We start from the raw sequence: 54,166 nt of genomic DNA, 5'->3' as shown, positions 1-54,166 counted from the left end.
AGCAAGTCTCCGATGAAATCGGGCGTGCTCAGTCGCGCTTGATGCTCATCAGCATTTCCCACATGTCGGCGCCGGTCTCGAAGACCACGGCGTTTGCCTTATAGCTCTGTTCGGCTTCGATCAGGTCGGTCAGTTCGGTGGCCGGATCGACATCTGACGCCGTCGGGCTGACGACGGCCTGCACGCCGCCTGACTCAACGGAGGTGAGGCTGGTGTTCAGCCTGGCATAACCCGGCGTGCTGCTGTTTGCGATGTTGTTGGCAACCACGCTAACCCGCGTCGTCTGCGCTCGCATTCCCGAAAGAGCAGTGCTCGCAACACCCGATATGCTCATCAGCCATTTCCCCAGAACTGGATGAAATTCTTGTACATGCAAGGGCTTAGGGAATGTTGAAGGCGTTGCGTTAGCAAAGATCTACAGGTTCGCGCATCTTCGTAGCCATCTGTTCCGGATTGGCACGGAACGGGGTCGGGGGCGCGGAGCCATGGTCAGCTTCGCTATCGCGACGCCACCCAGTCATGCCAATCGCTCTCGTTGCCGTTGAACACGTTGAGGTCGATCTTGCCGTCGACGCCTTCGGAAAGGCCGGAGCCGGAATACTGCCAGAAGACCCACTTGCGGCCGGGATAGACCTTGGAGGGATGAGCGGCCACAGAGCGCAGCCAGAAGGGATAGTCGAGCAGTTGGCCCTTCAAATTGTCGCGGTAGAAATCCGGCGCGGTGTAGATGATCGGGCGCTGACCGTAATGGCGCTCCAGCTTGTCCATGAAAACCTGCATCTTTTCCCGGACACGTGCGGGAGAGATGCGCCTCTTGCAGCTCGATTCGCCGTTCCATTCGACGTCGATGACGGGCGGAAGAGCGTTGGCTTCCCTTGGCACGTTGCGGATGAACCAGTCGGCCTGCTCACCGGCTGTCCGGCACCAGTAGAAGAAGTGATAGGCGCCGTGTTTCAGGCCGGCTTCCTTGGCCCGGCGCCAGTTTTTCTTGAACATCGGATCAAGGTGATCGCCGCCGTCGGTCGCCTTGATGTAGACGAAGTTCGCGCCTTGCCGCCGCAACGTCTCCCAGTTGATCTCGCCCTGCCAGCGCGACACGTCGACGCCGTGCACGGCAAGCTTCCTCGGCGAAGTGGAACCGAAGTTGATCGGCTTGGCATCGCGGAACCGGTGGCCGTAAATTTGGCCGCGTGTCGGCGATCTCGTGCCGACATCGGGCATTGCATTGCCGGCGGGATTGGACGGCATCAGCAGCGCGACCGGCTTATCTGTCGGCATCGGCATACCGACCGGCCTGTCGGCGGGCACGAGCGCCTGTGGCTCCGGAACCTCTCCCGCCCAGCGCAACGCCTGCTGCGGCGGGCTTGCCTGCGGCGCAGGATCGCCAACGGCGGCGGCCGGAATCGGGCCGCTCGGCTGGGCGATGGCATTGGTCGTTTCCGGCGACGGCACGTTGCCCAGCACATCTTCGGCGCCAGAACTAGCAGCGCATCCCGACAGGATCAGGGCGGCGAGGAGGATTGCTGGCACTGCCGAGGGACGCATAAGAACCTGCACGCAAAACAAGGGATCGACGGTGATCCATCTTGATGGATGCCGCCTTTCTGAATTGCTAACAGAGACTTGCTAAGAAAGGTTAAATTTGATCCTTCTGCCGCAGAAGCGGCAAGCCCCTCCCAACTCGTGGGAAGGGCTTGCCGAATGGCTGCTACTCAGCCGCCTCCGCGTAGCTTTCCACCGGCGGGCAGGTGCAGATTAGGTTGCGGTCGCCATAGACATTGTCGACGCGGTTGACTGGCGACCAGTATTTGTCGACACGGAAGGCGCCGGGCGGGAAGCAGGCTTGTTCTCTGCTGTAGGGGCGGTCCCAATCGCCGACGAGATCTTCTACCGTGTGTGGGGCGTTCTTCAGCGGGTTGTTCACCTTATCCATTCGGCCATCCTCGATGGCGCGGGCTTCCTCGCGGATCGCCAGCATCGCCTCGCAGAAACGGTCGAGTTCAGCTTTGGTCTCGCTTTCCGTTGGCTCGATCATCAGCGTGCCGGCGACCGGCCAGCTCATGGTCGGCGCATGGAAGCCGCAGTCGATCAGGCGCTTGGCGACGTCATCGACCGTGACACCGGAGCTGTCGACCAGCGGGCGGGTGTCGATGATGCATTCATGCGCGACACGGCCGGCCTCCGACTTGTAGAGCACGTCATAGGCGCCCTTCAGCCGGGTGGCGATATAGTTGGCGTTGAGGATCGCCACCTTGGTCGCCTGCGTCAGGCCTTCGCCGCCCATCATCAGACAATAGCTCCAGGAGATCGGCAGGATCGAGGCCGAGCCGAAAGCGGCGGCCGAGACCGCACCCGAACGGCCGTCGGTTTCGGGATGGCCGGGCAGATAGGGTGCCAGATGCGCCTTGACGCCGATCGGGCCCATGCCGGGTCCGCCGCCGCCATGCGGAATGCAGAAGGTCTTGTGCAGGTTCAAGTGCGAAACGTCGGAGCCGATGTCACCGGGGCGAGACAGACCGACCATGGCATTCATGTTGGCGCCGTCGAGATAGACCTGGCCGCCATGCTCATGCACGAGATCGCAGATTTCCTTGACGGTCTCCTCGAAGACGCCGTGCGTCGAAGGGTAGGTGATCATGCAGCAGGAGAGGTTTACCGCATGCTGCTCAGCCTTGGCGCGGAAATCGTCGAGATCGATATCGCCGTTTTCGCGCACCTTGACGACGACGACCTTCATGCCGACCATCTGGGCCGAGGCTGGATTGGTACCGTGCGCCGAGGTCGGGATCAGGCAGACGTCGCGATGGGTATCGCCATTGGCGATATGATAGTTGCGGATCGTCAGCAGGCCGGCATATTCGCCCTGCGCACCGGAATTCGGCTGCATGGAGAAGGCGTCGTAGCCGGTGACGGCGCAGAGCTTTTCGATCAGGTCGTCGATCATCTCGCGGTAGCCGAGCGCCTGGTCGGCCGGCACGAAGGGATGGATGTCGGAAAATTCCGGCCAGGTGATCGGCAGCATTTCCGCCGTCGCGTTGAGCTTCATCGTGCAGGAGCCGAGCGGGATCATCGAGCGGTCGAGCGCCAGATCCCGGTCGGAAAGCCGGCGGATGTAACGCGTCATCTCGCTTTCGGCGCGGTTCATGTGAAAGATCGGATGGGTGAGATAATCGCTGGTTCGGAGCAGGCCCTTCGGCAGGCGGTAGGAAGGCTCGAAATCGGCAATGGCGAAATTGCCGCCGAAGGCGCGCCAGACGGCTTCGAGCGTCGCCGGCCGGGTGCGTTCGTCGAGGCTCATGCCGATCCCGGTTTCGCCGACCTTGCGCAGATTGACGCCTTCGGCGACGGCGGCGCGCAGGATGAGGCCCTGCATATGGCCGACATCGACGGTGATCGTGTCGAAGAAGGTGTCCGGTTCGACCTTGTAACCGAGCTTTTCCAGGCCCTTGGCCATCAGCACTGCCTTCTGGTGCACCTGCTGGGCGATCGCCTTGATGCCCTTCGGGCCGTGGAAGACGGCATACATCGAGGCCATGACGGCGAGCAGCACCTGGGCGGTGCAGATGTTCGACGTCGCCTTTTCGCGGCGGATATGCTGTTCGCGGGTCTGCAGCGACAGGCGATAGGCGCGGTTGCCGCGGGCATCGACGGAAACGCCGACGAGGCGGCCGGGCATCGAGCGCTTGATGGCATCCTTGACCGACATATAGGCGGCATGCGGGCCGCCGTAGCCGACCGGGACGCCGAAGCGCTGCGAGGAGCCGACGGCGATATCGGCACCCATTTCGCCAGGCGATTTCAGCAGCGTCAGCGCCAGGATATCGGCGGCGACGATGGCTATGGCGCCGGTCTGATGCAGGCGCGAGATGAGGCCGGTAAAATCATGCACATGACCGTGCGTGCCGGGATACTGGAAGATCGCGCCAAAGACGTCGACAGGATCGAGATCGGTGAAGGGATTGCCGACGATGACGCTCCAGCCGAGCGGCTCGGCGCGGGTGCGGATCAGGGCAATGGTCTGCGGATGGCAGTCGGCATCGACGAAGAAGGCCTTCGCCTTCGACTTGGCGACGCGCTCGGCGATCGCCATGCCCTCGGCGGCGGCGGTTGCCTCGTCGAGCAGCGAGGCGTTGGCGACGTCGAGGCCCGTTAGGTCGCAGATCATCGTCTGGTAGTTCAGGAGCGCTTCCAGGCGGCCCTGGCTGATCTCCGGCTGGTAGGGCGTATAGGCGGTGTACCAGGCGGGGTTTTCGAGGATGTTGCGCTGGATGACCGGCGGCGTGATCGTGCCGTAGTAACCCTGGCCGATCAGCGAGACCAGCACCTTGTTCTTGTTGGCGGTCTCGCGCAGCTTGTCGAGCGCCTCGCGTTCGGTCATCGGCGCGCTCCAGACGAGCGGCGCCTTCTGGCGGATCGAGGGCGGCAGCGTCGCGTCGATCAGGCCGTCGAGGCTGCTGTAGCCGATCACCTTCAGCATGTCGGTCATCTCGGCCGGCGAGGGGCCGATATGGCGGCGATTGGCGAAATCGTAGGGCTGATAGTCGGTGAACTGGAATTCTGTCGGCGTCGTCATTACGCAGTGAGCTCCTTGTAGGCCGCCTCATCGAGCAGGCCATCGGCGTCCGCAGCGTTTGCCAGCTTCAGCTTGAAGAACCAGCCGGCGCCCTGAGGATCGGAATTGACCAGCGACGGATCTGCAACGATGGCCGGATTGACCTCGGTGATCTCGCCGTCCAGCGGACAATAGACGTCGGAAGCAGCCTTGACGGATTCAACGGTCGCGGCATTGCCGTTCTTGGAGAAGGTCGCGCCGACTTCCGGCAGTTCGACGAAAACCAGGTCGCCGAGCTGTTCGACGGCATAGGTGGTGATGCCGACCGTCGCAACGCCGCCTTCGATCTTCAGCCATTCGTGTTCTTCGGTAAATTTCAGCATTGTTCGTCCTCTCTGGAAAAGGTTTAGCGTTTGTAGGTCGGTGTGACGAAGGGAAGGGCGCTGACGGTGGTCGGCAGATATTTGCCACGCACCTCTGCATAGACGAGCGTGCCTGCCGCAGCATGGGAGATCGGTACGTAGCCCATGGCGACGGGACCTTCGACGCTGGGGCCGAAGCCGCCCGAGGTGACTTCGCCGATTTCGACCTTGCCCTCAGCATCGGCATAAAGCTTGGCATGGCCGCGCACCGGCGCCTTGCCTTCCGGCTTCAGGCCGACGCGGCGGCGTACGGCGCCGTTTTCGAGTTCGGACAGGATGCGGCCGGAGCCCGGGAAGCCGCCGGCGCGCGCGCCGTTGCCGCGTCGTGCCTTCTGCATGGCCCATTCCAGCGCCGCTTCCACTGGCGAGGTGGTCGTATCGATATCGTTGCCGTAGAGGCAGAGGCCGGCTTCCAGGCGCAGCGAATCGCGGGCGCCGAGGCCGATTGCCTGGACGTCCGGGTGTTCGAGCAGACGCATGGTGACATCCACGGCCTTGTCTGATGGAATCGAGATCTCGAAGCCGTCCTCGCCGCTATAGCCGGAGCGGGAAACAAGACAGGAAACGTCGTGCAGGCGGCAGTGGCGCACGTCCATGAATTTCATCGCCGCGACATCGGCCCAGAGTTCGGCAAGAACCGCAACCGCACGCGGCCCCTGCAGCGCGATCAGGGCGCGATCGAGAAGCGTGATGTCGCACTGGTCGCCGATATGGGTCTGCAGATGGGCGAGATCGGCCTCCTTGCAAGCGGCGTTGACGACGACGAAGAGGTGGTCGTCGAGATGGGCTATCATCAGGTCGTCGAGAATGCAGCCGGTGTCGTCGGTGAAAAAGCCGTAGCGCTGGCGGCCTTCGGCAAGGCCGAGGATATCGACCGGCACCAGGCTTTCGAGCGCCAGCGCCGCATCCTCGTAACTGCCCGACTTCGCCTTCACGATGACCTGGCCCATGTGGGAGACATCGAAGAGGCCGGCTTCGGCGCGGGTATGAAGATGCTCCTTCATCACGCCTGCGGGATATTGCACCGGCATGTCGTAACCGGCGAACGGCACCATGCGGGCGCCGAGCGAAAGATGCAGGGCATGCAGCGGGGTTTTCTTCAGGGCAGCAGTATCGTCCAAAAGACGCCTCCGGGGTTTGCGCCTTCTCGCGAAGGCGCGGGCTCAAATCTGAAGGCGCGGTTGCGCGCTTCTCTCCTGAGCCCCCTCTGTCCCTTTGCCTGAGATTGTTATCCCTTCGGCGAGCGTTTCGAGAACGCTTCTCTCCAGAGTTCCGTCTGCCCCTTGCTGGTCCTTTTGCCTGAGAGTTTCCGGGGCGGTTGCTCCTTCGGCACCGGTGGCGAAAGCACCGGCTTCTCCCAACAAGGTTGGCGCAATTATCCGGCGGGTGCAGCACTTGGCAAGGCCAAATGTCGTGACCGGACAAATTTTTGTCGCCATATGCGGGCTGAGCCGTGATCTGCAGCAAATCTGCTTTTGCATTTCGCGGGGAAAACGGCTATCGCGACATCCTGTTGAAGGGGATTTCATGCGACAGACCGGACTGAAAGCGACGCTCTTCCTGCGCATGCTTTGCGCATTGAGCTCGGTTTTGCTCGGCCTCGCCCATCAGGCGCCGCAGGCTGTCGCCTCCGAAGGTTACGATGCCGCGGCCTATGCGCTGCCCGACGGCACTTTCGCCTCGCTCTGCATCACCGTGAAGGACGCCGACGGCAAGACCGTCGCCTTCAAGTCGAATTGCGAAGCCTGCCGGCTGTCGGCCTCCGTCATCCTGCCGACGCCGGATGCGGGCTCCTGGCTCGAGCGCAAGTTCGCCTCGCTGATCAACGTGCCGATCGAAACCTCAGCCGTTGCCGGTGCAAGCGCCGTCATCCGGCCGAATTCCCGCGCACCTCCCGTCCTCGCCTGATCTGCTTCCGCAACCCATGATGCAGCATGCCGGGCCGCCCGAGAGAAGTCCGCGGCCGGCGAGGAGACATCCGATGAAAACTATCAAAACATCTGGCAAGACATTCGGGCTTGCCGCCCTTCTTTCCGTGACCGCCTTTGCCGGCGCCGAGGCGCATGTGACCTTTCTCAACAGAGAGGCGACGCAGGACAGCACCATTCTCGCTACGCTGCAGGTGCCGCATGGCTGCGACGGCAAGGCGACCACGGAAGTGCGGGTCAAGCTGCCGGAAGGCTTCGTTTTCGCCAAGCCGCAGCCGAAGGCCGGCTGGGAGCTGGAGGTGATCAAGGGCGACTATCAGAAGACCTACGACAATCACGGCGACAAGGTGAAGACGGGCTCGATCGAAGTGCGCTGGAAGAACGGCAATCTCTCCGACGATTTCTACGACACCTTCGTCATCCAGGGTAAGGTATCGGGCGTCGAAGCCGGCACCTCGCTCGCCTTTCCGGTGACGCAGATGTGCGGCGACACGGTCGAGGCCTGGGATCAGGTGGCCAAGGAAGGCGGTGACGCGCATGGGATGAAAAGCCCGGCGCCGCTGTTGAAGGTCGTTGCCGGTGAAGACCATGGTCACGATCATGACGATATGGCCGACATGGACATGTCTGGTATGGCGGGCATGGACATGTCAGGCAAGGGGGCCGCACCGGCCGGCGAAACGGTCAAGGCCGGCGATCTCGAAATCTCCGGCGGCTTCGCCAAGGCAATGCTGCCCGGCCAGCCGGTCGGCGGCGGCTTTTTTACGGTGAAGAATAACGGCCAGGCGGACGATCGCCTGGTGTCCGTCAGTTCGCCCGCAGCTGGCGAGGTTCAGATCCACGAGATGGTGACGAAGGACAACGTCATGCGGATGCGCCAGCTGAAGGACGGCATCGCCATCGCCGCCGGCGAGACGATCAAGCTCGAGCCCGGCAACCTGCACCTGATGTTCCAGAAGGTGAAGTCGCCGTTCAAGCAGGGCGATACGGTGCCGGTGACGCTGACCTTCGAAAAGGCCGGCAAGGTCGATCTGGTCCTGCGGGTGCTGTCCGCCCAAGGCAAATGAAGTAGACTGATTAAACAGAAAAGCCTGCGACTGTAACCGCAGTCGCAGGCTTTCGTTTGGAAGGTGATGGGCCTCAGAAGTCTTCGTAGGATCGCAGCGCCTGCTTCAGGCCGGCCTGCGGCTGGCGGTTGCCTTTGGCCATCAGGTCGAGGGCCACTTCGGTCGACTGGATGATGCTGGAGGGCTCGTCTATTTCCTGAGTGCCTTCGGCCTTCAACTGCCGGTCGGCAACGCGGCGCGCATCGCGGGCGGCGGTGCTCGTCGCGACACGCTGCGGGATTCGGAGCGAGTCGAAGGCAATGGCGGCGGTGCTCGCCGATATGGACAGGAGCTGGGTCATGTCGTCAGCGTATCGGTACGACCTTGGCGCCATTATAAAAAAATTATCGGCATTTTACCGGATGGTAAGAATTCATTCCTTCCCGATTGGAATCGCTGCAGAGTTGCGATAAATCCGGCTGATGATCCAGGCTCTTCTCGTCGCCGTCGGCGGCGCCATCGGTTCTCTTCTCAGATATTATGTCGGCCAATGGGCGCTGAGACTCATGGGTCCGGCATTTCCCTGGGGCACGCTCGCCGTCAATGTCGTCGGCTGTTTTGTCATCGGCGTCTTCGCCGAGATGATTGCGCGGAAGTTCAATGCTTCGGTGGAGCTGCGCCTCCTGCTGATCACCGGCTTCCTCGGCGGCTTCACAACCTTCTCGGCCTTCTCGCTGGATGCAATCTCGCTGTTCGAGCGCGGCGAGGCCGTCGCCGGCGGTATTTACATCGCTGCGAGCGTCGGGCTTTCGATGGCGGCCGTCATCGCCGGGCTCGCCGTCATGCGCGCTTTGGCCTGATTTCTTTTCCGGTTTCCGTTTTGCATGAAAATGCTCTAAAGGCTGCGGCAAGAACGCCGGCTTGGCCTGCGCTGCAATTTCCGAAAGATTTTTTATGGCTGGCATAGAACATATCAAGGTTGAACCCGACGAAGCCGGCATGCGGCTCGATCGCTGGTTCAAGGTGCACTTTCCCGGGCTCGGCTTCGGTCCGCTGCAGAAGCTCTTACGCTCCGGCCAGGTGCGCGTTGACGGTGGGCGTGTCAAATCGGATGCGCGCGTGCAGCCCGGCCAGACGGTGCGCGTGCCGCCGATGGATGTCGATGCGAAGCTGAAATCCGGACCGATCGCCGGCAAGGATCTCAAACATTCGACGGATTTCCAACTCTTGTCGCGCATGGTGCTGCACGAGGACGAAAAGGTAATCGTACTCAACAAGCCCCCTGGTCTTGCGGTGCAGGGCGGCTCGGGTGTGGCCAGGCATATCGACCAGATGCTCGAAGCCTGGACCAGCCCGAAGGGCGAGAAGCCGCGGCTTGTTCACCGTCTCGACCGCGACACATCGGGTGTTCTCGTTATCGCCCGCACGCGCGGCGCGGCGCAGAAGCTGACGGCCGCCTTCCGCGAGCGCGACACCAAAAAGACCTACTGGGCGCTGGTCAAGGGCGTGCCGCGCAAGCACGAGGACAAGATTTCGACCTGGCTCGTCAAGGAGCCGACCGTCGACGGCGACCGCATGCGCATCGCCAAGCACGGCGAGGACGGCGCCGACCATGCGATTTCCTTCTACCGCGTGCTGGAGACGGCGGCACAGAACCTCGCATGGCTGGAGATGGAGCCCTATACCGGCCGTACCCACCAGTTGCGCGTCCACGCCCTGCATATCGGCCATCCGATCATCGGCGATCCAAAATATTTCGACGACGATCCGAATTGGGATTTTCCAGGCGGCGTTCAGAAGAAGCTGCATCTGCACGCCCGTCACATCGACATCCCGCACCCCTCCGGCGGCCGACTGCGCGTCAGCGCGCCGCTGCCGGCGCATATGGTGCAGACCTGGAACCTTCTCGGTCTCGACCTTGCCGGCGCTGAAAGGGACAGCGAATGAAACTTGCCCTTTTCGATTGCGACGGCACGCTGGTGGACAGTGCTGCGCTGATCCACGAAACCATGCGCAGGACCTTCGACAAGTTCGGCAAGTTGGAACCGCGACTCGAAGACACCAAGGCCATCATCGGCCTGTCGCTGGATATTGCGATCGCCCGCATGCAGGGCAGGCCGCATGTGGAGCAGGAAGATATTGACATGACGGCGCATTACAAATCGCTGTTCTCGATCGTGCGTCAGGATCTTGACTATAAGGAGCCGCTGTTTCCCGGCATTCGCGAGATGATCGACGCGATCAGCGGACGCGATGACTTGCTGATCGGCGCGGTGACGGGCAAATCCAGGCGCGGGCTCAAGGTGGTGATGGAGACGCATGGCTTCGACAAGCATTTCATCGTCGCACGCACCGCCGACGATTGCCCCTCCAAACCGCATCCGGCCATGGTGACGGAATGCTGCGATGAAACCGGCATGAATGCCACTGACACCATTGTCATCGGCGATGCGGTTTACGATATGCAGATGGCAAAGGCCGCCGGCGCCAAGGCGATCGGCGTTGCCTGGGGCTATGCCAGCGTGGATGAGCTGATCGCCAACGGCGCTGATGTGATCGCCTACCATCCGAACGAGATATTGCGTCATTTTTCCTGAGGTGAGCCCATGCGCGATCTGCTGAACGACCTTTCCGAAGGCCTGAGCCATCCCGATCCCATCCGCCGCGCGCAGATCCAGATGAAGAAGCCGCTGCCCAAGCGCTTCTATACCGACGTCTCCGTTGCCGAGCACGAGGGCGGTTTTGCGATCACGCTCGACGGCAAGATGGTGCGCACGCCCGCGCGCCAAGTTCTCGCCGTGCCGACTGAGGCGCTTGCGCGGCTTGTCGCCGCCGAATGGCAGGCGCAGGGCGAGGAGATCAATCCCCAGAGCATGCCGGTGACACGGCTCGTCAACACCGCACTCGACGGCGTTGCCGCCAACGCGCAGGCGATCTTCGAGGATATATTGCGTTTTTCATCCAGCGACCTCATCTGCTACCGCGCCGAGGAGCCGGAACTGCTGGTCGAGCGGCAGGCCGAGCACTGGGATCCCGTGATCGACTGGGCAGCAAATGATCTCGGCGCCCGCTTCATCCTCGTCGAAGGGGTGATGCCGCATGAGCAGCCGCGTGAGGCGATTGCCGCCTTCGCCGTTACGCTCGCGAGATATGATAGCCCGATGGCGCTTGCCGCCCTCCACACAGTCACCACGCTGACCGGCTCGGCAATCCTGGCGCTCGCCTTTGCCGAGGGCCGGGTGACGGTGGAGCAGGCCTGGTCGCTTGCCCATCTCGACGAGGATTGGACGATCGAGCATTGGGGCAGCGACGAGGAAGCCGAAGAGCGGCGGGCCAAGCGCTTTGCCGAGTTCAAAGCCGCAGCGGATGTTTTTTTCGCCCTAAGCGCCTGAAACATATTGCCTTCCAATGCATTATGACGAAGTCTGCGACTCCAACGGAGTGGTGCGGGATTTTGCAATGAATTGGCTGAGGTCGTGTTTTTGCCGGGCGACACTCGTCTGTGTCGCGCTCACGGCCTGCGGCAGCCTCTCGGCCACCAAGCCGGAGGCGCCAGTCTATGATGTGCGTAGCGCCGTCGTTCTCTCCGGTCCGAACATGCCGGCCGAGCTGCTTTCCGGGATCAACGACCGCGTCAACGCGGCGATCAACGCCACCGTGCGCGACACCGTGCTGCCGCGGGTGGTGCTGACGATCCGCGTGGTTTCCGTCCAGAAGGGCCTCGGCTTCCAGAAGGACCGCAACGTCGCCAAGATCAGCATCGACGCGGCCTCGGTCGAGGACGGCTCGGTCATCGCCGTCAGCGCCTTCGACGTCACCAGCATCGCTGCCGATCCAAAGCTTGCCGACGAGATCCTGGCCGAGGATGCCGCCGCAAGGATACGCTCGGTTTTCTCACTCAGCGGGCGCGGCGCTAAATAATTGGAGCATGATGTTGTCCGAAAACCGCTCACACCTTTCGGCATCATGCTCTAGCGCATAATCTAACCGCCGGATTGCCGCCCGCAGCGGCGAGGGAGATCGGATGAAGGAAATTCTCGAAGAACTGGAACGGCGTCGCGACGTCGCCCGCCTCGGCGGCGGCGAGGCGCGCATCGCCGCCCAGCACAAGCGCGGCAAGCTGACGGCGCGCGAGCGCATCGATCTCTTCCTTGACGAAGGTTCCTTCGAGGAATTCGACATGTTCGTCGAACACCGCTCCACCGACTTCGGCATGGACAAGAGCCGAATTGCCGGCGACGGCGTCGTCACCGGCTGGGGCACGGTCAATGGCCGCACCGTGTTCGTCTTCGCCAAGGACTTCACCGTCTTCGGCGGCTCGCTGTCTGAAGCGCATGCCGAGAAGATCATGAAGGTGCAGGACATGGCGCTGAAAAACCGCGCGCCGATCGTCGGTATCTACGATGCGGGCGGCGCTCGTATCCAGGAGGGCGTGGCGGCTCTTGGCGGTTATGCCGAGGTATTCCAGCGCAATGTGCTCGCCTCCGGCGTCATTCCGCAGATCTCGGTGATCATGGGTCCCTGCGCCGGCGGCGACGTCTATTCGCCTGCGATGACCGATTTCATCTTCATGGTGCGTGATACTTCCTACATGTTCGTTACCGGGCCGGACGTGGTGAAAACCGTCACCAACGAGACAGTGACGGCCGAAGAACTCGGCGGCGCCGTGGTGCATACGGTGCGCTCGTCGATTGCCGATGGCGCCTATGAGAATGATGTCGAAACGCTGCTGCAGGTGCGCCGGCTGATCGATTTCCTGCCGCTTTCGAACACGGCGCCGCTACCGGAGATCGAATGTTACCAGTCGGTGACAGATATCGATGCCTCGCTCGATACGCTGGTGCCGGCGAGTTCCAACAAACCTTACGACATCAAGGAGCTGATCCGGAAGGTGGCGGACGAGGGGGATTTCTTCGAGATCCAGGCGAGCTTTGCCAAAAACATCGTCTGCGGCTTCGGCCGCGTCGAAGGCTCGACCGTCGGTTTTGTCGCCAACCAGCCGATGGTGCTGGCCGGCGTTCTCGACAGCGACGCCTCGCGCAAGGCGGCCCGTTTCGTCCGCTTTTGCGACTGCTTCAATATCCCCATCGTCACCTTCGTCGACGTGCCGGGTTTCCTGCCGGGTACGGCACAGGAATATGGCGGCCTCATCAAGCACGGCGCCAAGCTGCTCTTCGCCTATGCCGAGGCGACGGTGCCGAAGCTCACCGTCATCACCCGCAAGGCCTTCGGCGGTGCCTATGACGTTATGGCGTCGAAGCATCTGCGCGGCGACCTCAACTATGCCTGGCCAACGGCGCAGATCGCCGTGATGGGCGCCAAGGGCGCCGTCGAGATTATCTTCCGCAAGGATATCGCCGATCCGGAGAAGATCGCCGCCCATACGAAAATGTACGAGGACCGGTTCCTCTCGCCCTTCGTTGCCGCCGAGCGCGGTTATGTCGACGAGGTGATCATGCCGCATTCGACCCGGCGGCGGCTGGCGCGCGGTTTGAAGATGCTGCGCAACAAGGATCTCGCCAATCCGTGGAAGAAACACGACAACATCCCGCTTTGACCATGGCGCGGGCGAATAAGACCGTCCATTCAGGCGTTTAGCTGCTGTCGAAAAAGTGAACGGATGTCAGCAATCCGTGTGTTCAATCCTTGGCGAGGACAGGTTAACGCTCGGCTGTGTCTTTTAAAGAGGGGTTTTAATGTCAACTTTCGACCGTCTTTCCGCCTATCAGTCCTATGGGCTGGCTGCGCTCAGAATCATCACCGCGCTGCTGTTCATCGAACACGGCACGATGAAGCTTTTCGCTTTCCCGGTTGCGCAAATGGAAGGCTCGCTGCCGCCGCTGATGCTGTTCGCCGCCCTGCTCGAGCTGATCGGCGGCATCCTCATTCTCGTCGGCCTGCTGACGCGCCCGGTCGCTTTCCTGCTGGCCGGCGAAATGGCCGTCGCCTATTTCATGGCGCATGCCCCGAGCAGCTTCTTCCCGGCCGTCAACCAGGGCGACGCAGCGATCCTGTTCTGCTTCGTCTTCTTCTACCTAGTCTTCGCCGGTCCCGGCGCTTTTGCCGTCGATAACCGCAAGTCAGCCTGAACGATACACTGAGGGGCGTCGGCGACGCCCCTCAACCTCACATCAGGCGGTAAGCTTGAGGCCGGCGATGCCGGCGACGATCAGCGTGATGCAGGCAAGGCGGGAGACACTTGCCTCATCGCCAAGCAGCCAGATTCCGAGGAATACGGTGCCGACCGTACCGATGCCGGTCCAGACCGCATAGGCGGTGCCGATCGGCAGATGCTTCACCGCCAAGCCGAGCAGCACGATGCTGACCACCATGGATATGACGGTCAGCGCCGTCGGCAGCGGTCGTGTGAAACCCTCGGTATATTTAAGGCCGATCGCCCAGCCACATTCGAAAAGACCGGCGAGAAAAAGCAGAAACCAGGCCATCCGACTCTCCTTGTTCAAGAGCGAGGCCGTCCCCGCGACAGTGCATCCCAGAGGATGCCGCAGTCGTCTGCGATAGCGCCTATATGCGTGAGGAAACGGCCGACTTCAAGATAGGAATCGGCATGGCTGCCATGCCACCGGTTTCTTGCGAGCCTGTGTGAGCCACATCAAGATTGCCCGCCAGCCTCCGTGGCAAGGCTTTTGGCGCGGCGGCAGAGGCGATCGAAGGTTTCGAGGAAGCGTGAGCGGTCCTTCGGGCTGAAGGCGGCGTTGTAGCCCTTGCTCTCGCCGGTTTCGCGCAAGTGCGCGCCCAGATCGCGCATGGCGCTCGCCATGCCGATATTGGTCTCGTCGAAGACGCGCCCGGTGGGGCCGCTGACGAAGGCGCCGGTCGCGACACAGCGCACGGCAAGCGGCACATCGGCGGTAACGACGACATCGCCCGCGCCGGCGCGTTCGGCGATCCAGTTGTCGGCGGCGTCGAAGGCGTTGGAGACGATGACGTTGTGGATCATCGGATCGCGCGAGGGGCGCAGGCCGGAATTGGCAACGAAGGTAACTTCGAGGCCGTGCCGTTCCGCGACCTTCAGGACTTCCGGCTTCACCGGGCAGGCATCGGCGTCGACATAGATCATGGCAATATCCTCATGCCGGTTGCGTGGCCTGCTGGCGGACCATATCGATATGGGGAATGCCGTCTTCCAGATATTCCTGTGACACCGCGATGAAACCGAAAGATTGGTAGAACCGGCGCAAATGGGCCTGTGCCGACAAGGCAATGGGATTTTCCGGATAAAGCCGTTCGCAAGCGGCAATCGCCTCGCTCATCAGTACATCGCCCAGCCGCTTGCCGCGATGATCAGGTGAGACGACGACGCGGCCGATCTTCGACGGATCCTGTGGCTCATACGGTTTCAGGATTCGGGCCGCGCCCAGGAGTTCGGCACCTTCCAGCAGCCGCAGATGCAAGGCATCGATATCCTTGCCGTCAAGTTCCGGGTAGGGGCAGTTCTGCTCGACGACGAAGACATCGACGCGCATTCTCAAGAGGTCGTAGAGCTCCCGCGTGGAAAGTTCATCGAGACTCCTGAGGTCTACCCTATAGGTGGCAGCAGCCCCCGTCGCCTTGACCTCCACCAGCACTTCGCCGGCCCCCGCCTCCTCCAGCTGCACGGTCGTCACTTCGAGCGGTTTTCCTGCCTGAACGGCAACGGCGTCGCGAACGTCCATTTGATATCTCCCTGCTGATTTTGTCGGTATCCGGCTGCTTGTCGGCCTGAGCTTGGCATGCTCGGCAAGCCGGGCTGACGTGAAGCCGGCCAGTTGGCTTGTCTCTCAGGCGAATTCCATGATCACGGCATCGACCGCCAGGCTTTCGCCGGCTGCGGCATTGATCTTCGAGACGACGAGATCGCGGTCGGCGCGCAGCACGTTTTCCATCTTCATCGCTTCAACGATCGCAAGCGTCTCACCGGCCTTGACCTCCTGGCCCTCGGCCACCGCGATGGCGACGACGAGGCCGGGCATCGGGCAGAGCAGGAGCTTGGAAGTATCGGGCGGCAGTTTCACCGGCATCAGCCTGTCGAGTTCGGCATGACGCGGCGAAAAGACCTTGGTCGTCACCGAAAGCCCCTGCCAGTCGATACGCAAGCCATTCAGAACGGGGCGAATCTGCGCGGTGATGTCGCGACCGCCGACCTTGCCGTTCCAGACAGGGTCGCCCGGTCTCCAATCGGTGACAACATTCTGGCTCCCGCCCTCGATCGCCCCATCGATCGCGATATCCATATCGAAGGGGATGGTGACGAGGCCGTCGAGCAATCTTGCTGCGACGTGGTTGTCGCCGATCTTGACCACCCAATCCTCGCGCAGCACGCCCGCTGCGGCGCGCAGGCGATCGGCGAAACGTTCGCGGCGGTTCGTCTCGATCAGCGAGGCGGAAAGCGCGATGCCGGCAAGCACGGCTTCTTGCGCCCGGTCCGGTTTCATCGGCGCGAAACCATCGGGATATTCCTCGGCGATGAAGCCTGTGGAAAGCCGGCCCTCGCGCCAGCGCGGATGTTTCATCAGCGCCGACAGAAAAGGAACATTGTGCTCGATGCCGTCGACGACGAAGCCGTCGAGCGCCTGACCCATGGCCTCGATCGCTTCCAGCCGCGTCGGCGCCCAGGTGCAGAGCTTGGCGATCATCGGATCGTAATACATCGAAATCTCCGCACCCTCGAAGACACCGGTATCGTTGCGGACGACGACATTGCCGGTCCGTCCTTCCGCCGGCGGCCGGTACCGCGTCAGGCGGCCGATCGAGGGCAGGAAGTTGCGATAGGGATCCTCGGCATAGAGCCGGCTCTCGACCGCCCAGCCGTCAAGCCTGATATCCTCTTGGGCAAAGGGAAGTGGCTCTCCGGCTGCGACACGGATCATCTGCTCGACGAGGTCGATACCGGTGATGAGTTCGGTCACGGGATGCTCGACCTGCAGGCGGGTGTTCATTTCGAGGAAATAGAATTTGCGGTCCCGGTCGACGATGAATTCGACGGTGCCGGCGCTCTGGTAATCGACGGCTCTCGCCAGCGCCACCGATTGTTCGCCCATCGCCTTGCGGGTCGCTTCATCGAGGAAGGGCGAGGGCGCCTCTTCCGCCACCTTCTGGTTCCGCCGCTGGATCGAGCATTCGCGCTCGCCGAGATAGACGACGTTGCCATGCGCATCTGCCAGGACCTGGATTTCGATATGGCGCGGCTCGACGACGAACTTTTCGATGAAGACGCGGTCGTCGCCGAACGAGCTTTTCGCCTCCGAGCGGGCGCGCTCGAAGCCGTCGCGCACTTCCGCCTCGTTCCAGGCAATGCGCATGCCCTTGCCGCCGCCGCCGGCCGAGGCCTTGATCATGACGGGATAACCGATCCCGCCCGATATCACTTCCGCATGGGCGGCATCCTCGATGATGCCGAGGTGGCCGGGCACGGTGGAGACACCGGCGGCATTGGCGAATTTCTTCGATTCGATCTTGTCGCCCATCGCCATGATGGCCTTCGGCTTCGGGCCGATGAAGACGATGCCCTGCTTTTCCAGCTCCGCGCAGAAAGAGGCGCGCTCGGACAGGAAGCCGTAACCGGGGTGCACCGCCTCGGCGCCGGTTGCCTTGCAGGCGGCAATGATCTTTTCGGCGACGAGATAACTCTCGGACGCCGCGGCCGGGCCGATATGCACGGCCTCGTCGGCCATCTCGACATGCAGCGCGTCCCGATCCGCATCCGAATAGACCGCGACGGTCAAAATGCCCATGCGGCGCGCAGTCTTGATCACGCGGCAGGCGATTTCGCCGCGATTCGCGATCAGGATTTTCTTGAACATCGAGACTCCACCCAGAAATGCATTCCGGAGTTTTACGCACAAAACACCGGAACGCACAATCAGGCTTGCGGAGCGTCAGGCGACGGCAGCTTCCGAAACGGTTTCCTCGTCGACGATGCGCAGCCAGCGGCTGCGCCGCGGCTCGGCATAGTCGCGCAGCTCGACGGCAGCCATAATCGCCGCCCAGTGAGGATGATTGGCGCCGCGCAGCGTTGCCTGCTCGATCTGCTGGAGAACGCCGTATTCGACCGACGAGACCGGGATGGTGCCGCCTTCGGCGACGCTTCTGAAGATGCGCATCGCATAGTCGATGTCCTGGCGGGTGATGCCCCGGCGATCGATGGCGCGCGACAGCTTGTAGCCACCGATATTGTCGGTGATTGCCAGGCGGAGCTGATCGAGGGCGAGCGCTCTCAACTCGACCGGGACATCGGCCGAAATCTCCATGACGTGGAGAATGAGCTCGAGCTCGAGCGCCGAGTTGACGACCCCATCGGTCGTGAACATGCGCATGATCCAGGCGACGTTGATTTCATCCAGCGAACCCTGCGGATAGGTGTAATGGACGATGAAACCGGCGAGCTGCTCCACGAAGAAAGCGTTCCAGTCGGCACATTTTTCAGGGCAGGAATTGTTAAGCGCCAACATCGCCACGACATCGTCGGATGTCCGGATACCCTCCGGAAAACTATGTTTGCGCAGCAGTACTATATCTTCGGCCGTCAGCCGATGCTTGCCGGCCACGACACAGGCCGGAAAAGCGAGACGAAATTCGCTCATGTTTTAACTCCAGGCTTCATCATGAAGCCGGAGACGATTTTACCGCCTGCGAATTGACGATCCCTCAAGAAGAGGAGTTAACCCGATATTCCCCGGGTCAGGAGGATTTTAACGATTGCGCCTGCAGCCGCTCACGCCAGATGATGAAGAGGCCTGACGCAACGATGATGAAGATGCCGATCCATTTGGAAAAGCTCGGGAAATCGTTGAAAAGCGCATAGCCGAGAACGGTCGCCGAGATGATCTCGAAGTACTGGAACGGCGCAAGCAGCGACAGCGGCGCGAGGCGGAAAGCCCGGACGACGAGCATATGCGCATATCCCGAGATCGAGCCAAGGGCGAGAAGCAGAACAAGGCCGAGGCTGGAGGAGGGCAGAGAGACGGCAAAATCGGCATTGCCGGAACTGTTGCCGAGGAAAAGGGCGGCCGCCATGAAGACCGTTCCGCCGATGCCGGCCATCGTCTGCATGGTCAGCGGCGAATCGGCCTCGCCGATGGCGCGGTTGAGGAAGAGATAGAGCGAGAACAGAAAGGCGCAGGCGACCGGCAGCAGCGCCTTCAGGCCGAAGATTTCGTAGCTCGGCTGAATGACGATCATCGCGCCGCCGAACCCGACGACGATTGCCAACCAGCGCCGCCAGCCGACCTTCTCTCCGAGAAACAGCGCCGACAGAGCGGCCAGCATGAAGGGCTCGACGAAATAGATAGCGAAGACATCGGCAAGCGGCATGTATTTGACGGCGACGAAGAAAAGCAGGCTGGCGGCACCGTGCAGCACACCGCGCAGCAGGTTCATCCATGGCCGCTTGGCCGAGAGCGCCTTCAGCCCGAAAAGGGCGAAAAGAATCGGCAGGGTGCAGGCGATCTGGAAGAAGAATCGGTAGAAGGTGACCTGACCCGGCGACATCGCCTCGAAGGTCGCCATATATTTGGCGATCGCATCCATGGTCGGCAGGATGAGCATGGCGCCGGACATGATGGCCATGCCCTGCAGGGAATTTTGATGGGACTCTGACATGGTTGCTGATTCTTGCGAGGATGACGCCATCAACCATGAGAAGGCCGGGCGTTCAAGCCGAGCAATCGCAAATGGCTTCGAGGTGAAAACGAAATCGTCGCTTAGAGAGCGTTTCCCTGAAGGGAAATGGTGCGGTCGAGAAGACTCGAACTTCCACGGGTTGCCCCACAGCGACCTCAACGCTGCGCGTCTACCAATTCCGCCACGACCGCATCGTGGTAGGTGCCGATTTGCGTCGGCGGGGCAGCATGTAGCAAAAGCATCTGGGGTGCACAAGGGCGATATGACAGTTTTTTTGAAAACCGCTCACAGCATTTGAATTGGCCCCGAAACGGGTCCATATAACTGTCCTGCCGCCCCTATTTCACAGGCATTTCGGGGAGAGCGGCAAGGAATGGCCATGCTTCGCACCGATCTCGAATTTTCCATGCTTCCCCAACTCGGCACCCGACCGGTCCGCTGGCGCTTTGCGGACGGCCTCGTTCCCTATGAGGAGGCGGTGGAGACGATGGAGCGCGAGGTGGCGGTAATCGCCGATGGCGGTGATGAGCTCGTCTGGCTCGTCGAACATCCGCCGCTCTATACCGCCGGCACCAGCGCCAATGCGAGGGACCTCGTCCAGCCGAACCGGTTTCCGGTCTTCGCGACCGGACGTGGCGGTGAATACACCTATCATGGACCCGGCCAGCGCGTCGCTTATGTCATGCTCGATCTGAAGAGGCGGCGCCAGGACGTGCGCGCCTTCGTCGCTGCCCTCGAAGATGTTGTTATCCGCACGCTCGACATGATGAATGTGCGCGGCGAGCGACGTGAAGATCGCGTCGGCGTCTGGGTGCGCCGGCCGGAAAAGCCATTGCTGGCCGATGGGACGATGGCCGAGGACAAGATCGCCGCCCTCGGCATAAGGCTGCGGAAATGGGTGACCTTTCACGGACTGTCGCTCAACGTCGACCCCGATCTCGATCATTTCGGCGGCATCGTGCCCTGCGGGATTTCGGCCTACGGCGTGACCAGCCTCGTCGATCTTGGCTTGCCCCTGATGATGGCTGATGTCGATATGCGGCTGCGCACCGCCTTCGAAGCGGTTTTCGGCGAAACGACGGGCGAAATCTGACGCTTTAGGGAACAATCGCCGGCGTAGAGATGGATTGAAAAAGAGAGGGCCGATTTCCGGCCCTTTCTTTTATCGGATCCCAGCCTTTATCGGATCAATGCGTCGCGCGGCATGCTTCCGTACGGGAGGCGCCGCTGTCTGCACCCTTGGTGTGGGATCCCTTCGGGCCAATCATGCTGTGGCATGGGGGCAGGGGGTTGATACCGGCCGTTGCGGTCTTGTCGACGACAGGAGTCGCCATGGCGCTTGGGGCAAAGCCGTCGCTGTCGTTGGTATAGTCGCTGGAATAGGCCGGGGCCTTGTGGCTGCTGTAGTGGACCGGGGCCGGCTTTGACATCGGGCTCGGCGCGAAACCATCGCTGTCATTGGTGTAATCGCTCGAATAGGTCGGCTGGGCGAAGGCAGCGCCTGCAAGGCTGACGGCGAACAGGGACGCGGCAAGGGCAAATTTGATGCGCATGGGTCTATCTCCTCAATCTGCTGTTGAATTCCACAACACAAACTAACCCTCGGCACACAGGAGATCGCGCGCCAATTCAGGCAATTTCGTGATAATATGACGGCGCAGGCCGCGACCTTTTGTCCGAATGAAATCACAGTGTTGTCAACGGGATTGACGTTCTCGTGACAGAAGCCGCCTAACAGAAATTGGCAAGTGGTCACGTCAATAAGACAGTTGTCGTTACAATCGTAAATAATTTTTGGTAATGTTGGGAACGATCATCAACGGAGGCGGCAGCCCTGCCGTTGATGATCTGCGCTGTGCGTAATGCGTTAGTCCTCGTTGGGGATATGCGCGTCGACACCGGTCAGCTGCAACTTGTTGCGGACATGATGGACGCCGTCGACCGAAAGCGCGCCGAGTTCGACCTTGCGGGCGATGCCGATCGTCTCCACCGATCCTTCCAGGGTAACGACATGACCGTCTGCATGAACCTCGACGCTGTCGATATCGACCTCGGGAATGTTTTCGAGATTGTCGTTCACCCGCGCTTCGAGATCGTCGCTTTCATCGCGGTCGATCGTATCGGCGCGCAGCGAATCTTTCAGGCGGTTCTCGTTGCCGTCTTCATCCGTGCCATCGATCCGGAAGCCCTTGTTGGGATCGCTGTCGAAATTGGCCGCGGTCTCGCCGTAATGACGATTATCCGGGCCGCCGGTGCCGGCGCCGCTGCCATCGGCATAGGGCCAGCCTTCGTCGAGATTGCGCTCTTCGAGGTCGCGATAATCTTCCTCCCGGGAAAGCTCAGGCTTCTCCCGGGAAAACTGGGTCTTGTCACCGATCCTTGCCATTGCACTCGCTCCTTGTTTCTTTGCTGGAAACGCCGGCAACGGCGAATGGTTCGGCATGGACGGCGATTTGTCAGCCGTGATTGTCAGCCCTGCATCTTCTCCCATTTCTTCACGAGACGGTCGCGCTTCAGCCGTGAGAGGCGCTGCAGCCAGAAAATGCCGTCGAGCTGGTCGACTTCGTGCTGGATGCAGATGGCGAGGAAATCTTCGGCACCGTCCTCGTGCACGGCGCCCTCGGCGTCCTGATAGCGGAATCGGATCGCCCGCGGGCGCGTCACCTCGTCGGTCGCGCCGGGCATCGAGACGCTGCCTTCGGTATGGTTCATCGTCTCCTTCGAAAACCAGGTGATATGAGGATTGACGTAAAGGCGCACGCCGTCGGCCTTGTCGAGTTCCAGCACAGTGACCCGGCTGAAGACGCCGATATGGGCGGCGGTGATGCCGACGCCGGGGGCTGCGCGCATCGTCGCCAGCAGGTCATCGGCAAGTGCTGTGAGCGAGGAATCGAAGACCGTCACCGGCGCGCAGACAGTCTTCAGGCCCGGATGCGGATAACGCAGAATCGGACGGATGGGCATGGGGCAGGCTTCCTCTGCTTGGACGGGTGAGGAAACTATCGCCGGCCGCGTGCATTGTCATCACGAAGCACGGTTTGCCGCTTTACGACACGGATGCTTTGGGCTAGCAGGGGCCAAGAATTCCGGCTGCGGGAGCCTCGCGCGGGATTCGCTTATCCGCTTGTTGACAATGTGTTTTCGGCCGACATTTGCGAATGCGGCGCGGCAGTCGTTGAAATTCGAACCAGATGCGAGGGCGGCATATGACGACGACCGATGGGGAAGACCGCATTCGCCGGCGTCCCGATGACGAGGAAGCCGATATCTACGACGAGGACGGCAATGTCCGCGGCGATTTCCTGGCGCTTGTCGGTGCTGCGATCGCCGACCGTGACACGCTGTTCCTGCGCCAGAACGTTGCCCGCCTGCATGAATCCGAAATAGGCGACCTGCTGGAATCGATCCAGCCGGATCAGCGCCTGGCGCTGGTGCGGCTGCTCGGCGACGATTTCGACATGACGGCGCTGACCGAGGTCGACGAGGCGATCCGCCGCGAAATCGTCGACCAGATGCCGAACGCGCAGATCGCTGCTGCGATCGGCGAGCTCGATTCGGACGATGCCGTCTACATTCTCGAGGACCTCGACAAGGAGGACCGGGAGGAGATCCTCGCGCAGCTGCCGTTCACCGAGCGGGTGCGGCTGCGTCGGGCGCTCGACTATCCCGAAAGCTCGGCCGGGCGCCGCATGCAGACGGAATTCGTCGCCGTGCCGCCATTCTGGACGGTCGGCCAGACGATCGACTACATGCGCGACGAAGAGGATCTGCCCTATTCCTTCTCGCAGATCTTCGTCATCGATCCGACCTTCAAGCTGCTCGGCGCCGTCGATCTGGACCAGATCCTGCGCACCAAGCGACAGACGAAGATCGAGCAGATCATGCGTGAGACCAACCATCCGGTTCCGGCCGAGATGGACCAGGAGGAGGCTGCCCAGCTCTTCGAGCAATACGACCTTCTCTCGGCCGCCGTCGTCGACGAAAACGGCCGGTTGGTCGGCGTACTGACCATCGACGATGTCGTCGACGTCATCCACGAAGAGGCGGACGAGGACATCAAGCGCCTCGGCGGCGTCGGCGACGAAGAGCTGTCGGACAATGTGCTCTCGACGGTGCGTTCGCGCTTCCTGTGGCTTTTGATCAACCTCGGCACGGCGATGCTGTCGGCAAGCGTCATCGGGCTGTTCGACGGCTCGATCGAGAAGATGATCGCGCTTGCCGTGCTGATGCCGATCGTCGCCTCGATGGGCGGCAATGCCGGCACGCAGACGATGACGGTGACGGTGCGCGCGCTCGCGACCCGCGATCTCGACATCTACAATGCCGGCCGCATCATCCGCAGGGAGGCGGGCGTCGGCATCCTCAACGGCATCGTCTTCGCGACGATCATGGGCGCGATCGCCGGCACGTGGTTCCATGACTACCAGCTTGGCGGAGTGATTGCGGCGGCGATGGTCATCAATCTGATGGCAGCCGCTCTTGCCGGCATCCTGCTGCCGCTGCTGCTCGACAAGATGGGGGCCGATCCGGCGATCGCCTCTTCCGTCTTCGTCACGACGGTGACGGACTGTACCGGCTTCTTCGCCTTTCTTGGTATCGCCACATGGTGGTTCGGCATCTGAACCCCCAAAAATTGACTATTACGTAAAAGTCAATATTATCGTCTGTCCGACGATGGGGAACACATGCCGGTGAACAAATATTATAGCATAACGGAACTGACGCGCGAATTCGGGGTCTCGACGCGTACGCTCCGCTTCTACGAGGACGAGGGACTGATCCATCCGGAGCGGCGCGGGCGCACCCGTCTGTTCCGGCAAGCCGACCGGCGGCTGATCGGGGAAATCCTGCGCGGCCGGCGCATCGGCTTCACCATCGCGGAGATCCGCGAGATCATCCAGGTCTACAAGGAGCCGCCGGGCGAACTCGGCCAGTTGAAACTCCTGATGAAGCGCGTCGACGAGAAGCGCGACGACCTGCGCCAGAAGCGCAAGGATATCGACGACACGCTGGCGGAACTCGACTCTATCGAAGAGACTTGCCTCGGCCGCCTCGCCGAAATCGGCGTCAACACCTGAAAAGCGCCGCAGAGCGATTGCCGGCGTTTATTGCGCCTCGGCGCTGCATTCGGCAGCGATCATCTGAACCCGCTCGTCGTTCTGTATATCGATCGCGCCCGCCTGCAGCGGTGTGAACAGGGCTTGCGCCTGCAATTTCCCTAGCGTGCACTGACAGAAGCTGTGGCAGAGCGCTTCACCTTGTTGCATGACGCAAGAGGCGTTGCATTGCCTTAGGTAAGTTGCGACCGAATCCGGGGCTTGCGGCGGGAGGACGAGGGAAATCCCATAGGCGATGCCGATCAATACGGGCTGGTGGATGAGATAGAAGGCAAGGCTGTGGCGGCCGAGCCTTGCCGGCCACCAGGAGCCGGTGCCGACGGCGGCAAGCCGGTGCGGCAGCTTGGTTCTGATGGCGATCGAGGCGATACTCAATCCGGCGAAGAAGGGCGTTGCCCAGGGAAACAGCGGCACGTAGTCGTTGGACCGTTCCGGCGTCACCGCAAGGCCGATCCAGGCGAGATATCTGGGATCGAAGAAGGATGAGCGAAGCAGGCCGGGTGGCCCGAAATTATCGGTGATCCAGGCGGCAAAGAGCACGAGCGTAGCGATGAGCGTGACGGCGAGCGGCAGTCTCAAAAAAACGACGCCGACGAGCGTGAGCACCGCGATGCAGTGCAGGATGCCGAAGTAGATCCACTCGTTCGGCATCGCGATGCGTGTGGCAATCGAGATCACCGCGGCTGCCGCGGCAATCATGCCGAAACGCTTCCAAAAGGAGGGCCAGCGAATCTCAGGCATGCTTGAGAGCACCAGGCTGATGCCGACGATGAAGAGAAAGGTCGTGGCGATCGCCCGGGCATAGATCTTCAGCCAGCCGGTTTCGGCCGTGCCCGGCGCGAGATAGCCCATGAACTCCATGTCCCAGCTGAAATGGTAGCTCGCCATGGCGATCAGCGCGATGCCGCGCGCCGTATCCAATAGACCGATGCGCGGCGGTTTTGCCGTTGCATCGGTTTCGCTTGCCGGCAATGTCATCAAAGTCCCTCGGACAAATCATTTCCGTCGCTCGACGGCCTATCGCGGCGAATAGCAGAAAGGTGGAGATTTGATGGCGGGCCGGTATCCATGATCGCCAGTCGCGCCTGCGAGAAAAATTGCCGGCGTGTCAGCACGACGATGACGATTGCCGTCGTCAGCATGAAGACATAGGGGTTGATGAACCAGCCGAGATAGCCGATCGACAGGAAGATTGCCCTGAGGCCCTCGTTGAAATTGCTGCCGGCGATGACGTTCATGCGGATGACGCGTTCGGCGGCCCGCTCGGCGGCGATGACGTCGCGCTCGGTGTCGCGCATCATCGGGATCGAACCGAAGAGGATGGTGCAGTAGTTGAACAACCGGTAGGACCAGCCGAATTTGAAGAAGGCATAGCCGAAAAGTGCTGCGAGGCCGCCGACCTTCATCTCGAAGACGGCATGGCCGCCATGGAAGACGAAGGGCAGGTCGGCGAAGACGGCGTCGACCTTCTCCGTCGCGCCGAGCAAAGCAAAACAACTGCCGATCGCGAAGATCGACGTCGAAGCGAAGAAGGCGGTGCCGTTCTGTAGGCCGGCCATGATCTGCGTGTCGATCATCTTCAGGTCGCGGCGCAGCGAATTGTAAATCCACTCCCGGCGCCGTTCGGTCATCGCATGGGTCAGGCTGGTGCGCCCGAAGAAGGTGCGGCCATGCAGCAGCCAGGAATAGCCCATCCAGACAAAGGCAAAGAAAGCCAGAGCGATATAATCCGCCGTCGTCATCAGTGATTCGGTCTCCGCATCAACGCGGCCACTATGCCGCAAGTCGGATTATGCCGCATGGCCGAGTTCGGCGGCTTTACGCGTGCTTTCGGCCATGCGGCAGTTCGGCATAATCGAGCCGTCGGGAAACGACAAGGCTTGGTGGATCGCCGGCCGGCATCTTCTGGAACTAACGAAAGCAATGCGGTCATCCGTCAGCTTGGGGATTCGGGGCGGGCACTCGGAATTCTCACGCCCGAGCGAAAGCCGTATCATCAATCGGCTGCAACCGGCGGACGAGCGCGCCGCGTTAACCGCTTATAAAGTCGTCATGGCCAATTCTTGAGGACTGAACCTGAACTCCGAATTCAAAAGTGACCCATGAGTCGGCCGGATTACATCCCGAGTCTTGATGGCCTGCGCGGTGTCGCTGCGCTTCTGGTCGTCGGAGCCCATATTGGCCTTATCTTTCCGGTCACAGCTCCGCATCTCGTGACGATGGGCGACGAAGCTGTCGGTTTGTTTTTTGCTCTCAGCGGCTTCCTGATGGCTCATCTTTACGGCTTACGGCCGGTCACGAAAGAAAACGTGCTGGATTTTCTTGTGAGCCGTTTTGCCCGCATCTATCCGGTTTACCTGGTGGCCGTCGTTCTCGTAGCGATGCTGTCGAGCATGCAAAATCTGGATTTTGTTCAGCCGATCGCTGGCGGCACGGATTTTGTGCGCCATGTCTTTCTTCTCGGCTCGAGTGGTGTTTTCTGGTCGATACCGCCCGAGATTCAGTTCTATCTGCTCTTTCCCGTCCTGTGGCTTTGCTTGGCCCAGCCGCACCGCTATAGCGGCATGATCGTCGGCCTCACCGTGGCCGTCGTCGTGGATGGCCTGGTTGAATTGCCAGGCCCCGGAATAGTGCTCGTCTCCAAGCTTCCTTACTTTCTTTTCGGCGCACTTGCCGGGATCATGCATTCCTACTGGAACAGATGGATTCCATCTGCCTTCACCGGAATTTCAACGCTTTTCCTTCTGGCGGTGTTTTTCACTTACCGGCATATCTTGCCCGGTTTTTCCCCCGAATTTTGGAGCCTGCAAAGTGCGGTGGCCGCAGCCGTCATTGTCGGGCTCGTCGCTCGACAGCCGCCTATCGCAACCCGTGTCCTGGCAGCTGCACCAGTACGGTTTTTCGGAAAGATCAGCTTTTCACTTTACCTTTTCCATGTCCCCATCATGTTCCTGGCGCGTCTGACTTTTGATGCCTTGATGCCAGAACCGGCACTCATCCTGGCGACGCTTTGCATTGCGGTAGCCGGGGCATGGTTCATTCACGAGACGATAGAGGTTCCAGGCCGGCGGCTGCTGGTCCTGATATGGCGGTATAATCGCTGGCGTCTGGTTTCGCGCGAAACTCCGGCCGACCAAATGGACCGCGCAATTCTCGGCCTGCAGGAGATCGAAAAGCGCCTGGTGAACGGCGCAACGTCAACTATCACCGATCAACGACAAATCTCGACGACGGCCGAACCCTGGGACGGAGCCGACGGCACGGTCGTTCAAGATGATCGCAACGGGAAGTTTCGCGCATAGCTCAGCTAAGCTCTTGGGCGAGTCCGATGAGAAGCCCTCCAGGCCCGCGGATGTAGCAGAGCCGATAGGTGTCTTGATAGTCCACGACTTCGCCGACGAGCTGCGCGCCGCGCTTGCGGAGCCTCTCAAGCGTCTCGTCGATGTCATCAAGGGTGAACATGACGCGGAGGTAGCCTAGAGCGTTCACCGGGGCATTGCGGTGATCCGCGACGACAGGCGGCGTGAGGAAGCGGGAGAGCTCGAGCCGGCTATGGCCATCCGGTGTGCGCATCATGGCAATCTCGACATGCTGATTGCCCAGTCCAGTGACACGTCCAGCCCATTCTCCTTCGATCGCAGCCCGCCCTTCGAGCTCGAGGCCGAGTTCGCCAAAGAAATCAATTGCCTCTCCGAGGTCTTCAACGACGATTCCTATGTTGTCCATCCGTTTGAGCGCCATGTGTCCCATCTCCCAAGCTACAAAGGTGTCGGCTAGCATCGACGTCAGCAGGACATTGGGAGTCGGTGCAGACTGTCAAGATAGGGCTACCAGTTCTTCCTCCGCATAGGCTTCATTGGCGGACTACTTGGTTTAGCGCATGACCCCGAAAATCGGATTCGATTTTCGGGAAGGATTATGCGCACACTCAAAGTTGCCTGCGCGTCCTATTGGACACGCGGCGCTCCAGTGTGCAGCCGGAATGTCGCACCGGCTCCATGCGATGTCGGTGTGCTGCACGGATTCGAAACCGACCTCGCTTAAGCTTGCATCCTCGTATTCAGAAGGCGCACCCATGTTTCTCTCGGTATTCGATGTCTTCAAGATCGGTGTTGGGCCGTCGAGCTCACACACGATGGGTCCGATGTCGGCGGCCAACCGGTTTCTTGAGCTGATCCTCTCGAACGAATGGCCGCGCCCGTCGTCGGGCGCGCAGGTCACAGCCATCAAAGTCAGCCTGCACGGCTCGCTCGCCCATACCGGTATCGGCCATGGCACGGGCAGGGCTGTTATTCTCGGCCTGATGGGCGAGGCGCCCGACAGCGTCGATCCCGACCGGATGGACGGCATCGTCGATGCGGTGGAGCGCACCGGCCGCATCACGCCGGAGGGCCATCCCGCCTATCAGTTCCAGCCGAAGACCGACCTGATCTTCGACAAGAAGCAGCCGCTGCCCGGCCATGCCAACGGCATGGTGTTCTCCGCCTATGACAGGGACGGCCGGCTTCTCGTCAAGCGCATCTATTATTCGGTCGGCGGCGGCTTCGTCGTCACCGACACTGAGCTCGAGCAGATGCGGGCGAAGAAGAACGCGCCCGGCGGCACGCGTGTGCCCTATCCCTTCTCCACCGCCAAGCAGATGCTTGAGATGGCCGAACGCTCAGGGCTGTCGATCGCCCAGATGAAGCGGGCGAACGAGGAGAGTCAGCGCAGCCAAGAGGAACTCGACCAGGGGCTTGACCGTATCTGGGAGGCGATGCGCTCCTGCATCGAGCGCGGGCTCAAGGTCGAGGGCATCATGCCCGGCGGTCTCAACGTCAAACGTCGCGCCCGCAGGATTCACGACAAGCTGGAGGAGGAGTGGCGCAGCAACCGCATCAACCCGCTGCTCGCCAATGACTGGCTGAGCGTCTATGCGATGGCCGTCAACGAGGAGAATGCAGCAGGCGGGCGCGTCGTGACGGCGCCGACCAACGGGGCAGCCGGTGTCATTCCGGCGACGATCCGCTATTACGAGCATTTCCACGAGGATTGGGACCAGAACGGCATCCGCGATTACCTGCTGACGGCCGCCGCCATCGGCGGCATCATCAAGCACAATGCCTCGATCTCGGGCGCCGAGGTCGGCTGTCAGGGCGAAGTCGGCTCGGCGGCGGCGATGGCTGCCGCGGGGCTTGCGGCCGTCATGGGCGGCACGCCGGCGCAGATCGAAAACGCCGCCGAGATCGCGCTCGAACATCATCTCGGCATGACCTGCGATCCGATCGCCGGCCTCGTGCAGGTTCCCTGCATCGAGCGCAACGCGCTCGGCGCGGTCAAGGCCGTCACGGCGGCCTCGCTCGCCATCAAGGGCGACGGTCAGCATTTCGTGCCGCTCGATGCCTGTATCGAGACGATGCGCCAGACCGGCCACGACATGAGCGAGAAATACAAGGAAACCTCGACCGGCGGTCTTGCCGTCAACGTCGTCGAATGCTGAGTTTGTGGACATCAGGTGCTTGACGCTTGACGCTCGCTGCCAAAAGGATTTCAACGGCAGCATGGCATTGCATCTCATCAAACTCTGCGTCGGCGCCGACTCGATAGACGATCTGCGCGAATGGGTGGCGGAACGCTCGCTACGTGCCATCGCCGCCGGGCTCGATCCGCATTCGGTGCATACGACGCGCATGGCGCCGAAGCGTATGGAGGAGCTGCTTGACGGCGGCTCGCTCTACTGGGTGATCAAGGGGCAGGTGCAGGCGAGGCAGAAGCTGCTCGACATCGAGACCTTCACCGACGGCGAGGGGATTTCACGCTGCCGTCTGATGCTCGGCCCTGAGGTCATCGAGACGGCCGTGCAGCCGAAGCGTCCCTTCCAGGGCTGGCGTTATTACACTGAGGACGACGTGCCGCGCGACCTGACAAGCCTCGGCGCCGGCATTGTCGAAATGCCCGCGGATCTTCGCCGCGAGCTTACGGACCTTGGTCTGCTCTAGCCCTTAGGGTTCAGCGCAGGCGCAACTGCACCGGCGCTCTGCCATCCGGCGAGGTCACATGGAGATGGATACGGGCTTCGGGCTGAGAATAGCGCCAGGCGCGTGCACCGTGGCACAGCAGCAGATTGATGAGATCCCGGGTCTTCGGAGACTTCGCCTTCGGACGCTGCAGGCCGATCTCGGCGAGGCGCAAAGCCGCCTCGTGCAGCGGATGCAGAGATGAGCGCCCCTTGGCCGCCATGCGGCGGTCTGAAGACATTCCCGGAACATTCTCGTTGATCGCCATTGTTTTCCTCGTACGCAATACTGATCGAGTTCAAGAACGGTGGCCGGAAACGCTAACACCGATTCCGGCCGTCACCGATGCCGCCGGCCATCTTGCAGGCAGCATCGAATAGCTCATTGGGCAGCCGCCCAGCACTTGATGCCGGCCTTCTTCAAGGCCTTGCAGGCGTTGACGGCATCGCGCTGATCGTCGAAGCCGCCGAAGCGGGCGCGGTAAAGCTGGTCACCACCAGCGGCATAGGCGACCGCGAAGGGCTTTGCCGAGGCCAGCGCCTTGCCGGCCTTGCTCCTGGCGCTTTCCAGAAGGTCCATGGCCATCTGCCGGCTCGGCGAGACGCCGACCTGCACCACCCAGCCGGTCGGACCGCTGCTGGTTGAAGCAGCACGAGTCGGGGAGGGAGTGGTCGACGCAGTGGTGACGTTATCGACCGACGTATCGCCCTGTTCCGACGGCATAGACGCGGGCGTCGGCTTTGGTGCGGCGACCGCTGCCTGTTGCTTGAAGGTCATGGTCTTGACCTTGGTCGGCGCCGGCATCGGCTGTGCTACCAGTGGATTGTCGGATTTCGGCGCAGCGGTCTCGGCATAGGCGACCTCGGCCTCGGCGACCTGATAGCGCGCATCCGGCAGCGGGCCTTTGTGCGGCAGGCTGAGATCGGCAGCGGCTGCCGAAACCGGCGGCTGCGCTGCGGTGATGGTCTTCGCCATTAGCTGAGCCTTCTTGGGCTGGACCGGAGCGGGTGTCTCGATCATCTTCGGGGCAGGGGCCGCCTGGGCGATCAGCGCCGACGATCCGCCACGGTTCGATGCCTTCGGCAGATAGGTGGCGATCAGATTGCGCATCTGGGCATCGCGGGCGGGCGTCGAGGCGCCACCCATCACGACGCCGACAATCGATTTGCCATCGACCTGCACCGAGCTTACCAGGTTGAAACCGGCAGCGCGGGTGTAACCGGTCTTGATGCCGTCGACGCCGCGCACTGAACCGACGAGGCGGTTGTGGCTGCGGATCGTGCGGCTGCCGAACTTGAAGGCGCGCGTGGAGAAATAGCCGTAATATTGCGGGAAATGCTGGCGAAGGGCGATACCGAGGCGGGCCTGGTCGCGCGCCGTCGTCATCTGCGCCGTATTCGGCAGGCCGTTGGCGTTGCGATAGGTGGTGCGCGTCATGCCGAGCGCATGCGCCTTGGCGGTCATCAACTGGGCGAAGCGATCCTCGCTGCCGCCGCCCAGCATTTCGCCGAGCGCGGTTGCGGCATCATTGGCCGACAGGGTAACGAGACCGAGAATGCCCTGCTCGACGGTGATCGTGCCGCCGGCGCGCACGCCGAGCTTGGTCGGCGCCTGGGCTGACGCATAGGCGGAGAAGGGAACCGGCGTATCGAGGCGGATGCGACCCTGCTCCAATGCCTCGAAGGTCATGTAGAGGGTCATCATCTTGGTCAGGGAGGCGGGGTATTGCAGCCGGTCGGCGTTCTCACTGTAGAGAACGTTGCCGGTCTTGGCGTCGACGACGATGCCTGCATATTTCGGATTTGCCGCTTCCGCTTCGGCATTCACCGAATCGACCATGACGATCGTGACGGCCACCGAAAGGATCGCCAGCAGCCTTGCGAAAAAACTGCCGAATCGGGACGATGATACGGAGGAGACTGACCTTGACACTATTCCACTCTTCGCTTGCATTTCAGATATTTGGCACTTCAGATTTCGGCAGGAACCGCACACCTCCCGCCGCACAGCTCGTCTTCTAAAATTACCGGTTGGGCGTTACCAATCCGTTTATGATGAATCGTTTATTTCGCTGTCCGGAGAGCATTTTAGGGACTTGTCGCAGAACGGTTCACAAGACGCGCGTCTACAAAGGTGCGGATAGCGGCATCAATATGTTCCCAGTCGTCGAGATGGCTGCTTGAGAAGCGGTAGAGAACGCTGAGATCCCGACCGACTTTGATATCGCGCTGACAATCTCCGCCCGCTGCCTTATCCGGGGCTGACGGCAAGATGCAGCGCACGACGTAATCCGGCCCGCCCTTGACGGGCGCCGTCAGCAGCACCTCGTCGCCGTAACCCGCATCGGCGCGAAGACGGTGCAGCGTCAGCCCGTCGCGGAAGGGCTCGGCCGGTCCTTCGAGCAGATGCGAATAGATCGGCTCCAGCCGCCCGGACATGTCGCGCGACATGGTGCTCTGGGTGATCTGCAGAAAGATCAACCCGGAGAATTGGGCGATATCGTCGAATCGAAGGTGGTTTTCCTTGCCGTAACCCTGCATTTCCGGCCAGGCGAGGTAAAGATCGATGCGCTCGGCGGCGCCTTCATGCCTTTGACTCGGGAAACGGATGGTATTCTCGGGGAATTTTACGGTGTCGCGGCCGATGGCCAACTGGATTTCAACCGTGCTGTCGGTGTTGCCGGCAAGCGAGATATGCCGGCCGAACCAGCGGCCGCCGATGCTGATGGCTATGGTCAGGACCGCCAGGACAGCAATCACCGCCATCGTGCGGAGGAGAAACCCCATGGAAAGAAGCGGCTGCTCGTCGGGTGCGCTGTGCGCGGCGTGGCTCATGGCGGTTCTTCGCGTTTCGGTCCGCCGCAGGAAGAACATGAGCCGCCGGTGCCGATGATGATTCTCACCGTCATGATCGGACCGGCTAGGTTAACAATTCACTAACGCACTGGTGGGGAATCTTCAAAGGGGCGAGCCGTTCCCGGGACAGCGGGAACGGCTCTTGGGCACCGGTCGGGGGACGGGATGCGGGGACTGACCGGGCCGCAGGCAGCAACCGGCAATGACCGGCAGGCTGTTTACTTGACGCTACCGACCGCGACGGCGCGGCCATCCTGAAGCTTGGACCAGCGAGCCGGATCGTCGGCGGACTGGCGCTTCAGATAGGTGTATTCGGTGTCCGACCACAGCAGCACCTTGTTGCGCATGTTGTCGAGGATGAAGTCGCCATGATCGGTACGAACAGTCAGCACGGCATGGCCTTCGCCATTCGGCTGCAGCACGACGGTGATCAGCGTGTCGGAGGGCGAGAAGCCGTCATCGATCAGCATCTTGCGCTTCAGCAGGGCGTAATCCTCGCAGTCGCCGACGGTGCGCGGATAGGCCCAGCGCTCCTCGACACCGTAGATCTGCTCATCCGTCATCGGCTGGATCGACGAATTGACGGCGTAATTGACCTTGAGAATTTCCTTCCAGCGATCCTCGGTGAGGATGGTCGGTCCGGCATCGCCGCCGACCTCGACACATTCGGTCGGGTTGGCCTTGCAGAATTCGTAGTGTCCGATAGGCGGGCTGGCATTGCCTGCCAGGGCCATGCTGGCGGGCATCGCCTGTCCCGAACCCGCCATTGCCATCATGATCGCACCGGCCAGAAGGCCGCCTTTCAGGATATTCGCAGTTGTCATTGCCGTCTCCCCGTAAGTTGAGGTGACAATGGCACAGACGTTTTTATCCCACGCAAAATTACGTAATAGAATTAAAGGCTTAGTTGATTCAAATGCCGATAAAAGTTGACTAAAAACAGATTCGAATGCGCATAAAATTCGATGCGGATTTGTCGCGAATTCGTTTAAAATTTTAATGCATGCGACAAGGCTTTCGCCCGAGAAAACGCTGCGTTGCCGTCCTGATGTTAAGGATTTTCGTTGAGCCGGGTAAATTCCGCCGGCCGATAAGCGGTCTGCGGTGGCGCGCCGCCGGCCGACGATGCCGCCGGAAACGACCGATTCGGCCGACCCAAAAGCAGAATATCGTTCAAATCGCCGGTGTGGGCAGGAAAATTATTTTTGAGGAAAATCGCGAAATCGATCCGTGGCAGTCACAATCGCCGCGCTCATATCCGGATTTGCGGTGGAATGGGCAGCATGCGGAAGGATGCTGAGTTCGCTTTGCGGCCAGGCGCGGGCGAGTTCCCAGGCCGTGACAAGCGGCGCCTCGATGTCGAACCTTCCCTGCAGCAGGATACCGGGAATGCCGCTGAGCCGCGCGGTGTTCTTCAGAAGCTGGCCGTCCTCCAGCCAGGCACTGTGGGTGAAGTAGTGGGTGATGATGCGGGCGCGCGTCAGCAAATAGGCCGGATCGGCCCAACGGCGCGGCCGGCCTTGAGGATCGGCGAGCAGGATCGAGGCCGCCTCCCAATCATGCCAGTCGCGCGCCGCCTTGAGGCGCGTTTCCGGGTCCGGATCGTTGAGGAGACGATGATAGGCGGCGACCATGTCCTCGTCTCGTCCCTGGCTGCCTGGAGGAATCGCCTGGCGGAATCGATGCCACTCTTCCGGAAAGAGCGGTGCCATGCCGCGATAGAGCCAGTCGATTTCGGAACGCCGGGTGGTGGTCACGCCTGACAGGACGATCGCCGCGACGCGCTCCGGATGGGTTTCGGCATAGGCGAGCGCCAGTGTCGAACCCCAGGAATTGCCGAAAAGCAGCCAGGTATCGATGCCGAGACAGGCCCGCAGCCGCTCGATATCGGCAACGAGATGCCAAGTGGTGTTGAGGGAGAGATCGGTTTCGGGATCGGCAGCGCTCGGCAGGCTGCGGCCGCAATTGCGCTGATCGAACAGAATGATTCGGTAGGCGTCGGGATCGAAATAGCGCCGCGCCGCGGTCGAACAGCCGGAGCCAGGCCCGCCATGCAGCACCAGTGCCGGCCGGCCTGCGGGATTGCCGCAGGCCTCCCAATAGATAAGATTGCCGTCGCCCGTATCGAGCAGGCCGTGATCATAAGGTTCGATTTCGGGATAAAGAGCTGACATCGGCGCACCTGCGGACGAAGCGGACCTTATCCATCATATCGCTGACGAAGGGAAGACGGGTGCCGATCAGTGTCGCAGCTTGTTCCACTCATAATATATCTGCCGACTGGGTGGAACGACTTGCGACAGGATTTCGCGCTGGCTTTCCAAAGCCAGATTCGTTGCCGCTTGCGAAGTTCGTGCCAAGACGTGCAGGCTTTTCAACACGACCTGACCGGGCGCGCGCCGGACCTGGCAATCGCGATCTATGGAAGTCGCTCGAGAATTGCACCCAGGGAACCCTGGAAAGCAGTACAATTTTCAGCAGCTGTTAAAGGAATTCCCGCAGCGTTTCGCGGGACTGGATCGACAGGAATTCGATTGCCACACCCTCGACGAAGTGGCGCACGACGCGGCCGCGCATGTTGCCGAGGCGCACGGCCGTTCCAATCGAAGGGCGCATCTCGACGTCGACGGCAGCGCCCGACAGCGAAAGGTCCATGATGCGGCAGAAATAACGCGTGCCGTCCTCGAGCGTCAGCTCGGTCTTCGTGTCACGTGGTGTCAAACGGTCATGGCGGCGATCCTCGGGCAGGCCGAGTTCGTGCTTGTTGGCAAGCCAGGTGAGCTGGGCCGCGAGCTTCTCGCGCTTCCGGTCGGTGGCGTTGATCGACATTGTGAAGCCGCGGCCATCGATCGTCTGGACATAACCTTCGACGCGGCCGAGATGGTCGATATAGGCGACGACGCGTTCGTTGGCGCGCGGCCGGCCGAGGCAGGTCACGTACATATCGCCAGGCGACATGTCGATCACCATGCATTCGAATTCCTCGTAGTTCGCAAGCATCAGCCGGCCCTGCATATTGATGGGCACGCGCTGAAAAACGCCCTGTTCAGGGCGCGGCGCAGTTCGTTGCGTCTGAGCTGGCTGGAACGAGTGCATCAAAGGGCTTCTTCATGAAAATCGCAGAGACCGATCTTTACCCACAATCCATTAACAGAAGGTTGTTTTGCCGTGTCCCCATGTAGCGGAAAACGAGTATGCCGGATGTGCCGAAATGGGATCGTCAGCGCGCCTCCGCACTCAGCAGCTGCGACACCATGCGGCGCATGACCTGCCCGAAATGGATGCTTTTGCCAGCGACGATCCTGTTGATCGGGCGCGGTTCGGCCGGTGCTGCCTTGTCGAATTTTCCGGGCAGCAGGCGGCTGCGGTCGAGCGCCAGGAATTCGAGCGGTACGATCTCCAGCCAGCTCGCGGCCGCTGCCGGCGCGATCGCGCCAAGCAGCCGGTCGCAGGCGCCGTCCGGCGAACGCAGCGGCATCATGATAATCTCGAAGGAGGCCTGATGACCGACGGTGCTGTAGCCGGTGGCGTTGAACAGGGCCGGCATGGCATGGTCCATGACGCCCATCGCCGTGCGTTCGATGTCCGCGACCTGACCATTTGCCCAGAGAGAGGAAAAACGTTCGCCGCGCAGGTCACGCCCAAAGAGATCACAGATGCGGGTGCCGGCGAGCCGGAAACCGATTTCTCCGCCCTCGCGCCTCTCCAGAATGAACAGACTCTGGAGAAGATGGGGGACGGCGGAGGGTTCGACCTGTGATTTCAGCGGCGCATCGGCAGCGCCGCGGATACGGTTCCAGTAGTCAAAAATCTCGATGGTCGTTTGCACACGCATTTCACACCAACCTGTCCCATTCCGGAGCATTTTCGGGCAGTCATTGCCCTTACAGGCTCTACCTTGCGGATTTCATGCCAGATCGCGGCCGTTAAGGTTAAGAGATGGTTTCGGTTGAGATGCGGTGCCCGTCGTGACACTGTCCTGCCATCGCTTCGACTTTCGAAGTTCAGCACAACCTGCCCGGGCCGAGGTCTTTTCCTGGAGCTCCCGGTACGCCGTCCGGCACTTCGGACGGCTTTTTTTTTGACAGTCGCTCCTGTATGGCTGTGGCCTCAACGAGGCAAAACACAGATGAATGAGCAGACGGCCGAGCCGCACAAGGCGCCCGAACCTCCCGAGGTCCAGCCGCCGGCACGACCGCGTGAACCGGTCTTCAACCTTCCGCCAGCGTTGTTCTTCAGCCTTTGCCTGATTGGTGTCATCTATGCGGTGCAGGAGCTCCTGCTGTCCGACGATGCGCTGAACTGGCTGTTCTTCACCTTCGGCTTCGTTCCCGCCCGCTACGTGATTCCGCTGTCGCAGCAGGGGCTGGAGCTGTTCTGGACGCCCGTTACCTATTCGCTGCTGCACGGCAGCTTCCAGCATATCGTCTTCAACGCGTTCTGGCTGATGGCCTTCGGCGCGCCGGTCGTGCGCCGCATCGGGACGCTGCGTTTCGTGCTCTTCTGGTTTTTTTCCGCTGTCGCGTCCGCCATACTGCACGCGGTCCTGAACTGGGGAGACGTGTCGCTGCTGATCGGCGCATCGGGTGTCATCTCCGGGCTGATGGGCGCCGCCTGCCGATTCGCCTTTCCAGCCGAACGGCGGCCGATGCTGCCTGCACATCTCAATCCTCGGCTTTCCATCTTCGAGGCGCTGAAGAGCCGTACCGTCATCATCTTCATGCTGCTCTGGCTGGTCGGCAATGCGTTGATCGCCGTGGGCATCCCGCTGGTCGGCGACAGCGACCAGGCGATTGCCTGGGACGCGCATATCGGCGGCTTCGTCTTCGGCTTCCTGTTGTTTTCGCTGTTCGACCAGGCGCCACGCCCGCCGGTGATCGAGCCTGACGGAACCGAGAAGGATGTGTTGCAATCCTGAGCCGGGCAGTGCACGATCGACCCATATCCGTGCCGGGGGGAGAAACCGCCGCGGATGCCTGTGACAAGTGTTTCACGGACATAGGAGGTTCGAATGACCAGTTCAGTCAAAGCAATCCTCGACCTGAAGGGCAGGGACGTCGTCACCGCCAGGCCGAACGCCACCGTCGCCGAGGCGGCCGCCATCCTCAGCAAGAAGAAGATCGGCGCCATCGTCGTCGTCGGCATGGAGAACCGGATTTCGGGCATGTTCACCGAGCGCGATCTCGTGCATGCGATCGCCAAGCACGGCAAGGAAGGCCTCGACCAACCGCTGTCCCAGGTCATGACCGCGAAGGTCTATCGCTGCCATGAGGAGACGACCGTCAACGAGTTGATGGAGCTGATGACCAGCCGACGTTTCCGTCACGTGCCGGTGGAAAGCAACGGCAAGCTTGCCGGCATCATCTCGATCGGCGATGTGGTGAAATCGCGCATCGCCGAAGTCGAGCGTGAGGCCGAGGAAATCAAGGCCTATATCGCCGGCTGAGGTTTTCGCGTACCTCTCTTGACTAATATCGTCGTCCCAAACCGTCACGCGTTTTTGGACGAAGTGCATCAGGGGTTGCTTGCGTAGACTTCCTGCATGCGCTGGATCTCGGGGAGCCGGGCTCTGGCTTCCTCGTAGCCGCGTTCGATCGCCTCGCCGGCCCGGTGGAATTCGGAAAGGCCGATATAGCTGAGGCGCGGCTGCAGCGAAATATCCGGCGGATCGCCGGCAAGGCGGGCGCGGGCGATCCTGTCCTGGATGATGTTGAAGGCCTGCACCATGACGCCGGTCATGCCGAGGCGCGCATAGGGCGCCTCTTCCTGTTTCTGCACTTCCTGGGCCGACAGGCTGGCATTGTGCCGAACGACGGCCGAGCGGCCGTAGAGATCGTAATTGAGATTGACGGCGACGACGAGCGGCTGCTCGTAGGCTCGGCAAACGGAGACGGGGACGGGATTGACCAACGCCCCATCGACCAGCGTGCGGTGATTGCTGCGCACCGGCTCGAAAATGCCGGGCAGGGCATAGGAGGCGCGCAGCGCCGTAATCAGCGAACCATTGGCAATCCAGACCTCATGGCCGGTATTGACCTCGGCCGCGACCGCGACGAACGGCCGGTCGAGATCCTCGACGTTCAGGCCTTCGAGATGTTCCTGCATGCGCTTGGTCAGCCGCATGCCGCCGAACAGGCCGCTGCCGCCGATGGTGAGATCGAGGAGACTTGCGATGCGGCGCATCGTCAGCGAGCGCGCGAAACTTTCGAGTTCATCGAGCTTGCCGGCGAGATAGCAGCCGCCGACCAGCGCGCCGATCGAGGTGCCGGCAATCATGCCGATCTCGACCTTTGCTTCGTCGAGTGCGCGCAGCACGCCGATATGGGCCCAGCCGCGGGCAGCGCCGCCGCCGAGTGCGAGCGCAATCTTGATTTTCTTTTGAGGCGCAGGAGGCGGGAGCATCTCGAGCGTGGTCGATATGCCGGAACCGGAACCCTCGCCTTCAGAGCTTTGACGATGCAGACTCCAGCTCAGCATGGCGCTCCCCCCTCCCAGCAGAACACTTGATTTTCGATAGTGTGCCCGATCAGTTTCCAAATGGTATATAGATGCGGTTTCTGGCGCAATAAGGAGCAAATGCCGGGGAATTTCAGGCTATTTTCCGTAGACATCCTGCGGATCGAAATGAAGCTCGTCGTCAACGATATCAAGCATCGGCTTTCCGTCTCGAAGCGTGATCGTCCGGTAGAAGCAGGAGCGGCGGCCGGTGTGACAGGTGGCGTCGTGGCCGGCGACCTCGACCTTCAGCCAGATGGCGTCCTGATCGCAATCGGTGCGGATTTCCTTCACCGTCTGGAGATTACCCGAGGTCTCGCCCTTCTTCCAGAGCTTGCCGCGCGAACGGCTGAAATAGTGCGCGGTGCCGGTCTGGATGGTCAGCGCCAATGCCTGGGCATTCATGTGCGCCACCATCAGCAACTCGCCGTCGCCGGCGTCGGTGACGATCGCGGTGATCAGGCCGCGGTCGTCGAAACGCGGCGTGAAATCGCCGGCGTCTTCCAACGCCGACTTGTCCTCGGATGGTTGATTGAAGATCAGTTGACTCATCGCGGCCCTCCTGAGGGAGCCGGTATCAGCGGCTCCGCACCATGGTCATGAAGCGGGCCTGATCGGCCGGCTCAGTCTTGAACGTTCCCGTAAATGTCGTCGTCAACGTGGTCGAGCCCTGCTTCTGAACGCCGCGCATCGCCATGCACATATGTTCGGCCTCGATCAACACGGCGACGCCGCGCGGATTCAGCGTATCGTCGATGGCCCGGGCGATCTGCGCAGTCATCGTTTCCTGCGTCTGCAGGCGGCGGCCATAGATCTCGACGACACGGGCAATCTTCGACAGGCCGAGCACACGCCCGTCCGGCATGTAGGCAACGTGGGCCTTGCCGATGATCGGCACCATGTGGTGTTCGCAATGCGAGTAGAACGGAATATCCTTGACGAGGACCATGTCGTCGTAACCGGCGACCTCCTCGAAGGTGCGGCCGAGCACGTCTTCCGCCGCCATGTCGTAACCGGAAAAAAGCTCGCGGTACGATTTGACGACGCGGGCCGGCGTTTCGAGCAGGCCTTCACGTGTCGGGTCGTCACCGGCCCAGCGCAGCAGAACGCGAACGGCTTCCTCCGCCTCCTGTTGGGAGGGGCGATCCGAATCTCGGTTCGTCTGCGGAAAATTCTTTACGATGGCGTCCATGAACAATGGTCTCCTGGTCCGCACCGCGGACCCATCTGTCGGAATCGCCACTGGTCAATCCCATGCGGGAATTCATGCACCTTTGGCAGGCTCCGGGGCTTTCAGGGCAATTTCAACGCCCGTCCGGCACGGTTTCCCAATCAAACTTACACCAGGCCATTGCATTTTCATGGCCTTCGAACGACATACATATAGGAAGACGGTCATCGTATGTAAGTATCCTCACACGACACGGTGTGTTTTTTGTTTTGACGACAATAACGCCCTCAGAGAGGCCGATCCGCAGCGATTTTGGAGCGGAAATCCAGCATGGACGATATCTACAACAGCAAAATCCTCGAATTCGCCGGTAATATTCCGCTGACCGGCACGCTTGATGATGCCGATGCGAGCGCCCAGGCCCATTCCAAGCTCTGCGGCTCGAAGGTGCGGATCTGGCTGAAGATGGATGGCGACACCGTGACCGGTTTTGCTCATGACGTGAAGGCCTGCGCGCTCGGACAGGCCTCGTCCTCGATTATGGCCCGCCATGTCGTCGGCGCCACATCGGACGAATTGCGGCAGGCCCGCCAGGACATGCTCGCCATGTTGAAGGCGGACGGGGCGGGGCCTCATGGACGATTCGAAGACATGCGCTATCTGTTGCCGGTGCGGGACTACAAGGCCCGCCATGCTTCGACGATGCTGATCTTCGATGCCGTCGTCGATGCGATCGGGCAGATCGAGGCGAAACGGGCGGAAGTTGTCGAGGCGTAACTGACATGTGCGAGTTCTGCGTTCGGCAGGCCGATGATGAGGACGACGGCGGTGCCGCCGGATCAGCAAAGCCGCGCGAAAAGGCCGCACGCACCTCCCGCAACTATGCCGGTCCGTTCCGCAAGACTCCCGACCGCCTGCTCGGCATGGGGCTGATCCGCCTCTACCAGCTGACGCTTTCCGGCTTTGTCGGCAATTCCTGCCGCCATATCCCGACCTGCTCCGAATATGGCTACGAGTCGATCGCCCGCCACGGCCTTTGGGCCGGCGGCTGGATGACATTGTTTCGCGTCGGCCGCTGCGGCCCGGGCGGCACAAGCGGCCTCGACCAGGTGCCGGAGATGCTGGGCGACGGCTTTCCCTGGTGGACCCCTTGGCGTTATCTCGCCCTCGGGCGGAAGAAAGGGTGAGCGCCATGAGCACCTTCATCGCCCTGCTGCACAGCATTGTCCTGACGCCCGACCGCCGTGTCATCATGCAGGATTTGCGCGCACTTGCCGAAGAACTCGGTTATCGCGAGCCGCGCACGCTGGTTTCCACAGGCAATCTTGTCTTCGAGGCCGACGAGATGCGGCCGCACGAAGTCGAGACCGATCTGGAAGAGGGTTTTGAAGAAAAGTTCGGCAAACATGTCGATATCATCGTGCGCAGCGACTGCACCTGGATGGCGCTTTGCAGCACCAATCCCTTCAAGGACGGCAATGGCGACCAAGTCATCGTCCGGGTAATGCGTCTGCCGGTCGATCCCAAGAAGGTGGAGGCACTGAAACCACTGATGACGGAGGGACAGCGCATCGCCGTCGTCGGCGGCGATCTCTGGATCGATTTCGCCGGCAAGCCGAGCCAATCCAAGCTGCTTTCGGCGCTGACGACCAAGCGGCTCGGCGTCGGTACGATGCGCAACTGGAACACCGTGCGCGGGCTGACTGAAATGATTATATAACCCCCGCTTTTTCTTTACTCAGACAGGAAATCTGGCTATCAGGCGGCTGCGCATTCAGCTCCGCGGAGGCGCTTTTGTGTCAACCACCCGCATTCGTTGGCGGGACTGGACAAGGAGAATTTCGATGTCCCAAGCTATTTCCCTGACATTTCCCGATGGTTCCGTGCGCGGCTACGATGCCGGCGCAACCGGCCGGGATGTCGCCGAATCCATTTCCAAATCGCTCGCCAAGAAGGCAGTGGCCGTTGCTATCGACGGCACCGTGCGCGACCTTTCCGATCCTGTGACGACGGGCAGAATCGAGATCATCACCCGCAACGACGACCGCGCGCTGGAACTCATCCGCCACGACGCGGCGCATGTCATGGCCGAAGCGGTGCAGGAGATCTGGCCCGGCACCCAGGTGACGATCGGCCCGGTCATCGAAAACGGTTTTTATTACGACTTCGCCAAGAACGAGCCCTTCACACTCGACGATCTGCCGAAGATCGAAAAGAAGATGAAGGAGATCATCGCCCGCAACGCCGCCTTCACCAAGCAGGTCTGGTCGCGCGAGAAGGCGAAACAGGTCTTCGCCGACAAGGGCGAGCAGTACAAGGTTGAACTCGTCGATGCGATCCCGGAAGGGCAGGATCTCAAGATCTATTACCAGGGCGACTGGTTCGACCTCTGCCGCGGCCCGCACATGGCCTCGACCGGCCAGATCGGTTCCGCCTTCAAGCTCTTGAAGGTGGCCGGCGCCTATTGGCGCGGCGACAGCAACAATCCGATGCTGAGCCGCATCTACGGCACGGCCTTCGCCGAGCAGTCGGAACTCGACAACTACCTGCATATGCTTGCCGAAGCCGAAAAGCGCGATCATCGCCGCCTCGGCCGCGAAATGGATCTCTTCCATTTCCAGGAAGAGGGCCCGGGCGTCGTCTTCTGGCACGGCAAGGGCTGGCGCGTATTCCAGACGTTGGTCGCCTACATGCGCCGCCGGCTTGCCGGCGATTATCAGGAGGTCAACGCGCCGCAGGTGCTCGACAAGTCGCTGTGGGAAACCTCCGGTCACTGGGGCTGGTACCGCGACAACATGTTCAAGGTGACGGTTGCCGGCGACGACACCGATGACGACCGCGTCTTCGCACTGAAGCCGATGAACTGCCCCGGCCATATCCAGATCTTCAAGCACGGGCTGAAATCGTACCGCGAGCTGCCGATCCGGCTCGCCGAATTCGGCAATGTCCACCGCTACGAGCCGTCGGGCGCGCTGCATGGGCTGATGCGCGTGCGCGGCTTCACGCAGGACGATGCGCATATCTTCTGCACCGACGAGCAGATGGCCGCCGAATGCCTGAAGATCAACGATCTCATCCTTTCGGTCTATAAGGATTTCGGCTTCGACGAAGTGACGATCAAGCTCTCCACCCGTCCGGACAAGCGCGTCGGTTCGGACGAGCTCTGGGACCGCGCCGAAAGCGTGATGATGGGCGTGCTGGAGACGATCCAGCAGCAGTCCAACAATATCAAGACCGGCATCCTGCCGGGCGAGGGCGCCTTCTACGGTCCGAAATTCGAATATACGCTGAAGGATGCGATCGGCCGCGAATGGCAGTGCGGCACGACGCAGGTCGACTTCAACCTGCCGGAACGGTTCGGCGCCTTCTACATCGACAGCAATTCGGAAAAGACGCAGCCGGTGATGATCCATCGCGCCATCTGCGGCTCGATGGAGCGTTTCCTCGGCATCCTGATCGAGAACTTCGCCGGCCACATGCCGCTCTGGGTATCGCCGCTGCAGGTGGTGGTCGCAACGATCACCTCGGAAGCCGACGCTTACGGGCTTGAGGTGGCCGAGGCGCTGCGCGAGGCTGGCCTCAACGTCGAGACCGACTTCCGCAACGAGAAGATCAACTACAAGATCCGCGAGCATTCGGTCACCAAGGTTCCCGTCATCATCGTCTGCGGCAGGAAGGAGGCCGAGGAGCGCACGGTCAATATCCGCCGCCTCGGCAGCCAGGACCAGGTTTCGATGGGGCTCGACGCCGCCGTCGAGAGCCTTGCTCTCGAAGCGACGCCGCCCGACATCCGCCGCAAGGCCGAAGCAAAAAAAGCCAAGGCGGCCTGAAAGCGGCCGGGAACCGACAGCGCCAGGCTTCGGCGCTGTCGGAAGCTGATCTATCACCATGATCGGAACGTGTCGTCCCGGGTGAGTTTCAGAAAATATTCTGTGCCAATGATGGAATCTGCGCCTGAGCACTGCTGAGCTGCACGGTCGGAGGCTTCAGGCCGTGACCGTCTTCTCAGTGGCGCCGCCGTCGTCTCGAGCCGAAACCGCTCCCGGAAAAATCAATCGAGGCTGGTGTCGTCGTCGCCCTGCGGCACGAGCTGTTCGTAGGAGGGCAGCGGCTCCACCGGAGCCGGCTGGACGCCTGGCGGCGGTGGTGTGCCCACAGGCACCTGCTGCACCGTGCGGGCCGCGCTGACCGGCGGCTGCGGCTGCTGGTCCTTCATCAGAACCTCGACATCGGTGTTCCTGCCGGCGACGACGGTGAAATCGCGCTGGTAGATCTTGTCCTTGTTGCGGGCGACGGCGGAATATCCGCCTTCGGCGAGAACCATGGTCGGGAAGGCGCTGACGCTTTCGCCGACACTGTCGCCGGCCGCCGTCAGGATCGACCATGCCGTATCGGCGATCGCCTCGCCGCCGGCGTCGGAGACCAGCTTGAAGGTGATCTGCGCGGCGCGATGCTGGATCGTCGCCTCGGTCAGCTTGCCGGCCTCGACCTGGATGTCGGCGCGGATCACGGCGTTGACGCTGCCATATTCGGAAACGATGTGATAGGTGCCGGCATTGAGACGGACAACGGTATTCGGCGAAACATCGGCCACGACGAGGCCGCGCTCGCCATCGTCGCGCACTTCCGAGGAATAGATCGAGAAGCTCAACTGGTCGGGGCGGATGCGGGCATCGGCACCGGAGACGGCATTGAGCAGCAGGCCGCCGGCATCGAGCACCATCACCTGTTTGTCGACCTCGCCTTCGGCAGGCACGGTCAGTTTCTTGGTGACCCCGGCGCGGCCGAAGGAGACGTTGACGAAATAATCGCCGGGGGCGAGCTGGAAGGCGGCGGGGCCGCCCTTGGCGCTGGCGATCAGCGGCAGCTTGCCGTCGGATCCGGCGATCGGGCTGAAGACATACCAGGAGAGGCCTTCCTCGATCGGCGTGCCGTCCGCCGTCAACTTGGCTTCCATCGGGACGTCGCGCAGCTTGACCCCTTTGGGCACCGTGCCGGGCGCGATGAAGGCATCGAGCTTCGGCATCTTCGGCGTCGATTCAAGCTGTTTGAATTCCTTGAAAGCATCCTGAGCGCCGGCGCCGAGTGGCATCAATACCATCAGGGCAATGGCAAGGCCGATGCGTGCAAAAGGCAAAATGCCAAACATCTGTTTCGTGAACCGATTGACTTCTGAAATAGCAAAGGTCACTTCAAGACCAACGCGATGGCAAATTCAAGACCCACCCTTTGCAGCAGCATAAAAATGAGAGCTTCTCCCGTATGAAATCCGATATCAAGCTGATCGACTACCTCGCCGTGCGCCGCTCCATCCCCGCTTTCCAGATGTGTGAACCAGGCCCCGAGAAGGCCGAGATCGAGGAGATCCTGCGTCTTGCCTCGCGTGTTCCCGATCACGGCAAGATTGCGCCCTGGCGCTTCATCGTCTATCGCGGAGAGCAGCGCGTGCGTCTCGGCGAGGAGCTTCTGGCGCTGGCGCTTCAGACAAAGCCCGATCTCTCCGAAGAGATGATCCAGGTCGAGCGCAGCCGTTTCACCCGTGCGCCCGTGGTCGTCGCCGTCGTCAGCAAGGCGGGGCCGCATATCAAGATCCCGGAATGGGAGCAGATGATGTCGGCAGGCGCACTTTGCTTCAACGTCATCCTCGCCGCCAACGCCAACGGTTATGTCGCCAACTGGCTGACGGAGTGGTTCGCCTATGATGAGCGCGCCTATCCGCTGCTCGGCGTTGGGCCAGATGAAAAGGTGGCGGGCTTCATCCATATCGGCTCGACGACATTTCCGGCGATCGAGCGGCCGCGGCCGGAGCTTGCCGATACCGTGACCTGGGTCGGCGGAGAAGACTGATGTTCTACACCACCGACAGCAATCGGCACGGGCTCGCGCATGATCCGTTCAAGGCGATCGTATCGCCGCGTCCGATCGGCTGGATCGGCAGCAAGGGCAGGGATGGTTCGATCAATCTGGCGCCCTATTCCTTCTTCAATGCCGTTGCCGACCGGCCGAAGCTGGTGATGTTTTCTTCGGCCGGGCGCAAGCACAGCCAGCGCAACGCGGCCGAGACCGGCGCCTTCACCTGCAATTTCGTCAGCCGCGATCTCGCCGAGAAGATGAACCTCTCCTCGGCGGCGCTGCCCTACGGCGACAGCGAATTCGACTTCGCCGGTCTGACGGCGAAGCCGGCCGAACTGATCGACGCGCCCTATGTCGGCGAGGCTTTCGCGGTGCTCGAATGCAGGGTGACCGAGATCATCGAGCCGAAGACGCTGTCGGGCGAACCGTCCGAAAACGTCCTCGTCTTCGGCGAAGTGGTCGGCATCCATATCGATGAAGCGATCGTCAGGGACGGCCGCCTCGACATGTCGATCGCCCGACCTCTGGCCCGCATGGGCTACATGGATTACAGCGAAGGCAGCGATGTTTTCGAGATGATCCGGCCGAAGACGCAGCAAGGCTGAGCCGAACGGCAAGGCGTCCAAAGGCTTAAGAAACATGGTGAACCAATCTTAAACCTTTTGCCACTACGGTCGCAGCATTGAATGGAGCGCGAGGGAATCGCGTTCAAATGCTGGGGCGTCGCGTGATCGTAGAAGCTTTCCTTCGTTGGATCGAAACGGCCAAGACCGGTGACCGGGCCCGGGCTGCAAACGCCCTCGGGCGCGCCTATCTGCAGTCCGAAATGTCCGCGGATGAGCGGGCGGCTGCCGAAATGGCGATGACTTTTCTTCTCGACGATCCGTCGCCGCGCGTGCGGCTTGCGCTTGCCGAGGCGATCGCCTGGTCGCCCGATGCGCCGCGCAACCTTATCCTTTCGCTTGCCGAAGACCAGCCCGAGGTCGCCTGCCACGCGGTGACCTGCTCGCCACTTTTGAGCGACGCCGATCTCGTCGACCTTGCCGCGCGCGGCAACGGCGCCACCCGCATGCTGATTGCGGCGAGAGCGTACGTGACGCGCCCGGTCTCCGCCGCTCTTGCGGAGGTCGGCGACGAGGAAGAACTGCTCTGCCTGCTGGAGAATGACGGCGCGGTGATCTCCAGCCTATCGTTGAAACGCATCGCCGAACGGCTCGGCGACTGCTGCGATATTCGCAACCTGCTTCTCGACCGCAGCGATCTTCCCGCCGATGCCCTCCAGTTGCTGGCCCAGCATGTCAGCAATGCGCTGGTCGGCCTGCCGCTGGCGCAGGCGGCGATCGGCCTGCAGCGGCTTCAGCGCATCAGCCGCGAGGCGACCGAGGCTGCCATCGTTTCGATCGCCGGCGACATCGCGCCGCGCGAAATACCCGATCTCGTCCAGCATCTGCGCGTCAACGGCCGGCTGACGCCGTCCTTCCTGATGCATGCGCTCTGTGCCGGTAAGGTGGATTTCTTCGCCGGTGCGATCGTCGATCTGACCGCGTGCAGCGAGCGCCGCGTGCGTTCGATCCTGGCAACCGGACGCATGCATGCCGTGCGCGCGCTCTATGAGTCCGCCGGCCTGCCGAGGGATATCAGCGTGATCTTCGTCGAGGCGACGATGCTGTGGCGCGACGCCGCCAGAAAAGCGCCGGCCAGCGTGCTCGGCAATGTCTGCGGCCGTCTTCTCGAAAAATTCCGCCATCACGACGCGCATGGCGCGATCGGCGAGTTGCTCGACATGGTGGAAAAGCTGCACGTCAACGAGCAGCGACAATCGGCCCGCGTCTACGCGGCACTTGCGGCTGCCTAGCGCATCGGCCCGAAAATCGGAATCGATTTTCGGAAAGCACGATGCGAGGATTGAAAGTGTTAGAGCGTCCTTTGTGCGTCCGAAAGCACGCACGGCGCCCTAATCGGCCAGCCGAGTCACCACCCATGAATAGCTGGCGGAGACGAAGTGCACGGGCTTGGTCAGTGTGTCCTTGACGCTTCTGCCCGAGGGCAGGTGGGCGCGGACCTGCCCGGCGATGCCTTCAGCAAAACCGGCGATCCTTCCTGTGGGTTCGTCGGGCGCGGCCACAACGACCTCGGGCGCAGCGGCAGGCACTGGCGCCGCTTTCGGTGGCTCGGCGGCTGCGATCGTTTTCGGCGCCTCGCACACCGCGATCACCGAGGGATAGTTGACGTTCACATAAGTCTTCAGCCTTCGTTCGGCTTCGGCATCGCAGGCGGCAACGGTTCCCCAGCGTTTATCGACGGTCGCGACATAATTGCACTGGCTGATGGAATCGTCGCAGCCGAGAATGGTCATCGCGATCAGCACCGCTTGCATATTCTGCTTCCTTGATTATTGAGCACTTCATCGTCTTAGAGGGCGCAATTCCAACCGAATGAAGGCAACGGCATTAAGTCTTCGTCATATCGGGGAAAATTGTGCCCCGCGCCAGCAGAGGGAGCAGCATGTCCATCACCATTGCCCTGGAGCCGCCGCGTCAGGAGGGCGTCATCCGGCTTCTCGATCTTTCCGATGCCTATGCGCAATCGCTCTATCCTGCGGAGAGCAACCATCTGGTCGACCTTTCCATGCTGGAGAAACCTTCGGTGAGCTTCCTGGTCGCGCGCAATGGCGATGCGATCGTGGGCTGCTGCGCGCTGGTAGAGGCCGGGGACGGCGCGGCGGAGATCAAGCGCATGTTCGTCGATCCCGAGGCGAGGGGCCTGAGGATCGCCAGCAGTCTGATGAATGCGCTCGAAGCGATCGCCGGAGAAAAGGGTCTGACGGCGATCCGGCTCGAAACCGGCATCTACCAGCCCGAGGCGATCGCTCTCTACCGCAAATATGGATATCGGGACATCGAGCCTTTCGGCAGCTATCTGGCGGACCCGCTCAGCCTGTTCATGGAAAAGCGGCTGGGGTAGCCGGTCTCTTCAGGGCATGTTCAGCCTTCGGCGACGCGCGGCATGGTTTTCGGCGAGCCAGGGACCGGCGGCGGGGCCTGTTCGTCGATGATGATCTGCGGTCCGGTTTCGCTCTTGTCGGCGTTGCGGGCCTCGTGGATCCATTCGCGCCAAATGGCAACGATCAGCGCCATCAGCACCGGGCCGATGAAGAGGCCGAGGAAACCCATCGTCTTGACGCCGCCGACGAGGCCGAAGAAGGTCGGCAGGAAGGGCAGCTTGATCGGACCGCCAACGAGTTTCGGCCGCAGCGTCTTGTCGACGATGAAGAGTTCGACAGTCCCCCAGACGAAGAGACTGATGCCGGCGACATGCGAGCCGCTCGCCAGCAGATAGACGGAGACCAGCGTGAAGGAGAGCGGCGCACCGCCAGGTATCAGCGCCATCACGCCCGTCAGCACGCCGAGCGTCACCGGCGACGGCACGCCGGCAATCCAGTAGGCAAGGCCGAGCACGATGCCTTCGCCGATCGCGATCAGCGTCATGCCCATGACGGTGGAGCTGATCGTCGCCGGCACGACGCGGGAAATGCGCTCCCAGCGGTTGGGCAGGATGCGCTCGCCCAGCATGTCGATCTGCTTGGAGAAGGAGAAACCGTCGCGATAGACGAAGAACAGCGCGATCAGCATGAAGAGCAGCGTCAGCAGCAGGTGGAAGGCGCCGCCGCCGGCCGCCAGCACGGCGCGGTATATGTTGCCGATATTGGCGCCGCTGACCGCCTGGATAACGTCGCCGAGTGCGCCGGGACTGCCGATATATTTTGTCCAGACTTCATCGAGATAGGCGCCGGCCCAAGGCAGCGCGACGATCCAGTCGGGTGTCAGGGCGCCGGCGCGGTTGGCGTGGATTGCCCAAGCGACCCAGGTGCGCACTTCGCCCGTCGTATAGGTGACCGCAAGCCCGATCGGGATGACCAGGAAGGTGATGATCAGGATGATGGCGATGGTCGCGGCGATCGTCGTGTTGCCGCCGACGCGGGCAAGAAGCTTGCGGTAGAGCGGCCAGCTGGCAAAGCCGATGACGAGGGCTGCGAGCACCGGCACGAGGAAGCCGTAGAAGAAATAGACGCCGGCAGCGACGACCAGGACCAGCAGCCAGCGCGCCGCCGAAATGGAGGGAATCAGCGGCGTACGCGTCTGTGCCGACGATCCGAGCCATCGCGGTTCATGATTGCTTTTCTGACGGTCGAACACACCCACGCGCGCCTCTTCTTTTTCTTGTACTCTGGTTATGGGCCATGATCCCGACGGTTTCAAGGTCGGCACCGTGAAAGCGTATACAAAGCGTGCCTATTCGACCCTCAGATCCGGACGTCTTACTGCTGCGGGCGGCTGAGGATCTTGAAGGCATAGAATTGTGTCTTCTGGCTGGTCGAGAAATTATTGTCGGAGCCGAGAATGAGGACCTCGGCGCCATCCTTGGCCCTGCCGAGCGACATCGCCTCTATATTGTCGGGAACGAGGCCGATCGCTCTCAAATCGAGGACCTGGCTTTTGCGGACGGGGACGACGCGCTGGTCGTTTTGGGCGAGGGACGCGATGGTGGATACATCGGTGGCGTCGGCGAGATCGATCATCATAATCTTGATGTTGTTGCCGAAGCCCTGGGCATAACTGCGTTCGACGGCGAGCAGGCGGTGATCGTCGAGGGCGAGAATCTCGGACATGCCGTTGTCATTGCCGCCGTCGGCCTTGGTGGCGGCCTGCGGGATCGGCGAGACGGGATAGACGTACTCAGCCTTCGGCTCGCCGGTGGCTCCGTCGTAGCGGACGATGCGCGACAGGCTGCCTGACATCAGCGAGGATTTCGGACCATCCTGGTAAAGGGCGGCTTCGACACCGACGAAAACATCGCCGAAGGGCGCGATGGCAATATCCTCGAAGGCGAGATTGTCACGGATGCCGGTCGACTTATCCGCGGTGGGCGCAAAGCCCTCCGGCAGCTTGAATTCCCGAACGAAGGAACCGTCCGGCGACGCGACGCGGACGAAGGGTGCCAGCAACGCCTTGCCGTCGCCTTCGCTGCCCCAATAGATACCGTCCTTTCCGAGGCGGATCGATTCCGGATCGACGGTCCGGGCAGCAAAGGGCTCGCCGTTCTTGTCCTTCAGGGTCACCTGCTTGACGATCGAAACGCCCTTGAAGCCCGACGCGTCGAGATCGACGTCGAGTTCATAGAAACGGGCAGGGCCTCTTTCCGAGCGGTCGTCGCTGATGGCGAGATAGTGGCCGGTGGCGGCATCGAAATCGAGGCCGGAAATACCGCCGAATTCGATGCCGTTTTCCATGTGGCCGGTGGGGATGACGAATTCACCGAGATAAGAGAGCGAGATGCCGGCGGCGCAATCGCCGAAGGGGCAGGCGGTCTCGAAGATGGCACCGATATCGGTGGCTCCAATATCTGTGGTGCTGGCGGTGACTGTGCTGGACAGGAGAACGAAAGCGGCAGCCGCGAGAAAACGCTTGGTCATGACAAATATCCGGCAAGGGTTGAAAACGGTTCGACCGGCGCAAATGCTGCTCCCTTGGGAGGCACGCCGACCGCTTCATGCGCCGGTTGTTTGACGGAGTTGTTACGGTTCTTCGTCAGTTCCGTGAAATCGATCGTGAATGCTAAAATGCGGCGCGCCGAACCCGTGTCTATCAGACCGATCGGCGCGCTCGATGGTATATTCTAGATATCGAGGTTTTCGGCGAAGGCTGCGCGATCCTGGATGAAGCGGAAGCGGGCTTCCGGTTTGGTGCCCATCAGGTCGTCGACGGCGGCGCGGGTGCCTTCGAAATCCACCTCGTCGATCAGCACCTTGAGTAGGGTGCGCTTGGACGGATCCATCGTGGTTTCCTTGAGCTGGGCGGGCATCATTTCGCCGAGACCTTTGAAGCGGCTGATCTCGACCTTGGCCGTACCCTTGAACTCCGTCTGCATCAGCTCGGCGCGATGATTGTCGTCGCGGGCATAGGCGGATTTCGAGCCTTGGGTGATTTTATAAAGCGGCGGCACGGCGAGGAAGAGATGGCCGCCGCGCACCAGTTCCGGCATCTCCTGATAGAAGAAGGTGATGAGCAGCGAGGCGATGTGGGCGCCGTCGACGTCGGCATCGGTCATGACGATGATGCGCTCGTAGCGCAGGTCTTCGTCGCGGTATTTCGAGCGCGTGCCGCAGCCGAGCGCCTGGACGAGATCGGCGAGCTGCTGGTTGGCGCCGAGTTTTTCGCGGCCGGCGCTGGCAACGTTGAGGATCTTGCCGCGCAGCGGCAGAATTGCCTGGTTGGCGCGGTTGCGCGCCTGCTTGGCCGAGCCGCCTGCCGAATCACCCTCGACGATGAAGAGTTCGGCACCCTCGGCAGTGTTCTGCGAGCAGTCGGCGAGCTTGCCGGGCAGGCGCAATTTGCGCACCGCGCTCTTGCGGTTGACTTCCTTTTCCTTGCGGCGGCGCAGGCGCTCCTCGGCGCGCTCGATCACCCAGTCGAGCAGCTTGGCCGACTCGTTCGGATTGTCGGCAAGGTAATGGTCGAAGGGGTCGCGCAGCGCGTTCTCGACGATGCGCTGGGCCTCGACGGTCGCAAGCTTGTCCTTTGTCTGGCCGACGAATTCCGGCTCGCGGATGAAGACCGACAGCATGCCGACGGCCGAAATCATCACGTCGTCGGTGGTGATCTGCGCGGCGCGCTTGTTCTGCGTCAGTTCGGCATAGGCCTTCAGGCCCTTGGTCAGCGCGATGCGCAGGCCGGCCTCATGCGTGCCGCCTTCGGGCGTCGGGATGGTATTGCAATAGGAATGCACCTGCGGATCGCCGCCATACCAGGTGATCGCCCATTCCATCGAGCCGTGGCCGCTGGTCTTCTCGGTCTTGCCGGCAAAGATCTCGCGGGTGACGGTGAACTCCTTGCCCATCGTCGCCTGGAGATAGTCCTTCAGGCCGCCGGGGAAGTGGAAGACGGCCTTGTCAGGGACCTCGGAACCTTCGGGCAGCACGCCCGCCTCGCAGCTCCAGCGGATCTCGACGCCGCCGAACAGATAGGCCTTGGAGCGCGCCATGCGGAAGACGCGGGCGGCATCGAACTTCATATGATCCCCAAATATCTGGGGGTCGGGATGGAAGCGCA

At 61.6% G+C, this 54,166-nt stretch carries 58 protein-coding genes, 1 tRNA gene and 1 riboswitch (1 of these 60 running past the window's edge); of the genes, 25 read left to right on the top strand and 34 right to left on the bottom strand.

What is annotated here, in order from left to right; translation table 11 throughout:
* Positions 1–28: 28 nt before the first annotated feature.
* The 5 genes from RWK44_RS24695 to gcvT form a co-directional block, all read right to left on the bottom strand.
* Positions 29–334 carry a flagellar basal body rod protein FlgC gene (locus RWK44_RS24695; protein WP_316029522.1) on the bottom strand — a complete coding sequence of 102 codons (306 nt, stop codon included), beginning with the start codon at positions 332–334 and terminating at the stop codon, positions 29–31.
* 164 nt (positions 335–498) lie between these two features.
* A complete protein-coding gene (locus tag RWK44_RS24690; RefSeq protein ID WP_131665281.1) occupies positions 499–1,545 on the bottom strand; it encodes a glycoside hydrolase family 25 protein in 1,047 nt (348 codons plus the stop codon).
* Between the two features lie 163 nt (positions 1,546–1,708).
* Positions 1,709–4,573, bottom strand: coding sequence for an aminomethyl-transferring glycine dehydrogenase (gene gcvP, locus RWK44_RS24685; RefSeq protein WP_316029521.1), 2,865 nt, complete (start codon positions 4,571–4,573; stop codon positions 1,709–1,711).
* Positions 4,573–4,935 (bottom strand): glycine cleavage system protein GcvH, encoded by a 363-nt coding sequence (gene gcvH / locus RWK44_RS24680; RefSeq protein ID WP_003539971.1) that lies wholly within the window; start codon positions 4,933–4,935, stop codon positions 4,573–4,575. Before gcvH ends, gcvP begins: the two co-directional genes overlap by 1 nt.
* A gap of 23 nt (positions 4,936–4,958) precedes the next feature.
* Positions 4,959–6,095, bottom strand: coding sequence for a glycine cleavage system aminomethyltransferase GcvT (gene gcvT / locus RWK44_RS24675; RefSeq protein ID WP_316029520.1), 1,137 nt, complete (start codon positions 6,093–6,095; stop codon positions 4,959–4,961).
* 156 nt (positions 6,096–6,251) lie between these two features.
* Positions 6,252–6,344: riboswitch (glycine riboswitch) on the bottom strand.
* A 157-nt stretch (positions 6,345–6,501) separates the two neighbouring features.
* Here gcvT and RWK44_RS24670 point away from each other — a divergent pair.
* Positions 6,502–6,882, top strand: coding sequence for a hypothetical protein (locus tag RWK44_RS24670; protein ID WP_316029519.1), 381 nt, complete (start codon positions 6,502–6,504; stop codon positions 6,880–6,882).
* A 73-nt stretch (positions 6,883–6,955) separates the two neighbouring features.
* On the top strand, positions 6,956–7,969 hold the full coding sequence (locus RWK44_RS24665) for a DUF1775 domain-containing protein (RefSeq protein ID WP_316029518.1): 1,014 nt from the start codon (positions 6,956–6,958) through the stop codon (positions 7,967–7,969).
* 73 nt (positions 7,970–8,042) lie between these two features.
* Here RWK44_RS24665 and RWK44_RS24660 read toward each other — a convergent pair whose 3' ends face one another.
* Positions 8,043–8,309: a hypothetical protein gene (locus RWK44_RS24660; RefSeq protein ID WP_017960595.1), complete on the bottom strand. Its 267-nt coding sequence runs from the start codon at positions 8,307–8,309 to the stop codon at positions 8,043–8,045.
* Between the two features lie 121 nt (positions 8,310–8,430).
* Here RWK44_RS24660 and crcB point away from each other — a divergent pair, with 121 nt between their 5' ends.
* The 7 genes from crcB to RWK44_RS24625 all read left to right on the top strand — a co-directional run bounded on the left by crcB (position 8,431) and on the right by RWK44_RS24625 (position 14,037).
* The gene (crcB, locus tag RWK44_RS24655; protein ID WP_131665286.1) at positions 8,431–8,808 is read left to right on the top strand and encodes a fluoride efflux transporter CrcB; all 378 of its coding nucleotides are present in this window, start codon (positions 8,431–8,433) and stop codon (positions 8,806–8,808) included.
* A 94-nt stretch (positions 8,809–8,902) separates the two neighbouring features.
* Positions 8,903–9,895, top strand: coding sequence for an RluA family pseudouridine synthase (locus RWK44_RS24650; RefSeq protein ID WP_003559680.1), 993 nt, complete (start codon positions 8,903–8,905; stop codon positions 9,893–9,895).
* Positions 9,892–10,545 (top strand): HAD-IA family hydrolase, encoded by a 654-nt coding sequence (locus tag RWK44_RS24645; RefSeq protein ID WP_131665287.1) that lies wholly within the window; start codon positions 9,892–9,894, stop codon positions 10,543–10,545. The genes RWK44_RS24650 and RWK44_RS24645 overlap by 4 nt, the downstream gene beginning before the upstream one ends.
* A gap of 9 nt (positions 10,546–10,554) precedes the next feature.
* A complete protein-coding gene (locus tag RWK44_RS24640) occupies positions 10,555–11,340 on the top strand; it encodes an ATP12 family chaperone protein (RefSeq protein ID WP_168283585.1) in 786 nt (261 codons plus the stop codon).
* 67 nt (positions 11,341–11,407) lie between these two features.
* The gene (locus RWK44_RS24635) at positions 11,408–11,869 is read left to right on the top strand and encodes a hypothetical protein (protein WP_072640728.1); all 462 of its coding nucleotides are present in this window, start codon (positions 11,408–11,410) and stop codon (positions 11,867–11,869) included.
* A gap of 103 nt (positions 11,870–11,972) precedes the next feature.
* Complete coding sequence (locus RWK44_RS24630; RefSeq protein ID WP_020050081.1) at positions 11,973–13,505, top strand: acyl-CoA carboxylase subunit beta; 1,533 nt, start codon at positions 11,973–11,975, stop codon at positions 13,503–13,505.
* Between the two features lie 139 nt (positions 13,506–13,644).
* On the top strand, positions 13,645–14,037 hold the full coding sequence (locus tag RWK44_RS24625) for a DoxX family protein (RefSeq protein ID WP_168283586.1): 393 nt from the start codon (positions 13,645–13,647) through the stop codon (positions 14,035–14,037).
* A gap of 42 nt (positions 14,038–14,079) precedes the next feature.
* On the opposite strand, the gene sugE is transcribed toward RWK44_RS24625, so the two are convergent.
* The 7 genes from sugE to RWK44_RS24590 all read right to left on the bottom strand — a co-directional run bounded on the left by sugE (position 14,080) and on the right by RWK44_RS24590 (position 19,761).
* Positions 14,080–14,394 carry a quaternary ammonium compound efflux SMR transporter SugE gene (gene sugE / locus RWK44_RS24620; RefSeq protein WP_003559670.1) on the bottom strand — a complete coding sequence of 105 codons (315 nt, stop codon included), beginning with the start codon at positions 14,392–14,394 and terminating at the stop codon, positions 14,080–14,082.
* A gap of 167 nt (positions 14,395–14,561) precedes the next feature.
* Positions 14,562–15,029, bottom strand: coding sequence for a YaiI/YqxD family protein (locus tag RWK44_RS24615; RefSeq protein ID WP_094085889.1), 468 nt, complete (start codon positions 15,027–15,029; stop codon positions 14,562–14,564).
* 10 nt (positions 15,030–15,039) lie between these two features.
* On the bottom strand, positions 15,040–15,624 hold the full coding sequence (locus tag RWK44_RS24610; protein WP_206116803.1) for a GNAT family N-acetyltransferase: 585 nt from the start codon (positions 15,622–15,624) through the stop codon (positions 15,040–15,042).
* Positions 15,625–15,729: 105 nt separating this feature from the next.
* Positions 15,730–17,751 carry an acetyl-CoA carboxylase biotin carboxylase subunit gene (locus tag RWK44_RS24605; RefSeq protein WP_221943463.1) on the bottom strand — a complete coding sequence of 674 codons (2,022 nt, stop codon included), beginning with the start codon at positions 17,749–17,751 and terminating at the stop codon, positions 15,730–15,732.
* A gap of 75 nt (positions 17,752–17,826) precedes the next feature.
* Positions 17,827–18,531 carry a hypothetical protein gene (locus RWK44_RS24600; protein ID WP_077978237.1) on the bottom strand — a complete coding sequence of 235 codons (705 nt, stop codon included), beginning with the start codon at positions 18,529–18,531 and terminating at the stop codon, positions 17,827–17,829.
* Positions 18,532–18,628: 97 nt separating this feature from the next.
* Positions 18,629–19,579 (bottom strand): DMT family transporter, encoded by a 951-nt coding sequence (locus RWK44_RS24595; protein WP_206116805.1) that lies wholly within the window; start codon positions 19,577–19,579, stop codon positions 18,629–18,631.
* Positions 19,580–19,676: 97 nt separating this feature from the next.
* Positions 19,677–19,761, bottom strand: a tRNA-Leu gene (locus RWK44_RS24590).
* A gap of 182 nt (positions 19,762–19,943) precedes the next feature.
* Between RWK44_RS24590 and lipB the strand changes: the two genes are divergently transcribed.
* Positions 19,944–20,663 carry a lipoyl(octanoyl) transferase LipB gene (lipB, locus tag RWK44_RS24585; protein WP_131665294.1) on the top strand — a complete coding sequence of 240 codons (720 nt, stop codon included), beginning with the start codon at positions 19,944–19,946 and terminating at the stop codon, positions 20,661–20,663.
* Between the two features lie 94 nt (positions 20,664–20,757).
* Here lipB and RWK44_RS24580 read toward each other — a convergent pair whose 3' ends face one another.
* From RWK44_RS24580 to RWK44_RS24570, 3 genes are all read right to left on the bottom strand, one after another.
* Positions 20,758–21,123, bottom strand: a complete 366-nt coding sequence (locus tag RWK44_RS24580; protein ID WP_020050075.1) for a hypothetical protein — start codon at positions 21,121–21,123, stop codon at positions 20,758–20,760.
* A 314-nt stretch (positions 21,124–21,437) separates the two neighbouring features.
* A complete protein-coding gene (locus tag RWK44_RS24575) occupies positions 21,438–21,956 on the bottom strand; it encodes a BON domain-containing protein (RefSeq protein WP_168283589.1) in 519 nt (172 codons plus the stop codon).
* Between the two features lie 83 nt (positions 21,957–22,039).
* Entirely contained in the window at positions 22,040–22,534 is a 495-nt protein-coding gene (locus RWK44_RS24570; protein WP_168283590.1) for a peptide deformylase, read from the bottom strand.
* Positions 22,535–22,776: 242 nt separating this feature from the next.
* On the opposite strand from RWK44_RS24570, the gene mgtE reads away from it, so the two are divergent.
* Positions 22,777–24,192: a magnesium transporter gene (mgtE, locus tag RWK44_RS24565; protein ID WP_012757567.1), complete on the top strand. Its 1,416-nt coding sequence runs from the start codon at positions 22,777–22,779 to the stop codon at positions 24,190–24,192.
* Between the two features lie 63 nt (positions 24,193–24,255).
* Positions 24,256–24,648, top strand: a complete 393-nt coding sequence (locus RWK44_RS24560; RefSeq protein WP_129422434.1) for a MerR family transcriptional regulator — start codon at positions 24,256–24,258, stop codon at positions 24,646–24,648.
* A gap of 27 nt (positions 24,649–24,675) precedes the next feature.
* Here RWK44_RS24560 and RWK44_RS24555 read toward each other — a convergent pair whose 3' ends face one another.
* Entirely contained in the window at positions 24,676–25,665 is a 990-nt protein-coding gene (locus RWK44_RS24555) for a heparan-alpha-glucosaminide N-acetyltransferase (protein ID WP_316029517.1), read from the bottom strand.
* A complete protein-coding gene (locus RWK44_RS24550) occupies positions 25,665–26,429 on the bottom strand; it encodes a DUF599 domain-containing protein (RefSeq protein WP_168283592.1) in 765 nt (254 codons plus the stop codon). The genes RWK44_RS24555 and RWK44_RS24550 overlap by 1 nt, the downstream gene beginning before the upstream one ends.
* A 360-nt stretch (positions 26,430–26,789) precedes the next feature.
* Between RWK44_RS24550 and RWK44_RS24545 the strand changes: the two genes are divergently transcribed.
* Entirely contained in the window at positions 26,790–27,989 is a 1,200-nt protein-coding gene (locus tag RWK44_RS24545; protein WP_316029516.1) for an acyltransferase family protein, read from the top strand.
* A 1-nt stretch (position 27,990) separates the two neighbouring features.
* On the opposite strand, the gene RWK44_RS24540 is transcribed toward RWK44_RS24545, so the two are convergent.
* Entirely contained in the window at positions 27,991–28,428 is a 438-nt protein-coding gene (locus RWK44_RS24540; RefSeq protein ID WP_131665300.1) for a VOC family protein, read from the bottom strand.
* 334 nt (positions 28,429–28,762) lie between these two features.
* Here RWK44_RS24540 and RWK44_RS24535 point away from each other — a divergent pair, with 334 nt between their 5' ends.
* On the top strand, positions 28,763–30,166 hold the full coding sequence (locus tag RWK44_RS24535) for an L-serine ammonia-lyase (protein ID WP_316029515.1): 1,404 nt from the start codon (positions 28,763–28,765) through the stop codon (positions 30,164–30,166).
* A 61-nt stretch (positions 30,167–30,227) separates the two neighbouring features.
* On the top strand, positions 30,228–30,665 hold the full coding sequence (locus RWK44_RS24530; RefSeq protein WP_316029514.1) for a DUF1489 family protein: 438 nt from the start codon (positions 30,228–30,230) through the stop codon (positions 30,663–30,665).
* 10 nt (positions 30,666–30,675) lie between these two features.
* Here RWK44_RS24530 and RWK44_RS24525 read toward each other — a convergent pair whose 3' ends face one another.
* The 7 genes from RWK44_RS24525 to RWK44_RS24495 form a co-directional block, all read right to left on the bottom strand.
* Entirely contained in the window at positions 30,676–30,951 is a 276-nt protein-coding gene (locus RWK44_RS24525) for a hypothetical protein (protein WP_077978226.1), read from the bottom strand.
* Between the two features lie 113 nt (positions 30,952–31,064).
* Positions 31,065–32,636 carry a serine hydrolase gene (locus RWK44_RS24520; RefSeq protein ID WP_316029513.1) on the bottom strand — a complete coding sequence of 524 codons (1,572 nt, stop codon included), beginning with the start codon at positions 32,634–32,636 and terminating at the stop codon, positions 31,065–31,067.
* A gap of 134 nt (positions 32,637–32,770) precedes the next feature.
* Positions 32,771–33,556, bottom strand: coding sequence for a hypothetical protein (locus RWK44_RS24515; protein ID WP_131665302.1), 786 nt, complete (start codon positions 33,554–33,556; stop codon positions 32,771–32,773).
* 200 nt (positions 33,557–33,756) lie between these two features.
* Entirely contained in the window at positions 33,757–34,362 is a 606-nt protein-coding gene (locus tag RWK44_RS24510) for a transglutaminase-like cysteine peptidase (RefSeq protein WP_131665303.1), read from the bottom strand.
* Between the two features lie 375 nt (positions 34,363–34,737).
* The gene (gene pip, locus RWK44_RS24505; protein ID WP_316029512.1) at positions 34,738–35,712 is read right to left on the bottom strand and encodes a prolyl aminopeptidase; all 975 of its coding nucleotides are present in this window, start codon (positions 35,710–35,712) and stop codon (positions 34,738–34,740) included.
* Positions 35,713–36,022: 310 nt separating this feature from the next.
* The gene (locus RWK44_RS24500) at positions 36,023–36,634 is read right to left on the bottom strand and encodes a PilZ domain-containing protein (protein ID WP_131665305.1); all 612 of its coding nucleotides are present in this window, start codon (positions 36,632–36,634) and stop codon (positions 36,023–36,025) included.
* Between the two features lie 124 nt (positions 36,635–36,758).
* Positions 36,759–37,403 carry a PAS domain-containing protein gene (locus RWK44_RS24495; protein WP_131665306.1) on the bottom strand — a complete coding sequence of 215 codons (645 nt, stop codon included), beginning with the start codon at positions 37,401–37,403 and terminating at the stop codon, positions 36,759–36,761.
* A gap of 264 nt (positions 37,404–37,667) precedes the next feature.
* Between RWK44_RS24495 and RWK44_RS24490 the strand changes: the two genes are divergently transcribed.
* The gene (locus RWK44_RS24490; RefSeq protein WP_131665307.1) at positions 37,668–38,456 is read left to right on the top strand and encodes a rhomboid family intramembrane serine protease; all 789 of its coding nucleotides are present in this window, start codon (positions 37,668–37,670) and stop codon (positions 38,454–38,456) included.
* Between the two features lie 93 nt (positions 38,457–38,549).
* Positions 38,550–38,984 carry a CBS domain-containing protein gene (locus RWK44_RS24485; protein ID WP_131665308.1) on the top strand — a complete coding sequence of 145 codons (435 nt, stop codon included), beginning with the start codon at positions 38,550–38,552 and terminating at the stop codon, positions 38,982–38,984.
* A 68-nt stretch (positions 38,985–39,052) separates the two neighbouring features.
* Here RWK44_RS24485 and RWK44_RS24480 read toward each other — a convergent pair whose 3' ends face one another.
* From RWK44_RS24480 to folE, 3 genes are all read right to left on the bottom strand, one after another.
* Complete coding sequence (locus RWK44_RS24480) at positions 39,053–40,015, bottom strand: patatin-like phospholipase family protein (RefSeq protein ID WP_077978218.1); 963 nt, start codon at positions 40,013–40,015, stop codon at positions 39,053–39,055.
* A 117-nt stretch (positions 40,016–40,132) separates the two neighbouring features.
* On the bottom strand, positions 40,133–40,585 hold the full coding sequence (gene hisI, locus RWK44_RS24475) for a phosphoribosyl-AMP cyclohydrolase (RefSeq protein ID WP_017964406.1): 453 nt from the start codon (positions 40,583–40,585) through the stop codon (positions 40,133–40,135).
* Positions 40,586–40,610: 25 nt separating this feature from the next.
* Positions 40,611–41,225: a GTP cyclohydrolase I FolE gene (gene folE / locus RWK44_RS24470; protein ID WP_017960561.1), complete on the bottom strand. Its 615-nt coding sequence runs from the start codon at positions 41,223–41,225 to the stop codon at positions 40,611–40,613.
* Between the two features lie 309 nt (positions 41,226–41,534).
* Here folE and RWK44_RS24465 point away from each other — a divergent pair, with 309 nt between their 5' ends.
* The 4 genes from RWK44_RS24465 to thrS all read left to right on the top strand — a co-directional run bounded on the left by RWK44_RS24465 (position 41,535) and on the right by thrS (position 45,034).
* On the top strand, positions 41,535–41,981 hold the full coding sequence (locus RWK44_RS24465; RefSeq protein WP_168283596.1) for an iron-sulfur cluster assembly scaffold protein: 447 nt from the start codon (positions 41,535–41,537) through the stop codon (positions 41,979–41,981).
* A 5-nt stretch (positions 41,982–41,986) separates the two neighbouring features.
* Positions 41,987–42,391 carry a membrane protein insertion efficiency factor YidD gene (gene yidD / locus RWK44_RS24460; protein WP_168283597.1) on the top strand — a complete coding sequence of 135 codons (405 nt, stop codon included), beginning with the start codon at positions 41,987–41,989 and terminating at the stop codon, positions 42,389–42,391.
* 5 nt (positions 42,392–42,396) lie between these two features.
* Positions 42,397–42,924, top strand: coding sequence for a DUF1697 domain-containing protein (locus RWK44_RS24455; protein ID WP_168283598.1), 528 nt, complete (start codon positions 42,397–42,399; stop codon positions 42,922–42,924).
* A 124-nt stretch (positions 42,925–43,048) separates the two neighbouring features.
* Positions 43,049–45,034 carry a threonine--tRNA ligase gene (gene thrS / locus RWK44_RS24450; RefSeq protein WP_168283599.1) on the top strand — a complete coding sequence of 662 codons (1,986 nt, stop codon included), beginning with the start codon at positions 43,049–43,051 and terminating at the stop codon, positions 45,032–45,034.
* 221 nt (positions 45,035–45,255) lie between these two features.
* Here the strand turns inward: thrS and RWK44_RS24445 are convergent, their stop codons facing one another.
* Entirely contained in the window at positions 45,256–46,353 is a 1,098-nt protein-coding gene (locus tag RWK44_RS24445) for a hypothetical protein (RefSeq protein ID WP_168283600.1), read from the bottom strand.
* A gap of 113 nt (positions 46,354–46,466) precedes the next feature.
* On the opposite strand from RWK44_RS24445, the gene RWK44_RS24440 reads away from it, so the two are divergent.
* The 3 genes from RWK44_RS24440 to RWK44_RS24430 all read left to right on the top strand — a co-directional run bounded on the left by RWK44_RS24440 (position 46,467) and on the right by RWK44_RS24430 (position 48,912).
* On the top strand, positions 46,467–47,051 hold the full coding sequence (locus RWK44_RS24440; protein WP_168283601.1) for a nitroreductase family protein: 585 nt from the start codon (positions 46,467–46,469) through the stop codon (positions 47,049–47,051).
* On the top strand, positions 47,051–47,662 hold the full coding sequence (locus RWK44_RS24435; RefSeq protein WP_131665315.1) for a flavin reductase family protein: 612 nt from the start codon (positions 47,051–47,053) through the stop codon (positions 47,660–47,662). Before RWK44_RS24440 ends, RWK44_RS24435 begins: the two co-directional genes overlap by 1 nt.
* Positions 47,663–47,769: 107 nt before the next feature.
* A complete protein-coding gene (locus RWK44_RS24430; protein WP_168283602.1) occupies positions 47,770–48,912 on the top strand; it encodes a DUF2336 domain-containing protein in 1,143 nt (380 codons plus the stop codon).
* Positions 48,913–49,011: 99 nt separating this feature from the next.
* Here RWK44_RS24430 and RWK44_RS24425 read toward each other — a convergent pair whose 3' ends face one another.
* Positions 49,012–49,434 (bottom strand): hypothetical protein, encoded by a 423-nt coding sequence (locus RWK44_RS24425; RefSeq protein WP_077978210.1) that lies wholly within the window; start codon positions 49,432–49,434, stop codon positions 49,012–49,014.
* A gap of 128 nt (positions 49,435–49,562) precedes the next feature.
* Here RWK44_RS24425 and RWK44_RS24420 point away from each other — a divergent pair, with 128 nt between their 5' ends.
* Complete coding sequence (locus RWK44_RS24420) at positions 49,563–50,021, top strand: GNAT family N-acetyltransferase (protein WP_168283603.1); 459 nt, start codon at positions 49,563–49,565, stop codon at positions 50,019–50,021.
* A gap of 20 nt (positions 50,022–50,041) precedes the next feature.
* Here the strand turns inward: RWK44_RS24420 and RWK44_RS24415 are convergent, their stop codons facing one another.
* From RWK44_RS24415 to parE, 3 genes are all read right to left on the bottom strand, one after another.
* The gene (locus RWK44_RS24415) at positions 50,042–51,259 is read right to left on the bottom strand and encodes an AI-2E family transporter (protein ID WP_316029511.1); all 1,218 of its coding nucleotides are present in this window, start codon (positions 51,257–51,259) and stop codon (positions 50,042–50,044) included.
* Positions 51,260–51,375: 116 nt separating this feature from the next.
* Complete coding sequence (locus RWK44_RS24410) at positions 51,376–52,530, bottom strand: esterase-like activity of phytase family protein (protein WP_316029510.1); 1,155 nt, start codon at positions 52,528–52,530, stop codon at positions 51,376–51,378.
* Positions 52,531–52,733: 203 nt separating this feature from the next.
* Positions 52,734–54,166, bottom strand: partial view of a DNA topoisomerase IV subunit B gene (gene parE, locus RWK44_RS24405; RefSeq protein ID WP_316029509.1) — the 3' portion only. Its footprint extends 670 nt past the window's final position; the window shows 1,433 of its 2,103 coding nt (coding positions 671–2,103); the start codon falls outside the window, past its right edge; it ends in the stop codon at positions 52,734–52,736.

Source organism: Rhizobium sp. 25PS6, assembly GCF_032464655.1.
Lineage (GTDB): Bacteria > Pseudomonadota > Alphaproteobacteria > Rhizobiales > Rhizobiaceae > Rhizobium > Rhizobium laguerreae.
Note: the sequence above shows the minus strand (reverse complement) of the source record. Positions and strands in the feature narration are given on the sequence as shown.

What these genes read in the sequence shown, in the direction of transcription:
- RWK44_RS24520 (WP_316029513.1), bottom strand. Translation starts at nt 32,636, where the DNA reads ATGCAAGCGAAGAGTGGAATAGTGTCAAGGTCAGTCTCCTCCGTATCA.
- RWK44_RS24640 (WP_168283585.1), top strand. Translation starts at nt 10,555, where the DNA reads ATGCGCGATCTGCTGAACGACCTTTCCGAAGGCCTGAGCCATCCCGAT.
- RWK44_RS24500 (WP_131665305.1), bottom strand. Translation starts at nt 36,634, where the DNA reads ATGCACTCGTTCCAGCCAGCTCAGACGCAACGAACTGCGCCGCGCCCT.
- RWK44_RS24495 (WP_131665306.1), bottom strand. Translation starts at nt 37,403, where the DNA reads ATGCTCCGGAATGGGACAGGTTGGTGTGAAATGCGTGTGCAAACGACC.
- folE (WP_017960561.1), bottom strand. Translation starts at nt 41,225, where the DNA reads ATGGACGCCATCGTAAAGAATTTTCCGCAGACGAACCGAGATTCGGAT.
- RWK44_RS24435 (WP_131665315.1), top strand. Translation starts at nt 47,051, where the DNA reads ATGTTCTACACCACCGACAGCAATCGGCACGGGCTCGCGCATGATCCG.
- RWK44_RS24525 (WP_077978226.1), bottom strand. Translation starts at nt 30,951, where the DNA reads ATGGCGATCAACGAGAATGTTCCGGGAATGTCTTCAGACCGCCGCATG.
- RWK44_RS24645 (WP_131665287.1), top strand. Translation starts at nt 9,892, where the DNA reads ATGAAACTTGCCCTTTTCGATTGCGACGGCACGCTGGTGGACAGTGCT.
- RWK44_RS24445 (WP_168283600.1), bottom strand. Translation starts at nt 46,353, where the DNA reads ATGTTTGGCATTTTGCCTTTTGCACGCATCGGCCTTGCCATTGCCCTG.
- RWK44_RS24660 (WP_017960595.1), bottom strand. Translation starts at nt 8,309, where the DNA reads ATGACCCAGCTCCTGTCCATATCGGCGAGCACCGCCGCCATTGCCTTC.
- RWK44_RS24570 (WP_168283590.1), bottom strand. Translation starts at nt 22,534, where the DNA reads ATGCCCATCCGTCCGATTCTGCGTTATCCGCATCCGGGCCTGAAGACT.
- RWK44_RS24610 (WP_206116803.1), bottom strand. Translation starts at nt 15,624, where the DNA reads ATGGACGTTCGCGACGCCGTTGCCGTTCAGGCAGGAAAACCGCTCGAA.
- RWK44_RS24550 (WP_168283592.1), bottom strand. Translation starts at nt 26,429, where the DNA reads ATGACGACGGCGGATTATATCGCTCTGGCTTTCTTTGCCTTTGTCTGG.
- RWK44_RS24530 (WP_316029514.1), top strand. Translation starts at nt 30,228, where the DNA reads ATGGCATTGCATCTCATCAAACTCTGCGTCGGCGCCGACTCGATAGAC.
- RWK44_RS24430 (WP_168283602.1), top strand. Translation starts at nt 47,770, where the DNA reads ATGCTGGGGCGTCGCGTGATCGTAGAAGCTTTCCTTCGTTGGATCGAA.
- RWK44_RS24515 (WP_131665302.1), bottom strand. Translation starts at nt 33,556, where the DNA reads ATGTTCTTCCTGCGGCGGACCGAAACGCGAAGAACCGCCATGAGCCAC.
- sugE (WP_003559670.1), bottom strand. Translation starts at nt 14,394, where the DNA reads ATGGCCTGGTTTCTGCTTTTTCTCGCCGGTCTTTTCGAATGTGGCTGG.
- RWK44_RS24420 (WP_168283603.1), top strand. Translation starts at nt 49,563, where the DNA reads ATGTCCATCACCATTGCCCTGGAGCCGCCGCGTCAGGAGGGCGTCATC.
- mgtE (WP_012757567.1), top strand. Translation starts at nt 22,777, where the DNA reads ATGACGACGACCGATGGGGAAGACCGCATTCGCCGGCGTCCCGATGAC.
- RWK44_RS24480 (WP_077978218.1), bottom strand. Translation starts at nt 40,015, where the DNA reads ATGCTGAGCTGGAGTCTGCATCGTCAAAGCTCTGAAGGCGAGGGTTCC.
- RWK44_RS24485 (WP_131665308.1), top strand. Translation starts at nt 38,550, where the DNA reads ATGACCAGTTCAGTCAAAGCAATCCTCGACCTGAAGGGCAGGGACGTC.
- RWK44_RS24635 (WP_072640728.1), top strand. Translation starts at nt 11,408, where the DNA reads ATGAATTGGCTGAGGTCGTGTTTTTGCCGGGCGACACTCGTCTGTGTC.
- RWK44_RS24535 (WP_316029515.1), top strand. Translation starts at nt 28,763, where the DNA reads ATGTTTCTCTCGGTATTCGATGTCTTCAAGATCGGTGTTGGGCCGTCG.
- RWK44_RS24455 (WP_168283598.1), top strand. Translation starts at nt 42,397, where the DNA reads ATGAGCACCTTCATCGCCCTGCTGCACAGCATTGTCCTGACGCCCGAC.
- RWK44_RS24630 (WP_020050081.1), top strand. Translation starts at nt 11,973, where the DNA reads ATGAAGGAAATTCTCGAAGAACTGGAACGGCGTCGCGACGTCGCCCGC.
- RWK44_RS24510 (WP_131665303.1), bottom strand. Translation starts at nt 34,362, where the DNA reads ATGACAACTGCGAATATCCTGAAAGGCGGCCTTCTGGCCGGTGCGATC.
- RWK44_RS24560 (WP_129422434.1), top strand. Translation starts at nt 24,256, where the DNA reads ATGCCGGTGAACAAATATTATAGCATAACGGAACTGACGCGCGAATTC.
- RWK44_RS24595 (WP_206116805.1), bottom strand. Translation starts at nt 19,579, where the DNA reads ATGGCGTCATCCTCGCAAGAATCAGCAACCATGTCAGAGTCCCATCAA.
- RWK44_RS24665 (WP_316029518.1), top strand. Translation starts at nt 6,956, where the DNA reads ATGAAAACTATCAAAACATCTGGCAAGACATTCGGGCTTGCCGCCCTT.
- RWK44_RS24625 (WP_168283586.1), top strand. Translation starts at nt 13,645, where the DNA reads ATGTCAACTTTCGACCGTCTTTCCGCCTATCAGTCCTATGGGCTGGCT.
- RWK44_RS24490 (WP_131665307.1), top strand. Translation starts at nt 37,668, where the DNA reads ATGAATGAGCAGACGGCCGAGCCGCACAAGGCGCCCGAACCTCCCGAG.
- RWK44_RS24410 (WP_316029510.1), bottom strand. Translation starts at nt 52,530, where the DNA reads ATGACCAAGCGTTTTCTCGCGGCTGCCGCTTTCGTTCTCCTGTCCAGC.
- gcvP (WP_316029521.1), bottom strand. Translation starts at nt 4,573, where the DNA reads ATGACGACGCCGACAGAATTCCAGTTCACCGACTATCAGCCCTACGAT.
- thrS (WP_168283599.1), top strand. Translation starts at nt 43,049, where the DNA reads ATGTCCCAAGCTATTTCCCTGACATTTCCCGATGGTTCCGTGCGCGGC.
- RWK44_RS24695 (WP_316029522.1), bottom strand. Translation starts at nt 334, where the DNA reads ATGAGCATATCGGGTGTTGCGAGCACTGCTCTTTCGGGAATGCGAGCG.
- RWK44_RS24650 (WP_003559680.1), top strand. Translation starts at nt 8,903, where the DNA reads ATGGCTGGCATAGAACATATCAAGGTTGAACCCGACGAAGCCGGCATG.
- hisI (WP_017964406.1), bottom strand. Translation starts at nt 40,585, where the DNA reads ATGAGTCAACTGATCTTCAATCAACCATCCGAGGACAAGTCGGCGTTG.
- lipB (WP_131665294.1), top strand. Translation starts at nt 19,944, where the DNA reads ATGGCCATGCTTCGCACCGATCTCGAATTTTCCATGCTTCCCCAACTC.
- RWK44_RS24545 (WP_316029516.1), top strand. Translation starts at nt 26,790, where the DNA reads ATGAGTCGGCCGGATTACATCCCGAGTCTTGATGGCCTGCGCGGTGTC.
- RWK44_RS24425 (WP_077978210.1), bottom strand. Translation starts at nt 49,434, where the DNA reads ATGCAAGCGGTGCTGATCGCGATGACCATTCTCGGCTGCGACGATTCC.
- RWK44_RS24600 (WP_077978237.1), bottom strand. Translation starts at nt 18,531, where the DNA reads ATGAGCGAATTTCGTCTCGCTTTTCCGGCCTGTGTCGTGGCCGGCAAG.
- RWK44_RS24615 (WP_094085889.1), bottom strand. Translation starts at nt 15,029, where the DNA reads ATGATCTATGTCGACGCCGATGCCTGCCCGGTGAAGCCGGAAGTCCTG.
- gcvH (WP_003539971.1), bottom strand. Translation starts at nt 4,935, where the DNA reads ATGCTGAAATTTACCGAAGAACACGAATGGCTGAAGATCGAAGGCGGC.
- RWK44_RS24440 (WP_168283601.1), top strand. Translation starts at nt 46,467, where the DNA reads ATGAAATCCGATATCAAGCTGATCGACTACCTCGCCGTGCGCCGCTCC.
- RWK44_RS24555 (WP_316029517.1), bottom strand. Translation starts at nt 25,665, where the DNA reads ATGACATTGCCGGCAAGCGAAACCGATGCAACGGCAAAACCGCCGCGC.
- RWK44_RS24465 (WP_168283596.1), top strand. Translation starts at nt 41,535, where the DNA reads ATGGACGATATCTACAACAGCAAAATCCTCGAATTCGCCGGTAATATT.
- RWK44_RS24580 (WP_020050075.1), bottom strand. Translation starts at nt 21,123, where the DNA reads ATGCGCATCAAATTTGCCCTTGCCGCGTCCCTGTTCGCCGTCAGCCTT.
- RWK44_RS24690 (WP_131665281.1), bottom strand. Translation starts at nt 1,545, where the DNA reads ATGCGTCCCTCGGCAGTGCCAGCAATCCTCCTCGCCGCCCTGATCCTG.
- RWK44_RS24575 (WP_168283589.1), bottom strand. Translation starts at nt 21,956, where the DNA reads ATGGCAAGGATCGGTGACAAGACCCAGTTTTCCCGGGAGAAGCCTGAG.
- pip (WP_316029512.1), bottom strand. Translation starts at nt 35,712, where the DNA reads ATGTCAGCTCTTTATCCCGAAATCGAACCTTATGATCACGGCCTGCTC.
- RWK44_RS24540 (WP_131665300.1), bottom strand. Translation starts at nt 28,428, where the DNA reads ATGGCGCTCAAACGGATGGACAACATAGGAATCGTCGTTGAAGACCTC.
- RWK44_RS24605 (WP_221943463.1), bottom strand. Translation starts at nt 17,751, where the DNA reads ATGTTCAAGAAAATCCTGATCGCGAATCGCGGCGAAATCGCCTGCCGC.
- RWK44_RS24670 (WP_316029519.1), top strand. Translation starts at nt 6,502, where the DNA reads ATGCGACAGACCGGACTGAAAGCGACGCTCTTCCTGCGCATGCTTTGC.
- crcB (WP_131665286.1), top strand. Translation starts at nt 8,431, where the DNA reads ATGATCCAGGCTCTTCTCGTCGCCGTCGGCGGCGCCATCGGTTCTCTT.
- yidD (WP_168283597.1), top strand. Translation starts at nt 41,987, where the DNA reads ATGTGCGAGTTCTGCGTTCGGCAGGCCGATGATGAGGACGACGGCGGT.